Genomic DNA, 55,888 nt, shown 5'->3' on the forward strand with positions numbered 1-55,888 from the left:
CTCGCACCCCCGACCAGCAGGGGTTGCCGGACAGTTAAGGGAGTGCGCGACAGCGAACACGCTGCGTACACACTTCGCGACCTCCCGTTCAATACCGTAAGCAACCGATCGGGGCGGCACCAGGAGAATGCCCAGATGGACACCATCCGGTAGGAACACAATCGGCCAGTGCGCAACACGGGTCCAATGGGAGAAGTGGGACGGCCCGCGGGGGCGCGACGGGCGGAGGCGAATCGCGTCGGACCGGGCGCGTCGAGTAGCGTTGCCGACCATGCGTCTCGTCATTGCCCGCTGCTCGGTCGACTACGCCGGGCGGCTCACCGCCCATCTGCCCTCGGCTCCCCGCCTGATCCTGGTCAAGGCGGACGGCAGCGTCTCGATCCACGCCGACGACCGGGCCTACAAGCCCCTCAACTGGATGTCGCCGCCCTGCACGCTGAAGGAGGGCACCGGCGAGGAGGAGGGCGTCTGGACCGTCGTCAACAAGGCGGGCGAGAAGCTCATCATCACGATGGAGGAGATCCTCCACGACTCCTCGCACGAACTGGGCGTCGATCCCGGCCTGATCAAGGACGGCGTGGAAGCGCACCTCCAGGAGCTGCTCGCCGACCGCATCGAGACGCTGGGCGAGGGCTACACCCTCATCCGCCGCGAGTACATGACCGCCATCGGCCCCGTCGACATCCTGTGCCGTGACGCCGACGGCGGAACCGTCGCGGTCGAGATCAAGCGGCGCGGAGAGATCGACGGCGTGGAGCAACTCACGCGCTATCTGGAGCTGTTGAACCGCGACCCCCACCTCGCCCCGGTGCGCGGCGTCTTCGCCGCCCAGGAGATCAAGCCGCAGGCCCGCGTCCTCGCAACGGACCGCGGCATCGGCTGCCAGGTCCTGGACTACGACGCCCTGCGGGGCATCGAGGACGACAAGCTGCGGCTGTTCTGAGCGGCGTCCGGTACGTCTGTTCCGAGCGGCGCCCGTACGTCCACGGCGTACGAGAGGGCCGGGTCCGTGCGGCGGACCCGGCCCTCTCGTGCTGTCCCGGTGGTGTCAGACGACCTGGCCCGTCGCCGTCCCCGAGCCGCTCGGCGTCCCCGAGCCGCCGGTCGCGGTGCTGCTCTGCGTGGCGGTCGAGGGGCTGCCGGCGGTGGTGGAGGGCCTGCCGGGGCCACTGGCGGTGTCGGACGTCTGCGGGGTCGACGGCCCGGGCGGGTCCGTGTCGGTGGGTGCCGGAGTGGTGGGCTCCTCGGTCTGGGTGGGCGTCCCGGGATCGGTCGGCTCGGTGTCCGTCGGCTTCGGCGTCGTCGGCCTCGTGGACGGCGAGGTCGGCGGCTTGCTCGACTCGTCCGGCGAGCCCGGGTCGTCCGGGCTCTCGTCGTCGGTGGGGTCACCGGTGCTGCCCGGGCTGCTCGCGTCCTGCGACGGGCGGCCCGACTCGCTCGGAGTCGGGTCGTCCGACGTGCCGGGGCTGCCGTCCGGGCCGGGGTCGGCCGGCCGGCCGGTCGCTCCGGCGGTGGCGCCCGGGTCCTGACCGTCGTCCTCGGGCCGGTCGGCGCCCAGGCTGCCGTCGTCGATGCCCTGGCTGGCCGACGGGTTGACGCCGACCTGGTCGGAGGGGTCACCGGCGTCGTTCTCGGACGTGGCGCCGAGGGTCACCACCGTGCCGAGCACGGCGACGAGCAGCGCGCCCGCGCCGGCGGCCACGAGGTTGCGCCGCGCGTAGCCCTTGATGCCGCCCGCGACCGTCCTGGCCGGACGCTCGGACGGCTCGCGGCGGGTGACGAGGGTCGGCGACTGCGGGGACGGCTGGAGCGGCGGGAAGGGCGCGGGTACGCCCGCGGCCGGCGACGCCGACTCCTCGTTGCGGGCGTCGGGCACCTCCTCCCCCGCGGTCGGGCCGAGGCCGAGCCCGACGACGCCGAGACCGGCAGCGCCGGCACCGGCGCCCGCACCGAACGCGCCCGCCGCGATGCCCGGACCAGGTGTGTCCCCGGTGCGGTCGGCGACCAGCGCGAGGGCCCGGCGGCCCGCGACGGCGCCGCGCTTGTCGGACAGCGCGCCGCGCAGCCCGATGGAGGCCTCCAGCTCGGCGCGGGCCCGGTCGAGCTGCCCCCCGCACAGCGCGAGGACGCCGAGCTCGTGGTGGAAGTAGGCCTGTTCCGCCACGTCACCGGCGAGCCGGGAGGCCTGGGTGCCGGAGCGCAGCGCGCGTTCCCAGGCGCTCCAGTGCAGCCCGGCGGCGAACGCCGGCGCCGCGGTGCGGGCCAGCTGCACGGCGGGGCTCTCCGCGTCGTCCGCGGGCGGGGTGGTGGTCGGCACCAGCACGGCAAGGGCGGCCAGCACGGCGTCGGCCTCGGCACAGACCCGCTCCGGGGTGACCGAGGGGTGGCCGGCCCACCAGGCGTAGTGCTGGGCGGCGGCCAGCGCCCGCTCCCGTACGTCGGTGCCGTATCCGTCGCTCTCCAGCTGGGCGAGCACCCCGGCGGCGAGCCGGTAGCGGGAGCCGACCGGCGAGACCAGTCCGCAGTCGGCCAGCTCACCGAGGGCGGCGTCGGCGTGGGTGTCGCCGACGAGGGCGGGCAGATGCGCCTGGTGCGGCACCTCGCCGCCGAGCGCGACGGCGAACTCCAGGGTGGCGCGGGCACTGGCGCTCAGCCGGGAGGCGAGCAGCGGCGCGGGCGCGGCGGCCTCACCGAGGGACGGCAGGGGTACGGCGTCGGCCTCGGCGGCGTCGTAGGGCGTGTCGTCGGCCGGGCGGGCGTCGGCGAAGACGCCGAACTCGTCGACGGCGTCGGCACCGGCCCGCTGCCGGTCGCGCCGGCGCAGCAGGGCACCGGCCTGCACGAAGCGCAGCGGCAGGCCCTCGGACTCGAACCAGAGGTCGCCGGCCCAGTTGGCCTCCTCCTCGGTGAGGGTGCGGCCGGCGGCGCGCTCCAGCAGTTCCACACCGTCGGAGCGGTCCAGGCCGGTGAGGAAGACCTCCTCGACGGCCGAGTCGGCGGACGGTGCGGGCACGTCCGGGGTCGTGCCGATGAGGAAGGCGCACTCGGGAGTGGCGTCCAGCAGTTCGTCGAGGGCGGCGCCGCCGAACTCGAGGTCGTCCACGACGACGACCGCGCCGACCTCCCGGAGCCGGTCGAGCAGCTCGGCGCGCTCCGGGCGGTACAGGGGCGCGCGGTGGACGGCGTAGAAGAGGTCGTGGAGCAGGTCGTCGGCCGTGCGGTGGAAGCCGCTGAGGCGGACGACGCCGTCGGGGGCGAGGCCCGCGCAGTCCTCGGCGACGACGTCGAGGAGGCTGGAGCGGCCGGAGCCGGCGGGGCCGGTGAGACGGACGGAACGGCCCCGGGCGAGCAGTCGCACCAGTCGTTCGCGTTCGTCCTCGCGGGCCAGCAGCCCCAGCACGGTCCGCGTCGGTCCCGGCGGGGCGGGCGGCCGTGCGGCGCGGCCCACCTCGGCGCGTTCGGCCGCGGTGAGCTTCTCGGGCCGGTCGGGGCGCTCCGCGGGCGGGCAGACCTCGATCTCGCTGCCGTCGACGGGGTTGACGGTCAGCAGGAAGTCGCCGGCGACCAGCTGCACCGTGCGGGCGAGCGCGGGCTGGCCGAAGTCGGAGGTGAGGGGGTCCCTGGGCGGGCGCGGGCGCGGCGCCTGGTGGTCGCCGTCTTGGCCGTACTCCTCGGGTCCCCGGTTGGTCGGGTCCATAGGTTCAAGCCCCCCAAAAGCGTCGTGTGCGGACCCCGGTCGGGACCACCCCTCCCGGCCTTGCCGCACACCGCGCTGTCGCTTCTGGTCCGGGCCCGCCAGTGGGTTGCGAGCGGCGGGCAGCCAGACCCTAAACCTTCGCTCAGTATCTCCGACAGTCCGGGGTCCCGACCCGTCCGAGACGTCACAGTCTCGTGAGGATTGCGTGTGTCGGGCGATTCGCCGAGCGGTGTCCGGGTCGCTCCCGCCCGCCGGGCCTCACCCGGCCCGGGGCGTCACACCCTGGGCAGGGTCTCCACTCCGATGCCGCCCTCGATGGCCAGGATCCGGTGCAGCCGGGTGGCCACCAGCAGGCGCTGCATCTGCGGTGGTACGCCGCGCAGCACCAGCCGCCGGCCGCAGCGGCCGGCCCGCCGGTGGGCCCCCATGATCACGCCGAGCCCGGTGGCGTCCCAGGAGTCCAGCTCTGACAGGTCCAGCACCAGGTCGCCGACTCCGTCGTCGACGGCCGAGTGGAGGACCGTACGGGCGTCCGCCGCGCTGCGGACGTCGAGGCGGCCCCCGACGACCAGCTCGACGTGGTCGCCCCTGATGTGCATATGCGCTCCCCGGCGTGCGTCTTTGTCGTCTCTTCGATTCTTCGGTGATCTTCGGTGATTCTTCTTGTGGTCCCTCGGCGATATCAGGTGTTGCACCCTCTGACTGGCCGAAACGACCGGAGGTTGCCGCCCGTGAGCGAACCGATACCGAATTCACCCCGGCGTGTGACGTTCCCCGGGGCCGCCGCGAACTCAGTGCTTGTAGAAGCCCTGCCCGCTCTTGCGGCCGATGTCACCGGCGTCCACCATCCGGCGCATCAGCTCCGGCGGTGCGAACTTCTCGTCCTGGGACTCGGTGTAGATGTTGCTCGTGGCGTGCAGCAGGATGTCGACGCCCGTCAGGTCGGCGGTGGCCAGCGGCCCCATGGCATGACCGAAGCCCAGCTTGCAGGCGAGGTCGATGTCCTCGGCGGTGGCCACGCCCGACTCGTACAGCTTCGCGGCCTCGACGACGAGGGCGGAGATGAGACGGGTGGTCACGAAGCCGGCGACGTCGCGGTTGACGACGATGCAGGTCTTGCCGGTGGACTCGGCGAACTCCCGTGCGGTGGCGAGGGTTTCGTCGCTGGTCTTGTAGCCGCGGACCAGCTCGCACAGCTGCATCATCGGGACCGGCGAGAAGAAGTGGGTGCCGACGACCCGTTCGGGGCGCTCCGTGACGGCCGCGATCTTGGTGATCGGGATGGCGGAGGTGTTGGACGCGAGGATCGCCTCGTCCTTCACCAGCTTGTCGAGCGCACGGAAGATCTCGTGCTTGACTTCCAGCTTCTCGAAGACGGCCTCGACGACGACGTCCGCGTCGGCGACGGCGTCCAGGTCGGTGGTCGCGGTGATGCGCGCGAGAGCGGCCTCGGCGTCGTCGGCGGCCAGCCTGCCCTTGGCGACGAACTTGTCGTACGAGGCCCTGATGCCGTCGGTGCCGCGCCGGAGCGCCTCGTCGGTGACGTCCCGCAGGACGACGTCCCAGCCCGCCTGTGCGGAGACCTGGGCGATGCCGGACCCCATGAGGCCGGCTCCGATGACGGCAAGCTTCCGTGCCACTGTGCGACTCCCCTGATACGCGCTGTCTCTCGTCTCTCGGCCGGAGATTATCGGGAGTGAGGGGCTGTGTGACCGGTTAGTAACGCGCGTCACGTCTCACATGACGGACATCACACCGTGGTGTGCCATTCGGGTGTCAGCCCACGCCTCGCACGGCGTAGTTGAGCACCTTGTCGCTCAACAGCTCCTCCATCTCGTCCAGCAGGACGAGGACGTCGCGGGAGACCTCCGACGGTTTTCCGCCGGCGAGCATGCGCTCCCCGATGGCCGCGACGACCGTTCCGTGCAGCCAGTTGACCTGACCGGCCATCAGGGTGGGCGTCACGTCGTCGTCCGGGCTGCCGGTCTCCTCGCGCAGGGTCCGCTCCAGGTTGAGGAGCACCTCCTGGCCGATCGCCCACATCCGTGAGCGCAGGGCGGGCGAGTCCTGGATCACTCGCATGAACTTCGCGTAGCCGTCCATCAGGCCGAGGCGGGGCGAGACCGTCTCGACCTCCTCGCGCAGTTCGCGGAGCACGGCCCGCGCCGCCGACTCCCCGTCACGCCGTCCGCGCACCCAGCGGGAGAGGCGGTCGATCACGCCCTTGGAACGGTCGAGGAAGAGGTCCTCCTTGGCCGGGAAGTAGTTGTAGACGGTGTTGACGGAGACGTTCGCGGCGTCCGCGACCTCCGCCACCGTCACGGCCTCGAAGCCGCGTTCGAGGAACAGGCCCGTGGCGACATCCGAGATGTACTGCCGGGTCTGCCGCTTCTTCCGTTCCCTGAGTCCCTCGGCCATGTCCGCATCCTACCCGCGCCGGCGCCACTGCCTGGTGCCACTGAAAACTTGTAGTCATTGCAAATTTCTAGTGACTCTGTTTTTCTGGCACGCATGGCAATCATCAGTACGGCCGGTCTGGCCCGTACCTTCGAGACGAAGCGCGGCCCGGTCGAGGCGGTGCGCGGCATCGACCTCACCGTCCGCGAGGGCGAGATCCTCGGGTTCCTGGGCCCCAACGGCGCCGGCAAGACCACCACGCTCCGGATGCTCACGACCCTGCTCGCCCCCACCGGCGGCGCGGCCACCGTCGCCGGCCACGACCTGGCGACCGACCCGTCCGGAGTCCGCGCGGCCAGCGGGTACGTGGCGCAGTCGGGCGGGGTGGACGCGCAGATCACCGCGCGGGAGGAGCTGGTCACCCAGGGCCGCCTCTACCGCCTGTCCAGGGCGCGGGCCGTCGAGCGCGCCGAGGAGCTGGCCCGCGACCTGGACCTCACCGAGCTGCTGGACCGCAAGTGCGGCGCGCTCTCCGGTGGGCAGCGGCGCCGGCTGGACATCGCGATGGCGCTCACGCACCGCCCGAAGGTGCTCTTCCTGGACGAGCCGACGACCGGGCTGGACCCGGGCAGCCGCGCCGACCTGTGGGACCTGGTCCGCCGGCTGCGCGACGAGCACGGCACCACGGTCTTCCTGACCACCCACTACCTCGACGAGGCCGACGCCCTCTCCGACCGCCTGGTCGTCGTCGACCGGGGCGTGGTGGCGGCCGAGGGCACGCCGAGCGCGCTGAAGCTCCGGTACGGCGGCTCGCTCGACGCCTCCCTCCAGGACACGTTCCTGGCCGTCACCGGCCGCAGCGCCGCTCCCGCCGACGCCACCCCCGTCGCCGTCTAGCCCACCGAGGATCTCCGATGCTGTTCCACGACACCGGCCTCATCTACGGCCGCTATCTGCGCCAGTCCCTGCGCTCCCGGTTCGCGCTGTTGTTCGGCGTGCTGATGCCGCTGCTGTACCTGCTCTTCTTCGGCCCGCTGCTCACCGAGCTGCCGCTCGGCGGGCAGGGCAGCTCCTGGCAGGTGCTCGTCCCCGGACTGCTGCTCCAACTGGGCCTGTTCGGTGCCTCCTTCGCGGGCTTCTCGATCATCATCGAGAACAGCCAGGGAGTGGTCGAGCGGATGCGGGTCACACCCGTCAGCCGCCTGGCGCTGCTCCTGGGCCGAGTGCTGCGGGACGCCACGGTCTTCGCCTTCCAGGCGGTGCTGCTGGTCCTCGCCGCACTGGTGATGGGCCTGCGCGCGCCCCTGCCCGGGGTGCTCATCGGCTTCGCGTTCGTCGCCCTGCTCACGGTGTCGCTGGCCTCGCTGTCGTACGCGCTGGCGATGAAGGTCCGTACGCCGCAGGAGTTCGGGCCCACGATCAACGCGCTGACGATGCCGTCGATGCTGCTGTCCGGGCTGATGCTGCCGATGACGCTGGGGCCCGCGTGGCTGGACGTGCTCTCGCACCTGATGCCGTTCCGCTATCTGGTCGACGCGGTGCGGGACGCGTACGTCGGCGCCTACGCGACCGCGCACATGCTGTACGGCGTCCTGGTCGCCGTCGCCTTCACCGCACTGGCCGTGACAGTGGGCACACGCGTGTTCCGTACCGCCGGAGCGTAACTACGCTGGCCCCATGGTCAACCTGACGCGCATCTACACCCGGACCGGCGACCAGGGCACCACCGCCCTCGGTGACATGAGCCGGGTCCCCAAGACCGACCTCAGGATCTCCGCGTACGCCGACGCCAACGAGGCGAACGCGGTGATCGGCACCGCCATCGCCCTGGGCGGCCTGTCCGAGGAGGTCGTGAAGGTCCTCGTCCGCGTCCAGAACGACCTGTTCGACGTGGGCGCGGACCTGTCGACGCCGGTGGTGGAGAACCCGGCGTATCCGCCGCTGCGGGTCGAGCAGTTCTACGTCGACAAGCTGGAGGCGGACTGCGACCGCTACCTGGCCGAGGTGGAGAAGCTCCGCTCCTTCATCCTGCCCGGCGGCACACCCGGCGCGGCCCTGCTGCACCAGGCGTGCACGGTGGTCCGGCGGGCGGAGCGCTCGACGTGGGCGGCGCTGGAGGTCCACGGCGAGACGATGAACCCGCTGACGGCGACCTATCTGAACCGCCTGTCCGACCTCCTGTTCATCCTGGCCCGCGTGGCCAACAAGGAGGTCGGGGACGTGCTCTGGGTACCGGGCGGGGAGCGCTAGGGCCTGTCGGACAGGGCCCACAGCCGGCGCGCCGACCGGTACACGCCCCACGCGGTCTGCGCGCCGCCGATGTACATCATCGCGACCCCGATCTTGGTCAGGGAGATCACGACGGGTACGTCCACTCCTCCGGCGAACTTCCACAGGACGAAACCGAGCAGGAGGGTGGCGCTGCCCTCCCACACGTTCCGCTCCGGCAGGTACCTCACCGGCCCACTCCTTCCTTCTCCCGCTCGGGCGTGGCCGGTGCCGCTTCGGCCGGGTCCTTCTTCGGCCAGATCGCGTACGTCAGCGCGATCAGGCCGTGGATGCCGGCCGCGCGCCAGGCCGTGTACTGCCAGCTCTCCAGGGAGCCGGTGCGGCTCGGGTCGTCGACGTACCACATGGCTGCCTGCAGCAGTGCGGTCGCCACGGCCGCGGCGAGCAGCGTGCCCAGCCACACCTTGCCCTCGTGCCAGGCACGGGCCATGCCGTAGCGCGGCGGACCGGCCGGTTTCGGCGCCCCGCCCAGCCGGTGGGCGGCGTGGCCGTCGAGCCACTTCACGGTGCGGTGGCCGTGACCCACGGTGTAGCCGATGTACAGGGCCGCCAGGCCGTGCTTCCAGCTCGGATCGGCGCCGTTCTTCAGGTCCATCGCCGTGACGACCAGCAGCACGACCTCCAGCAGCGGCTCGCACAGCAGCAGCGCCATGCCCGCACGCGGCATCTTCAGCAGGTAGCGGACGGACAGTCCGGCGGCCAGCAGAACCCAGAAGCCGATCTCGCAGACGATGATCAGGGTGACGATCACGGTTTGCTCCTCTCGATCGCCCTTCCAGGCTCCCGTGCGAAGCGGCCCGGATCGTCGTCGCCGCTGACGAACCCGCACTACATCGAAGGATGCAGTGCGGGACCGTCCCGCGGGATCAGGCGAGCGGCGCGCGGGCCGTGTTGGATGGTGGCATGGCCCTACGACTCCCCCGCCCGCGCCGCTTCGACGTGTACGCCGCGTCGGCGGGACTGCTGGGCGGGCTGCTGCTGTGGGGCATCGGCCTGGGCGTGCGGCCCGCCGACGAGCCGATGGTGCTGTTCGACGGCCGCTGGCCGCTGCTGGTCCCCCTCGCCGTGATGGCGGGCTGCGAGCTGCTGCGCCGGGCCGCGCCGCGCACGGGGCTGCTGATCGGCACGGTCGCGCTGACCGTGGACACCGTCACGCAGGGCAGCCTGGTCACGCTGATCATGTACACCGACCTGATGTACGCCGCCGTGCTGTACGGCCCGCCCGCCTCGGCCCGGCGGATCCCGTGGATCACCGGGCTGTTCACGGTGGCGGCGACACTGGTGCCGTTCGCGGTGTGGCGGGTGCCCGAGGCGTTGCTCATCGGGGTCGCCGTCGGCGTCGTGTCCTTCGCGCCCGCCTCCACCGGGCTGATCGTGCGCAACCACCGCGAGGCCGCCGACGCCGCGCTGCTGCGTGCCGAACAGACCGCGCTGCTGGCCGAGATGGACCGCGTCCAGGCGGTGACCGCCGAGCGCGCCCGGATGGCCCGCGAGCTGCACGACATGGTCGCCAACCACCTCTCCGCGATCGCCATCCACTCCACGGCCGCGCTCTCCCTGGACGACGCGGCCACCACCCGCCAGGCGCTCGGTGTGATCCGCGAGAACAGCGTCGAGGGCCTGGCCGAGATGCGGCGGCTGATCGGCATCCTGCGGGACGACGGCGCCGGCACCGAGCCGGCCGCCGCGCCCACCCTCGACGGCCTGGGCGCGCTGGTCGAGGGCGCCCGCGCCAACGGCCTCGACGTCACTCTGGAGGCGGCACCCGGCGAGGGGCTGCCCGCACCGGTCGAGCTGGCCGCGTACCGGATCGTGCAGGAGTCCCTCACCAACGCCCTCAAGCACGCGGCGCCGGGGACGGTGCGCGTCGACCTCACCCGGCGCGACGAGGCCCTGCACGTCCGGGTGACCAGCCCGTACGGCGACCGGGACACCCCGCGCGCCCCCGGCTCCGGCGCCGGTCTGGTCGGCATGCGGGAGCGGGCCGCGCTGCTGCACGGCACCTTCGAGGCCGGGCCGGTCGCGGACCCCGACTCGACGGGCGGCAAGATCTGGGCCGTACGCGCCACACTGCCCCTGAACGAAGGAGACCTCGCATGATCCGCGTCCTCGTCGCCGAGGACCAGTCCGCCGTCCGGGCCGGGCTGGTGCTGATCCTGGGCAGCGCGCCGGACATCGAGGTGGTCGGGGAGGCGGCGGACGGTGAGCAGGCGGTGGAGCTGGCCCGTGCGCTGCGGCCCGACCTGGTGCTGATGGACGTTCAGATGCCGAGGCTGGACGGGGTGTCGGCGACCCGGCGGGTGGTCGACGAGCAGCTCGCCGACGTGCTGGTGCTGACCACGTTCGACCTGGACGAGTACGTCTTCGGGGCGCTGCGGGCCGGGGCGGCCGGGTTCCTGCTGAAGAACACCGAGGCGAAGGACCTCCTCGCGGCCGTGCGCACGGTGGCGGGCGGCGAGGGGATCGTCGCCCCGGCCGTCACCCGGCGGCTGATCGCCGAGTTCGCCGCCAAGCCGGTGCGGGAACCGGCCACCGCTCCGGCGGCGCTCGACGACCTGACACGGCGTGAGCGCGAGGTGCTGTCCTGCCTCGGCGAGGGGCTGTCCAACGCGGCGATCGCCGAGCGGCTGAACATGGCCGAGGCGACGGTGAAGACGCACGTCAGCCGTCTGCTGGGGAAGTTGGGGCTGCGCAGTCGGGTGCAAGCGGCGGTGTTGGCGCAGGAGTTGGGGATCTAGTTCATCTCTGCACGCAGGCGCTGATCACTGGTCCAGACCTATTGACCTATGGTCCAGACCTTTCTATTCTCGCGGCACTGCGGGCATGAGGCTCAGTCATGCCCACAACAACATCCCCACATAAGGAGGCGCACCATGCGCTTCAGACACAAAGCCGCGGCACTCGTCGCGACCCTGGCGCTTCCCCTCGCCGGTCTGGTCGGCCTCGCGAGTGAGGCCCAGGCGGCCACGAGCGCGACGGCCACCTTCGCCAAGACCTCGGACTGGGGCACGGGCTTCGGCGGCAGCTGGACGGTGAAGAACACCGGGACCACCACCCTCAACTCCTGGACCGTCGAGTGGGACTTCCCCACCGGCACCAAGGCCACCTCCGCCTGGGACGCCACCGTCACCAACTCCGGCGACCACTGGACGGCCAAGAACGTCGGCTGGAACGGCACCCTCGCCCCCGGGGCGTCGGTCTCCTTCGGCTTCAACGGCAGCGGCCCCGGCTCCCCCTCCAACTGCAAGCTCAACGGCGGCAGCTGCGACGGCACCTCCGTCCCCGGCGACGAGGCCCCCTCCGCACCCGGCACGCCCACCGCCTCGGACATCACCGACACCTCGGTGAAGCTGACCTGGAAGGCCGCGACCGACGACAAGGGCGTCAAGAACTACGACGTCCTGCGCGACGGCGCCAAGGTCGCCACGGTCACCGGCACCACGTACACCAACACCGGCCTGACCGCCGGCACCGACTACTCGTACACCGTCCAGGCCCGTGACACCGCCGACCAGACCGGCCCGGTCAGCGGCGCGGTGAAGGTCACCACCACCGGTGACGGCGGCCCCCAGCCGCAGCCGGGCGACGAGGTCAAGCTCGGCTACTTCACCAACTGGGGCGTCTACGGGCGCAACTACCACGTCAAGAACCTGGTCACCTCCGGCTCCGCCGAGAAGATCACGCACATCAACTACGCCTTCGGCAACGTCCAGGGCGGCAAGTGCACCATCGGCGACGCCTACGCCGACTACGACAAGGCGTACACCGCCGACCAGTCCGTCGACGGCGTCGCCGACACCTGGGACCAGCCGCTGCGCGGCAACTTCAACCAGCTGCGCAAGCTGAAGGCCAAGTACCCGCACATCAAGGTGCTGTTCTCCTTCGGCGGCTGGACCTGGTCCGGCGGCTTCCCCGACGCCGTGAAGAACCCGGCCGCCTTCGCGAAGTCCTGCCACGACCTGGTCGAGGACCCGCGCTGGGCCGACGTCTTCGACGGCATCGACCTGGACTGGGAGTACCCGAACGCCTGCGGTCTCAGCTGTGACACGACCAGTGCCCCGAACGCCTTCAGCACCATGATGAAGGCCATGCGCGCCGAGTTCGGCAACGACCTGGTCACCGCGGCCGTCACCGCCGACGCCTCCGACGGCGGCAAGATCGAGGCCGCCGACTACGGCGCCGCCGCGCAGTACATCGACTGGTACAACGTGATGACGTACGACTTCTTCGGCGCCTGGGCGAAGAACGGCCCCACCGCCCCGCACTCGCCGCTGACCTCGTACGAGGGCATCCCGCAGCAGGGCTTCAACTCCGCCGAGGCGATCGCGAAGTTCAAGGCGACGGGCGTGCCGTCCGACAAGCTGCTGCTCGGCATCGGCTTCTACGGCCGCGGCTGGACCGGCGTCACCCAGTCCGCGCCCGGCGGCACCGCAACCGGCCCGGCGGCCGGCACGTACGAGACGGGCATCGAGGACTACAAGGTCCTCAGGAACAGCTGCCCGGCCACCGGCACCGTCGCCGGCACCGCGTACGCCCACTGCGGCACCAACTGGTGGTCCTACGACACCCCGGCCACCGTCAAGTCCAAGATGGACTGGGCCGAGCAGCAGAAGCTCGGCGGCGCGTTCTTCTGGGAGTTCAGCGGAGACACCGCGAACGGCGAGCTGGTGAGCGCCATCGACAGCGGCCTGAAGTAGGACCCTGGAGGGTCACCTGAAAGAGTCGCCTAAGCGACATTGACGCGCTGACCGGGCGGGGCTGCTTCCAGCCACGCGAGAAATCCGGTCAGCGCGTCTTCGCTCATCGCCAGTTCCAGCCGGGTGCCGCGATGGAGACAGGCGAGCACCACGGCGTCCGAGAGCAACGCCATCTCCTCCTCGCCCTCGGGCACCCGGCGGCCGGCCACCTCGATCGCCGAGCGCTCCAGGACACGGCGCGGGCGGGGGGAGTACGAGAAGACCCGGTACCACTCGACCCGGTCGCCGTTGTAGCGGGCCACACCGTAGGCCCAGCCCTTGCCGGCGGCGTCGCCCTCCTCGGGCGCGTCCCAGCGCAGGGAGCAGTCGAAGGTGCCGCCCGAGCGCTGGATCAGCCGGCGGCGCAGACCGAAGACGAAGAGTCCGATCACCACCAGGGCGACGACAATTCCGCACACAGTCAGAGCGAGGACCATCGACACCGACCTCCTCGTCTCCTAGGTAACGGAACGGAAAAAACACCCGGATCTGCCTCAGCCGCGGCCGGGTCCGGATCGCTCCGGTCCCAGCCGCGGCTGAGTGACGTCATAGCACAGCGTCGTGGATCAGCGTCCCGCCGCCGCGCGCAGTCGGACGTCCGCGCGTCGCTCGGCGTGGGCGTCGCCCTCCGCCTTCGCGCGCTCGAGCTCCCGCTCCGCGCGCTGGACGTCGATCTCGTCCGACAGCTCGGCGATCTCGGCCAGCAGGGACAGCTTGTTGTCCGCGAACGAGATGAAACCGCCGTGCACCGCGGCGACGACCGTCCCGCCGTCACTCGTACGAATGGTCACCGGGCCCGACTCCAGCACACCGAGCAGCGGCTGGTGACCGGGCATGACGCCGATGTCGCCGGACGTGGTGCGCGCGACGACCAGGGTGGCCTCGCCGGACCAGACCTCTCGGTCGGCCGCGACCAGCGCGACGTGCAGCTCAGCAGCCAAGGTGGCTCCTCGGGTCACCACCCGGCGGGAGAGCCGGGTGTTGGTTACAAGTCTAAGGGGCGTGACGGAGGGGGCGGGACGCGCCCGCCCCCTCCGGTGTGAGCCGTGGGGCTCACTGTGAGCACGAGGCTCAGGAGACGCCGAGCTCCTTGGCGTTCTTCTTCAGGTCCTCGATGCCACCGCACATGAAGAACGCCTGCTCCGGGAAGTGGTCGTACTCGCCGTCGCAGATCGCGTTGAAGGCCGCGATCGACTCGTCCAGCGGGACGTCCGACCCGTCGACGCCGGTGAACTGCTTGGCGACGTGGGTGTTCTGGGACAGGAAGCGCTCCACGCGACGGGCACGGTGGACGACGAGCTTGTCCTCCTCGCCGAGCTCGTCGATACCGAGGATCGCGATGATGTCCTGCAGGTCCTTGTACTTCTGCAGGATGTTCTTCACGCGCATCGCGGCCTGGTAGTGGTCCGCCGCGATGTACCGCGGGTCGAGGATGCGGGACGTCGAGTCCAGCGGGTCCACGGCCGGGTAGATGCCCTTCTCGGAGATCGGACGGGAGAGAACCGTCGTCGCGTCGAGGTGGGCGAAGGTGGTGGCCGGGGCCGGGTCGGTCAGGTCGTCCGCGGGGACGTAGATCGCCTGCATCGAGGTGATCGAGTGACCACGGGTCGAGGTGATGCGCTCCTGGAGGAGACCCATCTCGTCGGCCAGGTTCGGCTGGTAGCCCACCGCGGAGGGCATGCGGCCGAGCAGGGTCGACACCTCGGAACCCGCCTGGGTGAAGCGGAAGATGTTGTCGATGAAGAACAGCACGTCCTGCTTCTGGACGTCACGGAAGTACTCGGCCATGGTCAGGCCGGCCAGCGCGACGCGCAGACGGGTGCCCGGCGGCTCGTCCATCTGACCGAAGACCAGCGCGGTCTTGTCGATGACGCCGGACTCGCTCATCTCGTCGATGAGGTCGTTGCCCTCACGGGTGCGCTCACCGACACCGGCGAACACCGACACACCGTCGTGGTTGTTGGCGACGCGGTAGATCATCTCCTGGATGAGCACCGTCTTGCCGACGCCGGCGCCGCCGAACAGACCGATCTTGCCGCCCTTGACGTACGGGGTCAGCAGGTCGATGACCTTGACGCCGGTCTCGAACATCTCGGTCTTCGACTCGAGCTCGTCGAAGTTGGGCGCCTTGCGGTGGATCGGCCAGCGCTCACCGTCGTAGGCCTCGTCGACGTTCAGCACCTCACCGAGGGTGTTGAACACCTTGCCCTTGGTGAAGTCGCCGACGGGGACGGAGATGGCCGAGCCCGTGTCGGTCACCGGGGCCTGGCGGACCAGACCGTCGGTGGGCTGCATGGAGATGGTGCGGACCAGGCCGTCACCGAGGTGCTGGGCGACCTCGAGGGTCAGCGTCTTGAGCTCACCCTCCTTGGCCGGGTCGGCGACCTCGACGTGCAGCGCGTTGTAGATGTCCGGCATCGCGTCGACGGGGAACTCCACGTCGACGACCGGGCCGATGACCCGCGCGACGCGGCCGGTGGCCACGCCCGACGCAGCGGTCGGCTCAACAGTGGTGGTCATTACTTGTCACTCCCCGCGGTCGCGTCGGCCAGGGCACTCGCGCCACCGACGATCTCGCTGATTTCCTGGGTGATTTCGGCCTGGCGGGCCGCGTTGGCAAGACGGGAGAGCGTGTTGATCAGCTCGCCCGCGTTGTCGGTGGCCGACTTCATCGCGCGACGCGTGGCGGCGTGCTTGGAAGCGGCCGACTGCAGCAGCGCGTTGTAGATGCGGCTCTCGACGTAGCGCGGCAGCAGGGCGTCGAGGACGTCCTCCGCCGACGGCTCGAAGTCGTACAGCGGGAGGATCTCGTCCTTCGCCGTCGACTCCTGCGCGACCTCCTCGAGGCGCAGGGGCAGCAGCCGGGAGTCGACCGCCGTCTGCGTCATCATCGAGACGAACTCGGTGTAGACGATGTGGAGCTCGTCCACGCCGCCCTCCGCCGTCTCCTTCTCGATGGCCTCGATCAGCGGCGCCGCGACCTTCTTGGCGTCCGCGTACGTCGGCTCGTCGGTGAAGCCCGCGAACGACTCCGCGACCTTGCGCTCACGGAAGTTGTAGTGGGCGAGACCGCGCCGGCCGACGATGTACGTGTCGACCTGCTTGCCGTCGCGCTCGAGGCGCTCGGTCAGCTGCTCCGCCGCCTTGATGGCGTTGGAGTTGAAGGCGCCGGCCAGACCGCGGTCGCTCGTGAGGAGCAGGACCGCGGCGCGGGTCGGGTTGTCCGCCTCCGTGGTGAGCGGGTGCTTCGTGTTCGACCCGGTACCGACCGCCGTGACCGCGCGGGTCAGTTCCTGCGCGTACGGCGTGGAGGCCGCCACCTTGCGCTGCGCCTTGACGACGCGCGAGGCGGCGATCATCTCCATCGCCTTGGTGATCTTCTTGGTCGCGGTGACGGATCGGATGCGACGCTTGTAGACCCGGAGCTGGGCTCCCATGAGTCAGGTCCCTTCCTTACGTCACTTGGCGGTGGACGGGGCGTCCTCGCCGAGCAGCTTGCCGTCCGAGGTCTCGAACTGCTTCTTGAACGCCGTGATGGCCTCGGCGACCGCCTGCAGGGTGTCGTCGGACATCTTGCCGCCCTCACGGATGGAGGTCATGAGGCCCTGCTCCTTGCGGTGCAGGTACTCCAGGAGCTCCTTCTCGAAGCGGCGGATGTCGACGACCGGCACCTCGTCCATCTTGCCGGTGGTGCCGGCCCAGACGGAGACGACCTGGTCCTCGGTGGCCATCGGCTGGTACTGGTCCTGCTTCAGCAGCTCGACCATGCGCTGACCGCGCTCCAGCTGCGACTTCGACGCGGCGTCCAGGTCGGAACCGAAGGCGGCGAAGGCCTCCAGCTCACGGAACTGGGCGAGGTCCACGCGGAGGCGGCCGGAGACCTGCTTCATGGCCTTGTGCTGGGCGGAGCCACCGACGCGGGAGACCGAGATACCGACGTTCAGGGCCGGGCGCTGACCGGCGTTGAACAGGTCGGACTCCAGGAAGCACTGGCCGTCGGTGATGGAGATGACGTTGGTCGGGATGAACGCCGAGACGTCGTTGGCCTTGGTCTCGACGATCGGCAGACCGGTCATCGAACCGGCACCCATGTCGTCGGAGAGCTTGGCGCAGCGCTCCAGGAGACGGGAGTGCAGGTAGAAGACGTCACCCGGGTAGGCCTCGCGGCCCGGCGGGCGGCGCAGCAGCAGCGACACGGCGCGGTAGGCATCGGCCTGCTTCGACAGGTCGTCGAAGATGATCAGGACGTGCTTGCCCTCGTACATCCACTGCTGGCCGATGGCCGAGCCGGTGTACGGCGCCAGGTACTTGAAGCCGGCCGGGTCGGACGCCGGGGCGGCGACGATGGTCGTGTACTCCAGCGCGCCGTTCTCCTCCAGCGCGCGGCGGACCGACGCGATGGTGGAGCCCTTCTGGCCGATGGCGACGTAGATGCAGCGGACCTGCTTGTTCACGTCGCCCGAGCGCCAGTTGTCGCGCTGGTTGATGATCGTGTCGACGGCCAGGGCGGTCTTGCCGGTCTGGCGGTCGCCGATGATCAGCTGACGCTGACCACGGCCGATCGGGGTCATGGCGTCGACGGCCTTGTAGCCGGTCTCCATCGGCTCGTGCACCGACTTGCGCTGCATGACCGTGGGGGCCTGCAGCTCGAGGGCGCGTCGGCCGGACGTCTCGATCTCGCCGAGGCCGTCGATCGGGTTGCCGAGGGGGTCGACGACGCGGCCGAGGTAGCCCTCGCCCACGGCGACCGACAGGACCTCGCCGGTGCGGGTGACCGGCTGGCCCTCCTCGATGCCGCTGAACTCACCGAGGACGATGGCACCGATCTCGCGCTCCTCGAGGTTGAGGGCGAGGCCGAGGGTGCCGTCCTCGAACTTCAGCAGTTCGTTGGCCATGGCCGAGGGCAGGCCCTCGACCTTCGCGATGCCGTCGCCGGCAAGGGTGACCGTACCGACCTCCTCGCGCGAGGCCGCGTCCGGCTTGTACGACTGGACGAAGTTCTCCAGTGCGTCCCGGATCTCCTCCGGCCGGATCGTGAGCTCCGCCATCTGAGTTCCCTGCTCTCCTTGTTGGGCCCGAAGTTTCACTTGGGGGGTATTCCACGAGTCGGGACTCCCCCCAATAAGAGGTGAATCCTCTGCACGGCCCAACCAGGGCCGTCGTAAGTACGTACTGCTACTGCTTGTTGTGCTGTTGTCGCGCGGGAGCGTCAGCTCGCCAGTCGGCGGCCGGCGTCCTCCAGACGGTCCGCGATGGAACCGTTGATGACCTCGTCACCGACCTGCACCCGGATTCCGCCGACGACGGCGGGGTCCACGTCGAGGTTGAGGTGCATCGGACGGCCGTAGACCTTCGCGAGGGCCGCGCCGAGGCGCTGCTTCTGCGTGTCGCTCAGCGGCACCGCCGAGGTGACGACGGCGACCATGCGGTCCCGCCGGTCGGCGGCGAGCTTGGACAGGGACTCGAGTCCCGATTCCAGGCTACGTCCCCGCGGCGCGGTGACAAGGCGCGTCACCAGTCGCTCGGTGGTCCGCTCCGCCCGGCCGCCGAGCAGGCTGCGCAGCAGCTCGCCCTTGGCCGCGGTGGTGGCCGACCGGTTGGTCAGCGCGGCGCGCAGCTCGGTGTTCGAAGAGACGATCCGGCCGAACCGGAACAGCTCGTCCTCGACGTTGTCGAGCCGGCCCCGCTTCTGGGCGGCGGTGAGGTCGGCGGTGCTCGCCAGCTCCTCCAGGGCGTCCACCAGGTCGCGCGACTGCGACCAGCGGGAGCGCACCATGCCGGCCACCAGGTCGGCGGTCGCGCCGCTGACCTGGGTGCCGAGGAGGCGCTGGGCGAGTTCGGCCTTGGCCTCGCCGGCCTGCGCCGGGTCGGTGAGGACCCGACGCAGCGACACCTCGCGGTCGAGCAGCGCGGTGACGGCGGCCAGCTCGTCGGCGAGCGAGCCGGCGTCCACGGACGTGGAGTCCGTCAGCGCGTCGAGACGCTCGCGTGCGGCAGCCAGGGCCTCGCGGCTCGCTCCGTTCATCGGGTCGCCTCTGCCTTCGTCGCCTTGTCGTCCAGCTCGTCCAGGAAGCGGTCGATGACACGGCTCTGGCGGGCGTGGTCCTCGAGGGACTCGCCGACGAGCTTGCCGGCCAGCTCGGTGGCCAGCTTGCCGACGTCCTGGCGCAGCGCGGACGCCGCGGCCTTGCGGTCGGCCTGGATCTGGGCGTGACCGGCGGCGATGATCTCCTCACGCTGCCGCTGGCCTTCCGCGCGCATCTCGGCGATGAGCGTGGCGCCCTGCTCCTGCGCCTCCTGACGCAGGCGCGCGGCCTCGTGCCGGGCCTCGGCGAGCTGCGCCTTGTACTGCTCGAGGACGCTCTGGGCCTCGGTCTGCGCGGCCTCGGCCTTCTCGATACCGCCCTCGATGGCCTCGCGACGCTCTTCCAGAACCTTGTTGATGTTCGGGAGCAGCTTCTTGGCGAGGAAGCCGAAGACGATGACGAAGGCGATCAGGCCGATGACAAGCTCGGGGATCGGCGGAATGAGAGGGTTCTCGCCCTCCGATGCCGCGATCGTGAGCAGCTGGCTCATGTGGGTGCCTTTCGTCTAGTCGGCTGGTCTGGGTCAGCGATCAGTAGCCGTAGACGAACGGCATGACCAGACCGATCAGGGCCAGCGCCTCACAGAAGGCGAAGCCGAGGATCTGGTTGGCACGGATCAGGCCGGCGGCCTCGGGCTGACGGGCCAGGGCCTGGGTGCCGTTACCGAAGATGATGCCGACGCCGACGCCGGGGCCGATCGCGGCGAGACCGTAACCGATGGAACCGAGGGAACCTTCGACGGCAGCAAGGGTCTGGGACATGCCAGTTCTTCCTTTTCCTTTACGGACCGGTGGGGGTTGGCCACCGGACGACTTGGTTGAGGGCGGTTTGGGTGCCGGCTCAGTGGTGCTCGGCCAGCGCGCCCTGGATGTAGGTGCACGTGAGCAGGACGAACACGTACGCCTGCAGGGCCTGGATGAACAGCTCGAACGCGGTCATCACGATGACCATCACGAACGAGACGCCCGCGTAGGCGATACCGACGCCGTTCAGCAGGTACCAGCTGGCGATCGTGAAGAGCAGCAGCAGGGTGTGCCCGGCGAACATGTTGGCGAACAGTCGCACGGCGTGGGTGAACGGCCGGATGAGCAGGTTCGAGAAGAGCTCGATCGCCATGGCCAGCGGCAGCACCGGGCCGAGCGACTTGTCGTAGCCGGTGACGTTCTTCCAGAAGCCGACGAAGCCGTGCCGCTTGAAGGTGAGCGAGACCCACAGGACGTAGACGAGCAGGGCCAGGATCATCGGGTAGGCGATGATCGAGGTGACCGGGAACTGGGCGACCGGAATGATCGACCAGAGGTTCATCATCCACACGAAGAAGAACAGCGAGACCACGAGGGGGACGTACTTCTCGCCCTCCTTCTTGCCGATGGTCTCGTAGACGACACCGCGCCGGATGAAGTCGTAACCCGCCTCGGCCACCATCTGGAGCTTGCCGGGGACCACCTGCGGCCTGCGGAAGGCGGCCCAGAAGAAGCCGACGACGATGATCGAGCCGAGCAGCGCCAGCAGCATCGTCTTGTTGAAGTACAGGTTGCTGTCCCCGTCGCCCAGGAGCGGCTGGAACAGGAACGAGTGCAGGCCCGGGGAGACCTCGGCGAAGCCGCAGCCGTCAAAGATGTGACAGTCGGTGTCGAAGGCGAGCACCTGTGTCGGGTCAGCACTCACCGCGGGCTCCTTCATCGTGGCGCATGGGTACGGCAACCTCGTTGTGTCGGCGCGGCGCGGAGCCGCTGTACGGCACGGGACTGGTGTTACGGATGTGGGGGCGGCTGTGGGGCATCTCGCCTCGCGATTGAGCAGGCGTCAGCTCGGATGCCCGCGCCCGCGATGCCGCAGTTGGCACCGGACGATAGCAGGACTTCACATGCCTCTTTATCCCGGCCCTACCCCTCACGACGAGTGGCCCGTCTTTTCGGGCTTGTCGCCCGACGATTCGGGTTCGACGTAGAGAATCTTGGACTTCATGTGGGCGCGCGTCTGGGCGGCGATCCACGCGAGGGTGCCGGCGACCAGGGTGAGCGCGAAGGCCCGGGAATTGAACAGCGTCGTGTTCTTGAACGCGGCGACGAAGATGAACAGCAGAAGAATCTGTGCCGCGTAGAGCATCAGGCCCATCGCCTGGAACAGGTGCGGAAGCGATTTGGCGGTGCGCTGGAGGATGTACAGACCCAACCCCATGAAGAGGATCACCACGAGCGTCCCCACCACGGCGCCGATCGCTCCCTTGCCGCCGGCGACCACGGCGCTGACGACGGCGGCTACAGCGCCGACGGCAGCCGTGGGCACGGCAGCCTGAAGCAGGATCCGGACGTCATTGGACGGCATGGCGGCAACTCCGCTTTTCACAGGGGGCAGGGTGTCGTCATGGACGAGCGTAGTCCCGGGCCGAACGGTGTCCTCACGCTCAAGAGACCGTCGCACTACGGTCCTTAAGCCTTACCCGGGGGTTCTCGTGAACCGTATCACAAACTATTTGATGAGGTCTTTACCTGTGGGTGTGCTTGCTGTCACACATGAGAGTGACAGTGCGCGTCTGTGCAATCACCAGGCCGGTTTGTCTGGTAATGGGGCACTTCGCTCCCCCACGAGTTGGCAATGCTCTAGTCAGATTCTTACCTTGTGCCACTTACCTCGTGCGCGAACGAGGGCCGACGGCGGTGGCCCCGTTGACGCCCGAGACACCGACGGCGACCGGAACGCGTTCCTCGTCGTCGCCCACCGTCGGCTCCGGCTCGGCTCCCACCTCGGCGACGACGGCCTTGCGACGCCGGTAGCGGGGCGGCACGAAGCGCTCCGCCCAGCGCGGGGCGCGCGGTGTGAAGCGCGGCAGCAGGAGCAGGACCAGGCCGATCGCACTGAGGAAGACGACGCCCAGGACGATCCACATGGAGGCGGCGTTCACCGAGAAGGCGAGCGCGCCGAAGGCGATCAGCGCGGAGAAGAAGTACATGATCAGCACCGCGCGGCTGTGCGAGTGGCCGATCTCCAGCAGCCGGTGGTGCAGGTGCCCCCGGTCCGCGGCGAACGGCGACTGGCCGCGCCAGGTGCGCCGCACGATCGCCAGGATCAGGTCGGCGGCCGGGATGGCGATGATGGTCAGCGGCATCAGCAGCGGGATGTACACCGGCACCATCTGGTGCACGGTGTTGCGCTCCGAGCCGGAGAACAGCCGCATCGCGTCCGGGTCGACCTGCCCGGTCACGGAGATCGCGCCGGCCGCCAGCACCAGGCCGATCAGCATCGAGCCGGAGTCGCCCATGAAGATCCGGGCGGGGTGCATGTTGTGCGGGAGGAAGCCCAGGCACATGCCCATGAGGATGGCGGCGAACAGCGAGGCGGGCGCGGCGGCCTCGATGCCGTACGAGTACCAGATCCGGTAGGCGTACATGAAGAACGCCGCCGCCGCGATGCACACCGTGCCGGCCGCGAGCCCGTCGAGGCCGTCCACGAAGTTGACCGCGTTGATGGTGATGACGACCAGCGCCACCGTGAGCAGGGTGCCCTGCCACTGGGTCAGCGCCACGTTGCCGACGCCCGGCACCGGAATCCACAGGATCGTCAGACCCTGCACCACCATCACGCCGGCGGCGATCATCTGCCCGCCCAGCTTGATCAGGGCGTCGATCTCGAACTTGTCGTCCAGGACGCCGATCAGCCAGATCAGGGCGGCGCCGGAGAGCAGGGCCCGCGGTTCGTTGGACTTCTCGAAGACCTCACTGAGGTTGGTGAGGTGGTCGGCGACCAGCAGACCGGCGCACAGCCCGAAGAACATCGCGATCCCGCCGAGGCGCGGAGTGGGTTCCCGGTGCACGTCACGCGCCCGGATCTCCGGCATCGCCCCCGCCACGATCGCGAACTTCCGTACCGGCCCTGTCAGCAGATACGTCACCGCGGCCGTGATGCAGAGCGTCAGCAGGTATTCACGCACAGGCTTCCCCACAGGTCTCGCTGGCCATTCCCAGCCTCACAGCCTAGCGATGCAGGCATATGGATGAGGACTTCCGGGTAGCGACGATGGTTGCACGTGCGGCTGTGCACTCGTGTCCGCCTACCCCGCCTCAGTCCGGATACGGCGCAAACTCCGTGACCAGATCCCGTACGTCGTCCCGCGCCGCGGCGGCCGCCGTGTCACCCCGGAGCACGGCGGCGAGCAGCGTGGCCACCGCCCGCATCTCCCGCTCCCCCATGCCCTGTGTGGTGACCGCCGCCGTGCCCAGGCGCAGCCCGCGGTTGTCGCCGTGCGGCAGCGCGCAGCAGTCCAGGACGATCCCGGCCGCAGCGAGCCGGCCCCGCGCGGTCTTCCCGTCGACGCCGAGCGGGGCGGGGTCGACGGTGAGCAGGTGGGTGTCCGTGCCGCCGGTGGTGACGACCATGCCCTCGGCGGCCAGGTGGGCGGCGAGCGTGCGGGCGTTGGCGACCACCTGATGGGCGTACGCGGAGAAGGCCGGGGTCGCCGCCTCGCCGAAGGCGACCGCCTTGGCGGCGATGGTGTGCATCTGGGCGCCGCCCTGGGTGAACGGGAAGACGGCCCGGTCGACGCGCTCGGCCAGGTCGCCGCCGCACAGGATCATGCCGCCGCGGGGGCCGCGCAGCACCTTGTGCGTGGTGGCGCAGACGATGTCCGCGTACGGCACCGGGTTGGGCGCCGCTCCCCCCGCGACCAGCCCCATCGGATGGGCGGCGTCCGCGATGAGGTAGGCGCCCACCTCGTCGGCGATCTCGCGGAAGGCGGCGTAGTCGATGTGCCGGGGGTAGGCGATGGACCCGCAGACGATCGCCTTGGGCCGGTGCGTACGGGCCAGGGTGCGCACCTGGTCGTAGTCGACGAGCCCGGTCTCCGCGTCCACGCCGTAGCCGACGAAGTCGAACCAGCGGCCGGAGAAGTTGGTGGGCGAGCCGTGCGTGAGGTGGCCGCCGTGGGGCAGGCCGAGCGCGAGGACGGTGTCGCCGGGCCACAGCAGCGCGGCGTAGGCGGCCAGCACGGCGGAGGAGCCGGAGTGCGACTGCACGTTGGCGTGCTCGGCGCCGAAGAGTGCCCGGGCCCGCTCCACGGCGAGCCGCTCGGCGACGTCGACGATCTCGCAGCCGCCGTGGTGCCGGGCGCCGGGGTAGCCCTCGGCGTACTTGTTGGCGAGCGGGGAGCCGAGCGCGGCCAGCACGGCCGGTGACGTGAAGTTCTCGGCGGCGATGAGCTGGAGCGTCGTCGACTGCCGCCGGCGCTCGGCGAGCAGGATCTCGGCCAGCTCGGGGTCCTGCCGCAGCAGTACGTCGAGTTCGCTGTCATCGGCCTCGGGGGCGTGGGTGACCGACATGGTGGGCTCCGGGCGTGCGTCGGCGGTGACGTACGACCAATGTAGGCCCGACGAGCCGAGGATGCCCGGTATTGCTACACCACGTGGGCAGTCGTCCCTCCCCCGGTGCCTCAAGGGCCTGGGAGGCACCCCCACGGGGGGCGGGTGGGCACGGCCTGCAACGCCGAGCACCGTCCCGGGAAACGGCACCCTCGACTAGGTGCGCGCGGCAACGCCGGTCAGCGCCGTCACCACCGGATCCAGGGCCTGGTGTATCTCGTCGCCGATCGACCGGAAGAACGTCAGCGGCGCCCCGTACGGGTCGTACACCTCGTCCGCCTCCGCCGTCGGCGCCAGGAGCCACCCGCGTAGAGCCGCCGCCGCACGGACCAGCGCACGCGCACGGACGACCACGCCCTCGTCCAGGGGCGGCAGCGTCGCGGGGTCGATGGCGTTCACCAGGCGGGTGAACTCCTTGAGGGTGAAGGTGCGCAGGCCCGCCGAGTGGCCCATGGAGATGACCTGGGCGCGGTGGTCCCGCGTCGCGGTGAGCACCAGGTCGGCCCGGATCACGTGCTCGTCGAGCAGCTCGCGCCCGGTGAAGCCGGCCGAGTCCGCGCCGAACTCCGCGAGGACCGTCTCGGCGTTCGCCTCCATGGGCGCGCCCTCGTGACCCCAGGTGCCCGCGCTTTCCACGATCAGGCCGCCGCCCAGCACACCGAGCCGCTCCGTCACGAAATGCCGGGTCAGCCGCTCGGTGATGGGTGAGCGGCAGACGTTTCCGGTGCTGACATGGAGGATGCGGAAGCTGTCGCGCGGCAGCCCGACGAACGTGGTCGTGATCTCCGCGGCGCGTTCCCCGTTGCCTATGCCACGCCCCGTCTCAGGGGCCGTCAATTCGCCACCTCGAGGTCGGGTACTACCTTCCGCAGCTCCTCGGCCGACAGCGCGCCCGCGCGCAGCAGCACGGGCACCTCGCGGGTGACGTCGACGATGGACGACGGGACGTTGCCGGGGGTGGGGCCGCCGTCGAGGTAGACGGAGACGGAGTCGCCGAGCATCTGCTGGGCGGCGTCGCAGTCCTCGGGCGCCGGGTGGCCGGTGAGGTTGGCGGAGGAGACGGCCATGGGGCCGACCTCGGTGAGCAGCTCGATGGCGACGGGGTGCAGCGGCATGCGGACGGCGACCGTGCCGCGGGTGTCGCCGAGGTCCCACTGGAGGGACGGCTGGTGCTTGGCGACCAGCGTCAGCGCGCCCGGCCAGAAGGCGTCGACCAGCTCCCAGGCCATCTCGGAGAAGTCGGTGACCAGGCCGTGAAGGGTGTTCGGCGAGCCGATGAGGACGGGCGAGGGCATGTTGCGGCCCCGGCCCTTGGCCTCCAGCAGGTCACCGACCGCCTCCGCGGTGAAGGCGTCGGCGCCGATGCCGTACACCGTGTCCGTCGGCAGCACCACGAGCTCGCCACGGCGGACGGCGGACGCGGCCTCGCGCAGACCGGTCACACGGTCGGTCGCGTCGTTGGTGTCGTATCGCCGAGCCATTTAGCGGGCCTCCTCGTACACGTACTGCGGGGTTGAAGTCGGGGCGGGGGTCACGGCAGCGCCTTGCGGGCGGTCGCGAACCGGGGGCGGTTGTTGAGGTCGGGGTGGTCGGCCGCGTCGGCCCAGCCCCGTTCCTCGGTGAAGATCCACGGCACCTGGCCGCCCTGGGTGTCGGCGTGCTCGACGACGACGACCCCGCCGGGGCGCAGCAGGCGGTGCGCGGTGCGTTCCAGGCCCCGGATCAGGTCGAGGCCGTCCTCGCCGGAGAACAGGGCCATCTGCGGATCGTGGTCCCTGGCCTCGGGGGCGACGTACTCCCACTCGGTGAGCGGGATGTACGGCGGGTTGGAGACCACCAGGTCGACCTGACCGTCGAGGTCCGGGAAGGCCGTCAGGGCGTCGCCCTGGCGCAGCTCGACCCTGGACCCCTCCATGTTCTTGCGCGTCCACACCAGGGCGTCCTCGGACAGCTCCACGGCGTACACGCGCGAGCGCGGCACCTCCTGGGCGAGCGCGAGCGCGATGGCGCCCGAGCCGGTGCACAGGTCGACGATGCACGGCTCGACGACGTCCATGGCGCGCACGGCGTCTATGGCCCAGCCGACGACCGACTCGGTCTCGGGGCGGGGCACGAAGACGCCGGGGCCGACCTGGAGCTCCAGGTAGCGGAAGTAGGCGCGGCCGGTGATGTGCTGGAGCGGCTCGCGCGCCTCGCGGCGGGCGACGACCTCCCAGTACCGGGCGTCGAAGTCCGCGTCCGGCACGGTGTGCAGCTCGCCCCGCTTGACGCCGTGCAGGTACGCGGCGAGCTCCTCCGCGTCGGTGCGCGGCGAGGGCACGCCGGCGTCGGCCAGCCGCTGGGTGGCCTGGGCCACCTCCATGAGCAGCAGGTTCACGCTGGTCCTCCGGGGCTGAGCTGTGGTCCGGTGCGGGTGGTGCGGCGGTGCTTTACGCGGCGGCGAGCTTGGCCGCCGAGTCCGCGTCGACGCAGGCCTGGATCACCGAGTCGAGGTCGCCGTCCAGGACCTGGTCCAGGTTGTACGCCTTGAAGCCGACGCGGTGGTCCGAGATGCGGTTCTCCGGGAAGTTGTACGTACGGATCTTCTCGGAGCGGTCGACGGTGCGGACCTGGCTGCGCCGGGCGTCCGCGGCCTCCTTCTCCGCCTCCTCCTGCGCCGCCGCGAGCAGCCTGGAGCGCAGGATACGCATCGCCTGCTCCTTGTTCTGCAGCTGGCTCTTCTCGTTCTGGCAGGAGGCGACGACTCCGGTCGGAATGTGCGTGATGCGCACGGCGGAGTCGGTGGTGTTGACGGACTGGCCGCCGGGGCCGGAGGACCGGTAGACGTCGATCCGCAGGTCGTTCGGGTTGATCTCGACGTCGATATCCTCGGCCTCGGGCGTGACGAGCACACCGGCCGCGGAGGTGTGGATACGGCCCTGGGACTCGGTCGCGGGCACCCGCTGCACGCGGTGCACGCCGCCCTCGTACTTCAGCCGCGCCCAGACGCCCTGGCCGGGCTCGGTGGCGCCCTGACCGCCCTTGGTCTTCACGGCGACCTGGACGTCCTTGTAGCCGCCCAGCTCGGACTCGGTGGAGTCGATGATCTCGGTCTTCCAGCCGATCCGCTCCGCGTAGCGCAGGTACATGCGCAGCAGGTCGCCGGCGAACAGGGCCGACTCGTCGCCGCCCGCGCCCGCCTTGATCTCCAGGATGACGTCCTTGTCGTCGCTGGGGTCGCGCGGGACGAGCAGGAGGCGGAGCTTCTCCGTGAGCTGCTCGCGCTGCTTGTCCAGCTCCTTGACCTCGGCGGCGAAGTCCGGGTCGGCGGCGGCGAACTCACGCGCGGTCTCGATGTCGTCGCCCGTCTGCTTCCAGGAGCGGTACGTGGCGACGATCGGGGTGAGCTCGGCGTACCGCTTGTTCAGCTTGCGCGCGTTCGCCTGGTCGGCGAAGACCGACGGGTCGGCGAGCTTCTTCTCCAGGTCGGCGTGCTCGGCGACGAGTTCCTCGACGGCCTCGAACATCTTGGGCTCCTGCTACTGCTTGGGAAGGGGAAGGCGGGCGACCAAAAACGCCGGTCCCGGGCGCTCCCCCGGCTGGGGTCGCGGCCGAGGACCGGCGATTGGGGGCTCGCTACTTCTTGGAGCCGGCGGCAGCCTTGCCGAAGCGGGCCTCGAAGCGGGCCACGCGGCCACCGGTGTCGAGGATCTTCTGCTTGCCCGTGTAGAACGGGTGGCACTCGGAGCAGACCTCGGCGCGGATGGTGCCGCTGTCGATGGTGCTGCGGGTGGTGAACGACGCGCCACAGGTGCAGCTGACCTGCGTCTCGACGTACTCGGGGTGGATGTCGCGCTTCAAGGTGTCTCCTAGGTTCGGGAGGGCGCCGGGTCGCTGCCGCGGGATGCGGGAGCGTGAACCGGGGCCGACGTACCAGTCTGCCAGGACTGGCGTCTTCTCCCAAAACCGGGGGCTGCCGTCATCTATTCCGGGGCGTTCACGACGCCCTTGGCCTCGCCCGTGGCCGTTCCCGCCGTGGCACTGTCCGGTATCGGCTGGTCGTTCTTCAGGGCCGTCCACACCTGATCGGCCTTGGCCTTCTCCAGGAGCACCCGGTTCGGGTCCGCGGGGTCGTAGATCACCGGCATCGTGACCATGTGCATGTTGTCCGGACCGATGCCCTTGAGGCCGGTCGCGAAGGACATCAGGGAGTTCACCGAGCCAAGGTCGGAGTCGGTGGTCACCGTCTTGGTGGCGGTGTCCGCGACGTCGTACAGCTTCTTGGGGTTGCCGAGCAGGCCGATGTCCTCGACCTGGTCGACCAGGGCCTTGACGAAGGCCTGCTGGAGCTGGATGCGGCCGAGGTCGGAGCCGTCCCCGACGCCGTGCCGGGTGCGGACCAGGCCGAGCGCCTGCTCGCCGTCGAGGGTGTGGGTGCCGGCCGGCAGGTCGAGGTGGCTGTCGGGGTCCTTGATGGCCTCGGTGGTGGTGACGTCGACGCCGCCGAGGTCGTCGACGAGCTGCTCGAAGCCGCTGAAGTCGACCTCCAGGTAGTGGTCCATGCGCAGACCGCTGATCGACTCGACGGTCTTCACCGCGCAGGCGGCGCCGCCGGTGGAGTAGGCGGAGTTGAACATCACGTCCTGCGCGGCGGGGTGCTCGTCGCCGTCGGTGTCGGTGCACTCGGGGCGGTCGATGAGGGTGTCGCGCGGGATGGAGACCACACTGGCCTTCTTGTGGCCCTGGTAGACGTGGACGACCATCGCCGTGTCGGAGCGGGCGGTGCCGTCGTCGGTGCCGCCGCCGAGCTCCTTGTTGCCGTCGGAGCGGGTGTCCGAGCCGAGGACCAGGATGTTCTGGGAGCCGTTGTCGGCCTTCTCGGGCCGGTCGGCGCCGAGGGCCTGGTCGATGTCGACGCTCTCGAGGTTCCCGTTGAGCTTGAAGTACAGGACCCCGGCGCCGGTGCCGCCCAGGACGACGACGCCCGCGGCGGTCCAGGCCATGACCAGCAGCGCCTTGCGCCGTCTGGCGGGGGGCCTGCGTCGGCGGCCCTTGCCCCGTTGGCGGGAGCCGGGCGTACGGGGCTCCCCGGGGCCGGGTATGGCGGGATCCGGCATGCTCTCGGCGGACATGTGCTCCTCGGTGTTCGTCCGGTCGGTTACCCCCTGCACTCGGGGTCGGGGCGCTCGGTTCCGGCGGTTTTCCACCGCTACCTCACCATGGTCCCTCCGTAGCGGGGACGGCGGAACTCGGGACAGGGTTGCACAGCGGTCTGTGCCCGACGCGTGGCGCGCTGGGCACGGAGAGTTGCGCGGGTGACCGCGAGATCCGCGGTCACCTGGGCTTTCGGCCGAAGGTGGCGTGGCCGCCGTACCCGCCGCCGATCTTCGCGGTTGTGGCGAAGATCGCGGTACCGGGCCTGGCCGGTGCCGCGGTACACGGCGAACGAAACAGGGCCGCCCCCGTCACCGGTGTGACGGGGGCGGCCCCGGGTGGTGCGAAGACCTCAGTCGCCGTTGCCGGGCGTCGGGGTCGTCTTCTGGATCTGCATCAGGAACTCGGCGTTCGACTTGGTCTGCTTCATCTTGTCGAGGAGCAGCTCGATCGCCTGCTGCTGGTCGAGGGCGTGCAGCACGCGGCGCAGCTTCCAGGTGATGGCGAGCTCGTCGCTGCCGAGCAGGATCTCTTCCTTGCGGGTGCCGGACGCGTCGACGTCCACCGCCGGGAAGATGCGCTTGTCGGCGAGCTTCCGGTCGAGCTTGAGCTCGGCGTTGCCGGTGCCCTTGAACTCCTCGAAGATGACCTCGTCCATGCGGGACCCGGTGTCCACCAGGGCGGTGGCGAGGATGGTCAGCGAGCCGCCGTCCTCGATGTTGCGGGCCGCGCCGAAGAAGCGCTTCGGCGGGTAGAGGGCGGTCGAGTCGACACCACCGGACAGGATGCGGCCGGAGGCCGGGGCGGCGAGGTTGTACGCACGGCCCAGACGGGTGATCGAGTCGAGCAGCACGACGACGTCGTGACCCAGCTCCACCAGGCGCTTGGCGCGCTCGATGGCGAGCTCGGCGACCGTGGTGTGGTCCTCGGCCGGGCGGTCGAAGGTCGAGGAGATGACCTCGCCCTTGACCGACCGCTGCATGTCGGTGACCTCTTCCGGACGCTCGTCGACCAGGACGACCATCAGGTGGCACTCGGGGTTGTTGTGCGTGATCGCGTTGGCGATCGCCTGCATGATCATGGTCTTGCCGGTCTTCGGCGGGGCCACGATCAGACCGCGCTGGCCCTTACCGATGGGCGCGACCAGGTCGATGATGCGGGTGGTGAGGACGCCCGGGTCCGTCTCCAGGCGGAGGCGGTCCTGCGGGTACAGCGGGGTGAGCTTGTTGAACTCCGGGCGGCCGCGGCCGTGTTCGGGCGCCATGCCGTTGACCGAGTCCAGGCGGACCAGCGCGTTGAACTTCTCGCGGCGCTCGCCCTCCTTGGGCTGGCGCACGGCACCGGTGAGGTGGTCGCCCTTGCGCAGGCCGTTCTTGCGGACCTGGGCGAGGGAGACGTACACGTCGTTCGGGCCGGGCAGGTAGCCGGAGGTCCGGATGAACGCGTAGTTGTCGAGGATGTCGAGGATGCCGGCGACCGGGATGAGGACGTCGTCCTCGTTGATCTGCGGCTCCTGGATCTCGTCGCGCCCGCGACGGCCCCGGCGGTCCCGGTAGCGGCCGCGACGGCCACGGCGGCCGCCCTCGAAGTCGTCGTCGTCCTGCTGCTGCTGCTGACGGTCCTGGCCGCCGCCCTGCTGCCGACGCTGCTGTCCGCCGCCCTGCTGCTGGTCGTCGCCCTTGCCCCGACGGTCGCGTCCGCGGTCGCCGCGGTCGCCCCGGTCACGGTCGCGGTCGCCGCGGTCACGGCGGTCGCGGCGGCGGCCCTCGCCGCCCTCGCCGTCGGAGCGGGCGTCGCCCTGGCCCTGCTGCTGGCCCTGCGTCTGCTGCTGGGCCGACGGCTCGGCCTTCGGCTCGCTACGGGTCTCGACGGCCACCGTCTCGGCGGCGCCGGACGGGCTGCCCGCGTCGGCGGTGGCGCGGCGACGACGGCGCTCGGAGGGAGCGTCGTCACCGGCACCGGCCTGGTCGGCCGAGGGGGAGACCTTGGGGGACGGCTGGCCGGGGATCTCGATCTGCTGCTGGGCGGCGGCCTTGTCGGCGGCTGCCTTGCCGGTCTTCTTCTCGGCCTTCTCGGCCTTCTCGGCCTTCACCGCCTTCTCGGCGGGGGCCTCGTCGCCCGTACGGGCCCGGGAGGTGCTGCGGCGCTTCGGCTTGGTCTCGCCGGCGGCGTCCGCGGCCTTGGCCGGGGCGCCCCCCGCGGCCTGCGCCTCCTTGATGACCTCGATCAGCTGGCTCTTGCGCATACGCGCGGTGCCCCTGATGCCGAGGCCGGATGCGACCTGCTGCAGCTCGGCCAGCACCATGCCCTCGAGGCCGGTACCGCGGCGCCGCCGGGAGCCGGCACCGGTGGCAGGCGCGGAGGCGTCCGTGGCGGGCGCGGCAGCGGTCTCCTCGACACGTGCGCCCATCAGATCGGTGGTGTCGCTCACGAAGGGTCCTTCCCTGGAGCGGACGTCGGCCTGTCTGGCTCGGCGACCGGTTGTGCTGTCCGGCTTCGGTCCTTGCTGTGTGAACCGTGCCGGGGCGGTGGTCCGCCTGAACGGCGGAAGAGATATCTGGTGATGGCGCTTCCCCTGGCCGTGGCACCCAGTGTCTGTGTCATGCGGCCTGGTCGCACCGGTTCCGAAGCGTGCCCGGCGGGCCGCTCAGTGTCCGTGTCGGCCGTACTGATCACGTACGACGTCCACCACACAATGCGGCTTGGGGAGCTCCCGGAAGAATGTCTGTCCCGGACGGGGACACGAGGCACCTCGCCATGGTGGGGTCGGGTGCAGACTTGAGATTAACACTACCGGATCCAACAAACATTCCCCCTCTCGAAATCCGGCAACCGCCCGCGTCTAAATGTCGCCGGAGGTGGCCAGAGGCAGCACGCTCGCGCCCTGCTGGTCCAGGCTCAGCCGGTTGGCCGCCCAGTCCGTTCCGGCCAGCGCCTCGACCTTGTCGGCCGTGTCGGCGTCGGCCAGTGCCATCACCGTGGGTCCCGCGCCGGAGATCACCGCGGGGATGCCGTCGGCGCGCAGCCGCTCCACCAGCGTCGCGCTCTCCGGCATGGCCGGGGCGCGGTACTCCTGGTGCAGACGGTCCTCGGTGGCCGGCAGCAGCAGCTCGGGGCGCCTGGTCAGGGCCTCGACGAGCAGCGCGGCCCGGCCGGCGTTGGCGGCGGCGTCGACGTGCGGCACGGTGCGCGGGAGGAGGCCGCGGGCGGTCTCCGTCAGTACCGGCTTTCCGGGCACGAAAACCACCGGAACGATGGAATCGGCAGGGTCCATCCTGATCGCCCGGGCGGCGCCGGCCTCCATCCAGGACAGGGTGAAACCGCCCAGCAGACAGGCCGCCACATTGTCGGGGTGGCCCTCGATCTCGGTGGCGAGGTCGAGCAGCGCGGCGTCGTCGAGGCGGGCCTCGCCGCCTATGGTCACCGCGCGCGCGGCGACGATGCCGGCGCAGATGGCGGCGGAGGAGGAGCCGAGGCCGCGGCCGTGCGGGATGCGGTTGGCGCAGACGATCTCCAGGCCGCGCGGCTGTCCGCCGAGGAGGTCGAAGGCGGTGCGCAGGGAGCGGACGAGCAGGTGCTTCTCGTCGCGGGGCAGCGTGTCGCTGCCCTCCCCCGCGATGTCGATGTGCAGCCCGGAGTCGGCCACCCGGACGACCACGTCGTCGTACAAGCCCAGCGCGAGGCCGAGGGCGTCGAAGCCCGGGCCGAGGTTGGCGCTGGTGGCGGGGACGCGCACCCTGACGGCGGCGGCGCGGAACGCTGGACCGGCCATCGCTTGATGACTCTCCTTGAGCTGCGTGAGTGGTCGAAGTGGCTTGTCGAATGACATTCGATGACGTACGGAACCCTCGGTGGCCGCCGCTGCCGGCGCGGCTGGCGGCATATGCGGCAGGCGGGTTCGCGTACAGCCTATCGAAGGAAGGTTCAGTGGCGACATAGGGCGCACAGGAGGCGCACGATGCGTGTCGTAAGCCCCCTGTGCACCCCCCATGAATGACTTTCCCGGCCGGGCGTCGCTTACGCCCTCGTACGCCGGTGGGAGTGGCGCGGACTCAGACCAGGCCGAGCCGCTCGGCCGCCGTCGCCGCGTCGACCGGGACGGTGACCGGCTGCGGCGCTCCGGCGACGGCCCAGTCCGGGTCCTTCAGACCGTTGCCGGTGACGGTGCACACGATGCGCTGGCCCGGGTCGACCTTGCCCTGCTCGGCCGCCTTCAGCAGACCGGCCACCGACGCGGCGGAGGCGGGCTCGACGAAGACGCCCTCCTGGGAGGCCAACAGCCGGTAGGCGCGCAGGATCTCACGGTCCGTCACCTCGTCGATGGCGCCGCCCGACTCGTCCCGCGCGGCGAGCGCGAAGTCCCACGAGGCGGGGTTGCCGATGCGGATGGCGGTGGCGATGGTCGACGGGTCCTTGACGACCTCGCCGCGCACGATCGGGGCGCTGCCGGAGGCCTGGAACCCCCACATGCGCGGCCTCTTCGTGCTGACACCGTCGGCGGCGTACTCCTTGTACCCCTTCCAGTACGCGGTGATGTTGCCCGCGTTGCCGACCGGCAGGACGTGGACGTCGGGGGCGTCGCCGAGCATGTCCACGATCTCGAAGGCGGCCGTCTTCTGCCCTTCTATACGCACCGGGTTGACCGAATTGACCAGCGCCACGGGGTAGTTGTCGCTCAGCGCACGCGCGAGCGTGAGGCAGTCGTCGAAGTTGCCGTCGACCTGGAGGATCTTCGCGCCGTGCACGAGGGCCTGGCCCATCTTGCCGAGCGCGATCTTGCCCTGCGGCACGAGGACGGCGGACACCATCCCGGCACGCACGCCGTACGCGGCGGCGGAGGCCGAGGTGTTGCCGGTGGACGCGCAGATGACGGCCTGCGCACCCTCCTCCTTGGCCTTGCTGATGGCCATGGTCATACCGCGGTCCTTGAAGGACCCGGTCGGGTTCGCACCCTCCACCTTGAGGTGGACCTCGCAGCCCGTGCGCTCGGAGAGCACCTGCGCGGGCACGAGCGGCGTGCCGCCCTCACGGAGCGTCACGACGGGCGTGCTGTCGGAGACGGGCAGCCGGTCCCGGTACTCCTCGATGATTCCGCGCCACTGGTGGGTCATTGCTGGTTACTCTCCTTCAACCCGCATGATGCTGGCGACACCCCGCACGGTGTCGAGCTTGCGCAGCGCCTCGACCGTACCGCCGAGGGCGGCGTCGGACGCACGGTGGGTGACGACGACGAGGGAGGCCTCGCCGTCCTTGCCGGACTGCCGCACGGTGTCGATGGAGACACCGTGCTCCGCGAACACGGTCGCGACCTGGGCGAGCACGCCCGGTTTGTCGGCCACGTCGAGGCTGATGTGGTAGCGCGTGACGACGTCGCCCATCGGCGAGACGGGCAGCGCTGCGTACGCGGACTCGCCGGGTCCGGTCGCGCCGCCGATCCGGTTGCGGCAGACGGCGACGAGGTCGCCGAGCACGGCGGACGCGGTCGGGGAGCCGCCGGCGCCGGGCCCGTAGAACATGAGCTGTCCGGCGGCGTCGGACTCGACGAACACGGCGTTGTAGGCGCCGCGCACGTTCGCCAGCGGATGGCTGAGCGGGATCATCGCGGGGTGCACTCGCGCGGTGACGGAGCCGCCGTCGGCCGCCCGCTCGCAGATGGCGAGCAGCTTGATGGTGCAGCCCATCTCCTTGGCGGAGGCGAAGTCGGCGGCGGTGACCTCGGTCATGCCCTCGCGGTAGACGTCGTCGAGGCGCACGCGCGTGTGGAAGGCGATCCCGGCGAGGATGGCGGCCTTGGCGGCGGCGTCGAAGCCTTCGACGTCGGCGGTCGGGTCGGCCTCGGCGTACCCGAGGGCGGTGGCCTCGTCGAGCGCTTCCTGATAGCCGGCGCCAGTCGTGTCCATGGCGTCGAGGATGAAGTTCGTCGTCCCGTTGACGATGCCGAGCACCCGGTTGACCTTGTCGCCGGCGAGGGACTCGCGCAGCGGCCGGATCAGCGGGATGGCACCGGCGACGGCGGCCTCGTAGTAGAGGTCCTTGCCGTTCGCGTCCGCCGCGGCGTGCAGCGCGGCGCCGTCCTGGGCGAGGAGCGCCTTGTTCGCGGACACGACGGACGCACCGTGCTCGAAGGCGGTGGTGATGAGGGTGCGGGCGGGCTCGATCCCGCCGATGACCTCGACGACGACGTCGAGGTCCCCGCGTTTGACCAGGGCGGTGGCGTCGGTGGTGACGAGGGCGGGGTCGATCCCTTCCCGTACCTTGTCGGGCCGTCGCACGGCGACACCGGCGAGCTCCACCGGTGCCCCGATCCGGGCGGCGAGGTCGTCGGCGTGCGTCGTCATGATGCGCGCCACCTCTGAGCCGACCACTCCACAGCCCAGCAGCGCCACCTTCAGCGGACGCGTACGCATCATCCGACCTCGTTTCCTCATACCGTCTACGGTTCGACCAGTCTCACGCACCGGACGGGATTTTCTGCCTTTCGTCCGGATGGTGAGACCTTTATTTCATTTTCGCAGGGGCGGAAGACGAAAGATCTTCCGCCCGGCTGCCGGCCCGGGCTCGTCGCCCGCCGGGGTTCATCCGACGTCGAGGCGCAGCAGGTCGTCCTCGGTCTCGCGCCGGACGATGACCCGCGCCTCCCCGTCCCGCACGGCGACGACGGGCGGGCGCAGCACGTGGTTGTAGTTGCTGGCCATGGACCGGCAGTACGCCCCGGTGGCGGGTACGGCGATGAGGTCACCGGGCGCCAGGTCGCCCGGCAGGAAGGCGTCCTTCACCACGATGTCACCACTCTCGCAGTGCTTGCCGACCACCCGCACGAGCATGGACTCGGCGTCGGAGGTCCGGGAGACGAGGACGACGCTGTACTCGGCGTCGTAGAGCGCGGTGCGGATGTTGTCCGACATGCCGCCGTCGACGGAGACGTAGGTACGCAGCCCGTCGAGGGGCTTGACGGTGCCGACCTCGTAGAGCGTGAAGGCGGTGGGCCCGACGATGGCGCGCCCCGGCTCGACGGAGATACGAGGCGTACGCAGCTTCGCGCTCTCGCACTCCCGCGTGACGATCTCGGTGAGCGCCTTGGCGATCTCGTGCGGCTCACGGGGGTCGTCGTCGCTGGTGTACGCGATCCCGAGCCCGCCGCCCAGGTCGATCTCGGGCAGCTCGACCCCGTGCTCGTCCCGGATGTCCTTCAGCAGCCCGACGACCCGGTGCGCGGCGACCTCGAACCCCGACATGTCGAAGATCTGCGACCCGATGTGGGAGTGGATCCCGATGAGCTCGAGCCCGTCCAGCTGCAGCGCCCGCCGCACGGCTTCCGCCGCCTGCCCGCCGGCGAGCGGGATCCCGAACTTCTGGTCCTCGTGCGCCGTGGCGATGAATTCGTGCGTGTGGGCCTCGACCCCGACGGTGATACGGATCTGCACGCGCTGCCGCTTGCCGAGGGACTGGGCGATGTGGGCGACGCGGACGATCTCCTGGAAGGAGTCGAGCACGATCCGCCCGACCCCGGCGCGCACGGCGCGCTCGATCTCCTGCGGCGACTTGTTGTTGCCGTGGAAGGCGATCCGGTCGGCGGGCATCCCGGCGGAGAGCGCGGTGGCGAGCTCACCGCCCGAGCACACGTCCAGGTTCAGCCCCTCCTCGTCCAGCCACCGCACGACGGCGCGCGACAGGAAGGCCTTGCCCGCGTAGAAGACGTCGGCGTCCGCGCCGAATGCGGTACGCCAGGCCCGCGCCCGGGCCCGGAAGTCGGCCTCGTCGAGGACGTAGGCGGGGGTGCCGTACTCCTCGGCGAGCTGCGTGACGGGGATCTGGCCGACGGTGACGACGCCGTCCGCGTTCCGGTCGACGGTCTGCGCCCAGACCTTGGGGTCGAGGGCGTTGAGGTCCGCGGGAGGAGCGGCGTAGTGCCCCTCGGGGAGAACATCGGCGTGACGGGGCCCGGCGGGGTGGGCGGAACGGCTCATGGCGTCTTCTGCGCTCTCTCAGAGATGGTCGGGTGCGTCGATGCCGAGGAGGGTCAGGCCGCCGGCCAGCACCGCCCCGACGGCTTCGGCGAGGGCCAGCCGGGCGCGGTGGGCGGCCGAGGGTTTCTCCGCGCCGCGCGGCAGCACGGTGGGCAGGAGGGGCAGCGCGGCATCGGCGACGGTGACGAGGTGCCGGGCGAGTCGGTCGGGGGCGCGGTGCGCCGCGGCGGCGGCGAGGACGCGGGGGTGGTCGCCGAGGGCGGCGAGGAGGTCCTGCGCCGTACCGGTCACGGGCCCGGGTTCGGCGACGAAGCCGAGGTCGGTGGCGTTGCGCGAGAGGGCGCGGGTGCGGGCGTGGGCGTACCGCACGCGGAAGAGGGGGTTGCTCTCCCGCTGGACGAGGTGCTCGTCGCCGGTGCGGGGCCGGTCGTGGGGCGCGGGGTGGAGCAGGGCCCAGCGGGCGGCGTCACGACCGAGCCGGAGGGGGTCGGGATCGCCGGGGGCGGGGACGGGCCGGATGGTGACGGGCAGCTCCGCGGGCGCCGGCCCGACCACGTCGACGCGTACGCCGAGGACGGCGGCCCACTCCGGGTCGAAGCCCTCGGCGCTGGTACGCACGAGGGCGCCCTGGGAGCGCAGGATCCGCGCGGCGGCCTCCGCGACGACGACCGCACGCAGGTCATGCGGACAGTGCAGCTGCACGATCCGCCCGTCGGGCCCCTCCGCGTACCCGTACCGGGGACCGCGGCGAAGAATCTCCTCGACGAGGGCGGCGGGAGCGGCGCTCTGGAGGCTGATGTTGATGAATCCGGGCCCGGTGAGGACGACGTCGGAGATCCCGTCGACGGCGACGAGATAGGGCCGCAGCACCTCGGCCACGCGACGGGGCGGCTGCCCGGCCGGCTTGGCGAGCTGGAGGGCGATGTTGGTGGCGTAGTCACCGCACCCCCCGGGCCCCGGCGGGGTGACCACGGCCCGCGCAGGAACGCTCACACCGAGCTCACCCGCGTCGACAGCGCGACGCACCGCGTGCAGCACGGTGCGAGAGAGCTCTACGGGGGTCACGGGTCAAGCGTAGGGGAGGAGGGGGGTGGGTAGGCGAACAGGTTTGAGGCTCATCCCGGGATGTGGACGCAAACCCTGTTCGGCCGGTGACCGCTCACCGACCCAGCAGGATCACGGTCCGATCACCCGGCCGACTAGGCCTGAGCGGGCGACTCCCGCTCCCCGGCCCTGCCCCCGAACACCCCCCGACACGACCCCACGCCCCTATCCCCCACATCCTTCCGCTCCACCAACTGCCGCACCAGCGCGACCAGTTCCGCGGGCTCGAAGGGCTTGCCCAGGAAGGCGTCGGCCCCTGCTTCGAACCCGGCGTCGACCTCGTACGGCGTACAGGCACTGACCATGGCGATGGGAAGATCCCGCGTACGCGGATCGGCACGCAGTCGGGCAGCGGTCTTCACCCCGTCCAGCCGAGGCATGACCACGTCGAGGGTGACAGCGTCGGGCCGCACCTGATGGACGACTTCCAGACACTCGGCACCGTCGGCCGCGGTCACGACCTCGAAGCCCTCCAGCTCGAGATTGACCCTGATCAACTGCCGGATGACCTTGTTGTCGTCCACAACAAGAACCCGGCCAGACGCCCTAGGCACCACTCGAGAGTAGGTGGAGACCGGCCACCGCGTCCGGGTTTTCCCCACTTCCACCCCGCGCGGGGGAGGAAGGCCACCGCGCGTGACGCCACGGCGCCGGGGCAGGCGCGGCACGGCCCGCGAAAACCCGTTCATGACCACCCCGGGCAAGCTGGTAGTGTTCTACCCGTCGCCGCGAGCAACACCCACCGCGACCGACACGCCCCCGTAGCTCAGGGGATAGAGCAACGGCCTCCGGAGCCGTGTGCGCAGGTTCGAATCCTGCCGGGGGCACCCTGTGTAAGTGTGCCCTAGACCCCGTCACCAGCGGAAACGCTGATGCCGGGGTCTTCGCGTATGTGCAGGTGCGTGCCGCCCGTACTCCCAACCTCGCCGTCTCGTGCTGACGCCTCCGCTCCCCAGTCCCACAGGGCTTGGAGGACAGGGCCGAGGCGGTGGCCACTCGGGGTGAGCGCGTAGCGCACTCGCGGTGGCCAGCCCGGTCGGCGGTCCCGCTCGACGACTCCGGCCTCGACCAGCTGGGCCAGCCGGTCGGACAGCACCTTGTCCGACAACATGGGCAGGGCCGCTCGCAGCTCGCTGTAGGAGCGATCGTCACGCAGCAGTTCGCGAACCACCAGCGTCGTCCAGCGGCCGTGCAGTGCCGCCAGTGTGATCTCCACCGGGCACTCGGGGGTGGGTGCGGTGACGTTCGCGCGCGGGTCGTCGGGGAGCCCTGCCGGGTGACCAACCGTTCGGTGAGTCACGAGATCGCCTCCTAACGTGTGGGGCACTTCGATTCTCCCGGCCCGGAAGGACGTCTGTCGATCATGCGAACCTTGGCCGATCGGCCCGAAGAGGTGCCCGCGGTGTTCGCCGAGCGGTTCAACAGCGGTGACCCCGACGCGTTGGCGCAGGTCTACGAGGACGCGGCCGTGCTGGTCCCGCAGCCGGGAGCACCGGCGACCGGTCCGGAACTGCGCGCCGCCAACGGTCGCCTGCAGAGGCTCGGAGTTCCCATCTCGGTCCGTCCTCGGCACGTGTATCGCAACGGAGATCTGGCGCTGCTGATAGTCGACTGGGTCATCGACGGGACCGACCCGGAGGGACGGCCTGTGCACGTCGAGGGCACTGCCACCGACGTCGTCCGACGGGGACCGGACGGCCGTTGGCGGTACGTCATCGACAACCCTTTCGGACCCGCGCACAGCGAAGTGCCGGTCGATCGTGGGCGCGAAGACCTCGATGTTCTTGACGGAGGCGACCTTCAGCCCGATGCGGACCGCCTCTCCTGAACGGACGCCGGCAGGCGGCGAGTGGGTGCGGTCCGGGGTCGTCAGCCGTGCCAGGTCGTTCGGATTCGGGGGGCCTGGGCCCTGCCCTGGCGCAGGCCCTCCCGGGTCGCGGCCGGGATGCGGGTGGCGTCCAGGGGGTTGCGGCCGAAGGCGCGGCGGGCTGCCCGGTCGGGGGTCAGGAGGGTGGCGCGGATGCCGCGCGAGGTGAGGGACCGTACCTGGCTCTCCGCGCTCGGGCTCGCTCCCGCGCCCTTGGGGATCGGGGCCAGTACGACGACCCGTGCGCAGTCGTCGACCAGGTCGGCGTTGGTCGTGGAGCGTACGCCGCCGTCCATCCAGCGGCCCCCGCCTATGGTGACCGGCGGAAAGAGGGGTGGCAGTGCGCACGTGGCCGACATGGCGTGCAGCAGGTCGACGCCGTCGGTGGCGCTGAAGGCGGTCGGTTCGCCGGTGAGGGCGTCGACTGCGAAGAGTCGTACGGTCGTCCTTTCCGGCCAGTCCTGGACGGGGATGTGGGGACCTATGGCTTCCAGGACCGCGGTCTCCGGGACGTCCCGTACGGAGAGTGCGAGGCGGCCGAGGCGCTTGACCACCGTCTTCGGGTCGCGTGATCCCAGCGCGGCCCACAGGTACCTGACCGTCATGGCGAGGGGGAAGTCGACCTCCAGCATGGCCCTGGTGCGGTTGATCTGCTCCGCGTACAGGTCGGCCGGGGCCGAGCCCTTGGCCAGGTCCAGTGCCAGCAGTGAGCCGGCCGACGTGCCGGCGAGGACGTCGGCGTCGCCGAGGTCCACTCCGGCGTCGGCCAGTCCGGCGAGTACGCCGACCTGCCAGCCGTAGGCGGTCAGGCCGCCCCCGCCCAGTACCAGCGCCTTGTCCGGCACGTCCACCCCTCCCCTGTAATGGGGACCACTCCCCGGTTTGCTGCCGAGTGCGACGCTAGCAGCTAAGTGGGGAGTGGTCCACGTTTGGGTGCGGGCCTGGCGGCGGTCACTTCATGCGAGTGCCAGGACCGTCCTCACCACCTGGCGCAGCATCGACTCCGGGTCCGGGGCCGGGCCCGGGGAGCGCCACGCCACGAAGCCGTCGGGGCGGATCAGGACCGCGCCGCCGCGGGTCACTCCATGGGCCTTCGCCCAGTCGGTGGCGTCGTCCTCGGGGGTCAGGTCGGCCTCCGGGGTCGCGCCCACGCGGTACGACTTCAGCGGGACGCACAGGTCGGAGGCCAGGTGTGTCGCCGCCTCGTGCCAGCCGGTCGGCTGTGCCGCGTCGCTGAGCAGGACCAGGGAGTCCTCATAGAGGTCCAGGGTGGAGATGCGGGCGGTGGTGTCGTCGTCGTCCCTGCGGAGCCAGAGGTGGGGGGCCCTGCTGCCGGGGGCGCCGGTGAGGTCGAGGCTCTCCGGGACGACCGGTACGCCCGGGTCGGCGCCGACGACCGCGCCCTGGGGGTAGCGGTAGCCGAGGGCGACGTTGAGGATGCCGCGCTGCGGGCCGCCGGCCCCTGGGCCACCGCCGGGAGCGCCGGTTGGCCTGCCGCCCGGAGCGCCACCGGGTCGGCCGTCAGGGCCGCCAGCGGGGCGACCGCCGGGGCCGGCACCAGGTCCGGCACCCGGCGCACCACCAGGAGCGCCGCCAGGGGCACCACCGGGAGGTCCACCGGGGCCACCCCCGGGGGCGCCCCCAGGCGCCTCGCCGCCGAGCCCCGGCGGTGGGGCGAAGCCCGGGTGGCTGTGTTCCACCGAGCGGTGGGCGGCTCGGGCGCTGGTGGCCTCGGCTACCGGGCGGCGCTCCAGGTCGTAGGTGTCCAGGAGGCCTTCGCCCGCCCAGCCCTCCAGGACCGCCGCCAGTTTCCAGGCGAGGTTGTGGGCGTCCTGGATGCCGGTGTTGGAGCCGAACGCGCCGGTGGGGGACATCTCGTGGGCCGAGTCGCCGGCGAGGAGGACGCGGCCGGAGCGGTAGCTGCGGGCGACGCGCTGGGCGGCGTGCCAGGGGGCCTTGCCGGTGATCTCGACGTCGAGGTCCGGGTCGCCGATCGCCCGGCGGATGTGGGCGGCGCAGCGCTCGTCGGTGAAGTCCTCGACGGTTTCGCCGTGTTCGGGGTGCCAGGGGGCGTGGAAGACCCAGTTCTCCACGTTGTCCACGGGGAGCAGGGCGCCGTCGGCGTCCTCACTGGTCAGGTAGCAGACGATGAAGCGGCGGTCGCCCACGACGTCGGCGAGGCGGCGGGAGCGGAAGGTGATGCTGATGTTGTGGAAGAGGTCACCGGGGCCGCTCTGGCCGATGCCGAGCTGCTCGCGGACGGGGCTGCGGGGGCCGTCGGCGGCCACCAGGTAGTCCGCGCGGATCGTGGTGTGCTCGCCGGTGTCCCGGCTCTTCACGATCGCCGTGACACCGTCGGGGTCGGTCTCGAACGAGAGCATTTCCGTGCCGAAGCGCAGGTCGCCGCCGAGGTTCACGGCGTGGTTGAGGAGTTCCGGCTCCAGGTCGTTCTGGCTGCACAGGCACCATGAGCTGGGGCTGAAGCGGGCCAGTCCGTTGCCCGGGTCGATCTGCTTGAAGAGCCACTCCCCCGCGTCGCCGACCAGCGTGGGCGTCTGCAGGATGCCGTGGTTCTCGGCCAGCGTGGCGGCTGCCCGGCGGATGTCCGGCTCGGTGCCGGCCACCCGGAAGAGCTCCATCGTGCGGACGTTGTTGCCCCGTCCGCGGGGGTGGATGGAGGTGCCCGCGTGACGCTCCACCAGGGTGTGCCGGACGCCAAGTCGGCCCAGGAACACCGAGGTTGACAGGCCTACCAGGGAACCTCCGACGATCAGTACGGGAACGCGGTGGACTCCCGGTTCCGATCGATCGGCTCTTTCGTTCATCGCTCGTGCTCCAATCCTTCGTGCTGCGGCTCCCGTGACAGGTGGCTCCCGTGACAGGTGTGTGCCGGGGCCTTCATGCATGCCCCGTGCGGCCCGATGAGGCCCGCGGCGGCGCAGGCTTCACCCGCTTAACCCGCCTGGTTCGCGGTCCCCGCGGGCACGGCCCACGATCGTGCTTACGCGACCGCCGCGCCCCGCCGACCACGGCGCGCGACGTGACGATCGCTCCCCAGTCCACGAGGAAGTTCCCCGAGAAGAGGTGGGCCGGATGACGGTCTCTCCCGTCGTAACGACGGATGACGTGTCGGCGGATGCCCTGTCCATGGACGCCAGGGCGGCGTCGGCCGCCGTGGCGGCGGACGCGGGCTGCGTGTCGATATCCGCGTTCGACGGATCGCGCGTACGGGTCGTCCTGATGCTCGACATCCACGACGGAATGCAGCAGGAATTCCTGGACGCCTACGAGCGCATCCGTGACCGGGTCGCCGCCGTGCCGGGACACGTCAGCGACCAACTGTGCCAGTCCCTGGAGAACCCCACCCAGTGGCTCCTCACCAGCGAGTGGGAGAGCGCGGCACCCTTCCTGTCCTGGGTCAACAGCGACGAGCACCTGGACACCGTCGAGCCGCTGCAGGACTGTGTCCGCGACACCCGCTCCCTGCGCTACAGCGTCCTGCGGGAGACCCTCGGCGAACAGGAGCCGTCCGTTCCGGCCGGCCGGTCGCTGCGGTCCGCTCCCCGGATCGGGAGCAACGTCGTCCGGCACGCCCTGACCTTCACGGTGCGGCCGGGCAGCGAGGACGAGGTCGCCCGGCTGCTGTCCGACTACACGTCACCCGATGCCCATGTCAACGACTCCACCCGGCTGTTGCGCACCTCGCTCTTCCTGTACGGCAACCGGGTCGTGCGGGCCGTCGAGGTACGGGGCGACCTGCAGGCCGCGCTGCGCCACGTCGCCCGGCAGCCCGGGGTGCGGGCCGTCGAGGAGGCTCTCAACCCGTATCTGGAGCAGGACCGGGATCTTCGCGATCCGCACTCCGCCCGGCGGTTCTTCACCCGGGCCGCCATGCCGGCCGTCCACCACATGACGTCCGGCGCCGCCACGGACGCGCGCCTGGAGAGAGTCGCGCTGTTCTATCCCGTCCGGACCGGCGCCGGTCCGGAACTGGCCCGGCTGCTGGCGCGTCAGGACGCGGCCGCCGCGCACGCGGTGGACAGTCCGGTCCTCGCCGCCACCGTCTTCCACCGGGACGACCTCGTCGTACGACTGGTGGACGTGGCCGGTGATCCGGGCGACGCGCCCGGGTTCGTCCTGGGCCTGCACGGGTCCGCCGACGCCCGGGAGGGCTCCGGAGCCACCGGAGCCACTGGGGCCACTGGGGCCGCGGGCGTCGCGGTGGCCGAGCGGCTGCTGGACACGGCCGCCGTCGGCGTCGACGGGTCCCTGAGGGACGCCCGGACGTTGTCCGCGCTGCTCGCACGGACCCGTATGACGCCCCTGACCGACCGGCGCTCGACCGGCTCCTGAACCGCGGGGTCCGGGCCGCGCGTCCGGACCCGCGGGCGGGGACGACGGGCACGACGGAGTGTCCCCACCCGCCATCGGCCATCGGCCATCCGAGTGGCCTCGCCCCACCCCCGGTCCCCCGTCCCCGTCCCCGTCCCCCGTCCCTTGTCCCTTCCTGTCCTGCTCCCCCGCCCCTCCTCCCCCTTGCCTCCCGTCACCCCCGGAGTGAACGACATGACAGACCAGCAGGTACGCATCGTCTCCCTCGGCGACATCGCGCCGAACCGCCGCCGTGGCGGAGACCTCCGCGCCCTCCTCACGCCCACCACCGCCGGGTCGACCAGCGGCTTCATGGGCGTGGCCATCGTGCAGCCCGGCGACCGCATCGCCGAGCACTACCACCCGTACTCCGAGGAGTTCGTGTACGTCACCGACGGCGCGCTCGAGGTGGACCTGAACGGTGCCCCGCACTCGCTCTCCGTCGGGCAGGGTCTGCTGATCCCGCAGGACATGCGCCACCGGTTCCGCAACGTGGGTGACGTCGAGGCACGTCTCGTCTTCCACCTCGGGCCGCTGGCCCCGCGTCCGGAGCTCGGCCACGTCGACACGGAGGACGCGGCGGGCAACGCCCTGACCGCCGACCGGAGCCACGCGGTGGACGGACGTCCCGCCGCCGCGGCCGAGGCGGTGTCATGAACCGGCGTCGGGTCGCCGTCACGGGCATAGGCGTCGTCGCCCCGGGTGGGATCGGCGTGCCCCAGTTCTGGGGCCTGCTGTCCGAAGGCCGTACGGCGACGCGCCGCATCTCCCTCTTCGACCCGTCCGGGCTGCGTTCGCAGATCGCCGCCGAGTGCGACTTCGAACCGTCCGAGCACGGGCTGGACCTCGCCACGGTCCAGCGCAGCGACCGGTACGTGCAGTTCGCGCTCGTCGCCGCCGCCGAGGCGGTGCGGGACGCGCACCTCGACATGGCGCGCGAGGACCCGTGGCGGGCCGGCGCCACACTCGGCACGGCGGTCGGCGGCACGACCCGGCTGGAGCACGACTACGTCCTGGTCAGCGAGCGCGGCGCCCGCTGGGACGTCGACGACCGGCGGGCCGAACCGCACCTGGAGCGGGCCTTCACCCCGGCGACACTGTCGTCGGCCGTGGCCGAGGAGTTCGGCGTCCACGGCCCCGTGCAGACGGTGTCCACCGGGTGCACGTCCGGCCTGGACGCGGTGGGGTACGCCTATCACGCGGTCGCCGAGGGACGCATGGACGTGTGCCTGGCGGGCGCGGCGGACTCACCGATCTCGCCGATCACCATGGCCTGCTTCGACGCCATCAAGGCGACCTCGCCGAACAACGACGACCCCGCGCACGCGTCCCGGCCCTTCGACGCCGAACGCAACGGATTCGTCATGGGCGAGGGCGCCGCGGTGCTCGTCCTGGAGGACCTGGAGCACGCCCGGGCCCGTGGTGCGCACGTGTACTGCGAGATCTCCGGCTACGCGACCTTCGGCAACGCGTACCACATGACCGGGCTCACCAAGGAGGGCCTGGAGATGGCGCGGGCCATCGACACGGCGCTCGACATGGCCCGACTGGACGGCTCCGCCATCGACTACGTCAACGCGCACGGCTCCGGCACCCAGCAGAACGACCGGCACGAGACGGCGGCCGTCAAGCGCTCGCTGGGCGAGCACGCCTACGCGACGCCGATGAGCTCGATCAAGTCCATGGTGGGCCACTCGCTGGGTGCGATCGGCTCGATCGAGCTGGCCGCGTGTGTGCTGGCGATGGCCCACCAGGTGGTGCCGCCGACGGCCAACTACACGACCCCCGACCCCGAGTGCGACCTGGACTACGTGCCGCGTGAGGCACGGGAGCGGAAGCTGCGGCACGTGCTGTCGGTGGGCAGCGGTTTCGGCGGTTTCCAGTCCGCGGTCGTCCTCAGCGGCTGCGAAGGAGGGCTGCGATGAGCGGACCACAACGGACCGGACGCATCGATGAGGACACAGTCAGGCGCGCGGTCGTCACCGGGATCGGTGTGGTGTCGCCGCACGGCATCGGGGCCGAGGCGTTCTGGAAGGCGGTCGCGGACGGCACCAGCAGCCTCGGGCCCGTCACCCGGGAGGGCTGCGAACACATGCCCCTGCGGGTCGCGGGCGAGGTGCGCGGCTTCGACGCGGCCGAGACGGTCGAGGACCGTTTCCTCGTCCAGACCGACCGGTTCACCCACTTCGCCCTGGCCGCCGCCCATCTGGCCCTGACGGACGCCCGGTTCGGCCGTGCCGACGTCGAGTCGCCGTACTCGGTCGGGGTCGTCACCGCCGCGAGTTCGGGCGGCGGCGAGTTCGGGCAGCGGGAGCTGCAGAAACTGTGGGGTCAGGGGGAGCGGTACGTCGGCCCGTACCAGTCGATCGCCTGGTTCTACGCGGCCAGCACCGGCCAGATCTCCATCCGCAACGACTTCAAGGGTCCCTGCGGTGTGGTGGCCGCCGACGAGGCGGGCGGTCTGGACGCCCTGGCCCACGCGGCGCTGGCCGTGCGGGGCGGTACCGACACGGTGGTCTGCGGCGCGACGGAGGCGCCGCTGGCTCCGTACTCGATCGTCTGCCAGCTGGGCTATCCCGAACTGAGCCGCGCCACCGAGCCCGACCGCGCCTACCGTCCGTTCACCGGCGCCGCCTGCGGCTTCACGCCGGCCGAGGGCGGTGCCGTGCTCGTGGTGGAGGAGGAGAGGGCGGCCCGGGACCGCGGGGCGGACGTACGGGCGACGGTGGCCGGGCATGCGGCGACCTTCACCGGCCCCGGCCGCTGGGACCGGTCCCGGGCCGGGCTGGCCCGTGCCATCGAGGGCGCGCTGGCCGAGGCGGGCTGCCGGCCCGAGGACGTGGACGTGGTGTTCGCGGACGCCCTCGGTGTCCCGGAGGCGGACCGGGCCGAGGCGCTGGCGCTCGCCGACGCGCTCGGCCCGCACGCCCGGCGGGTGCCGGTCACCGCGCCCAAGACCGGCACCGGGCGGGCGTACTGCGCGGCGCCGGTCCTGGACGTGGCGACCGCGGTGCTCGCCATGGAGCACGGGCTGATCCCGCCCACGCCGCACGTGTTCGACGTCTGCCACGACCTGGACGTGGTGGCCGGGCGGGCCCGTCCCGCCCAGGTGCGTACGGCGCTGGTCCTCAGCCGCGGGCTCATGGGTTCCAACTCGGCGCTCGTCCTGCGGCAGGGCGCCCCGTCCGCGGACGGATGACCGATGACCGACCGACCCGACCGACCCGATCGGCCTGACCAAAGCCAACCCCCGAGTGAGCGGCGCCGTCAGGCGAGCGCCGACCGAGTGAAGGAGGACTCCCCATGACCGACCAGCTGGACTACCAGGTGACCCTCGAGGAGCTGTCGGTGCTGATGAAGCGCACCGCCGGCGTGCACGTCGACCCGGTCACCCTTCAGCAGCAGGCCGACGCCGGTTTCGACACGTTCGGTCTGGACTCCCTCGGCCTGCTGGGCATCGTGGCCGAGTTGGAGAAGCGGTACGCGCTGGGCCTGCCGGAGCAGGCCGAGCGGTGCAAGACGCCCGCGGATTTCCTCGCGCTGATCAACGGCGCCCTGAAGACGGGAGTGTGACGTGGCAGGCCACACCGACAACGAGATCACCATCGCCGCTCCGATGGAGCTGGTCTGGGACATGACCAACGACATCGACAACTGGCCCCGGCTGTTCAGCGAGTACGCCTCCGTGGACGTGCTCGAACGCGACGGCGACCGCGTCACGTTCCGGCTCACCATGCACCCGGACGCGGACGGCAAGGTGTGGAGCTGGGTCTCCGAGCGGGTCGCCGACCCGACGACCCGCACCGTGCGCGCCCACCGGGTCGAGACGGGGCCCTTCCAGTACATGAACATCGTCTGGGAATACACGGAGAGCACCGAGGGCCCCGAGGGCACTCGGATGCGGTGGGTCCAGGACTTCGCGATGAAGCCGGACGCGCCCGTGGACGACGCCTGGATGACGGACAACATCAACCGCAACTCGCGGACCCAGATGGCGCTGATCCGGGACCGGATCGAGCAGGCCGCGGGCGAGCGGCGGACCGCCGCGGCGCTCGCCGACTGACACTGACGGAGGGGACCACCCCATGCACCACACCCTGATCGTCGCCCGGATGGCACCCGGCGCGGCACCGGACATCGCGAAGGTGTTCGCGGAGTCCGACCGCGGCGAACTGCCCCACCTGGTGGGCGTCAACCGGCGCAGTCTCTTCGAGTTCGGTGACGGTGTGTACCTGCACCTCATCGAGAGCGACGAGGACCCGGCTCCCACCATCGCCGGGCTGACCGGGCACCCGGAGTTCCGCCAGGTCAGCGAGCGGCTCGAGCCGTACGTCTCGGCGTACGACCCGGCGACCTGGCGCGGTCCCAAGGACGCGATGGCGCGTTGCTTCTACCGATGGGAACGGGCCGCCGCCGGCTGACGTCCCTCTCCCCCACCGCGTCGGGGCCGCCCGGTATCCGCCGGGCGGCCCCGACGGAGGTGTGCCCGGACGTTCGGGAGTGGCGGACGGTTGCATTCCCGAGTCGAACTCGCCTGTGAGAAGGCACACTTGACGAACGGTGAGGTTTTCGCACGTTCGTCCGCTTGGATCTTGGAGGTACACACCAGCAGAGAGGACGCATGTCGTGGGCCGATCCACCGCCCGCCAGCCCCGCCGAAGATCCACCTCGGACGGTGACGGGCGGATGTCCCGCGCCCGCAGACGGCGGCGCCGCAGGACCACCCGCCTGGCACTGACCGGCCTTGCCTTCGGTGCCGTACTGCTCGCGGCGGGCGTTTCCGTCGCGTACTGGCAGGACACCCGGCCGCCGGTGACGGACGACCAGGCCGCCGACGTGGCCGACGCCCTCGACGCCGCCGAGCGTGCGGCCGGCCCCGACGCCTCGGCCGGGACGCCGTCCGCGACGCCGAGCCCCTCCGCCTCGCCGTCCGTGAAGGCCTCCCCCTCCCCCTCCCCTTCCTCCTCGCCCTCCCCCACCACCATCGCCATTCCCGCGACCGGCCCCGGTACCTTCGTCACCGCCGAGGCCGACGGCACGACCGTGGGCACCGGCAGCCGCGTACGCCGTTACAAGGTCCTGGTCGAGAAGGGCATCGACATCCGGCCGAGCGCCGCCGCGGACGAGATCTCCGACGTGCTCGCCCACCGCCGCGGCTGGACGAGGGACGGGACCAACTCCTTCCGGCTGGTCAGTTCGGGCTCGTACGACTTCGTGGTGAAGATCGCCACACCGGGCACCGTCGACGAGATCTGCGGCGCCTACGGCCTGCGCACCCGGGGCGAGGTGAACTGCGCGGTCGGTACGGACGTCGTGGTGAACCTCAAGCGCTGGGTGCTGGGCTCGCCCCAGTTCGACGGCCCGATCGGCGAGTACCGGGCGCTGATCATCAACCACGAGGTCGGCCACCGCATCGGCCACGGCCACGAGACCTGCCCCGGCCCCGGCCTGCCCGCCCCGGCGATGATGCAGCAGATCAAGGGCCTCAAGGGGTGCGTCGCCAACGCCTGGCCCTACGACGAGGACGGCGACTACCTGGGCGGGCCCTCGGTGCCCTGAGTGATCCGCCCGCCGTTTCCGTACCTCCTGGCGAACGAGTATCCGCACGAGTACGCGCACGACCACGCGTACGAGACTCTCGCGTCGCCCCTGGAGGCACCCATGCGCCTGTCCCGCAGCAGGATCGGAGTCGTCGTCCTGTTCGGTGCGATGACCCTGACCCTGACCGCGCTGGCCTTCCCGGCCGTGCTCGGTCTGGACAAGGCCGACGGCAACCAGAACCGGGTCGTCGCCGGCACCAGGTTCGGGCCGCTCACCGAGGCCGACCGGGACTTCGTGGTCAAGGTCCGGGCCGCCGGGCTGTGGGAGTACCCGCTGGGCGAGATCGTGATGGAGCGCGGTACGACGAAGGCGATGAAGACGGCCGGCGAGCATCTGGTCGTCGGCCACGCCGGACTCGACGCGATGTGCCGCGAGATCTCCCCCGAACTGGGCATCACGCTGCCCAACCGGGCCTCCCCGCAGCAGGAGGGGTTCGTGGCGACGGTGAAGTCCAAGAGCGGCAGGGAGTTCGACTCGTCGGCGGTCAACATCATGCGGGTGACCCACGGTCAGATCTTCCCGGCCATCGCCAAGATCCGGGCCACCACCAAGAACACGCTGGTCCGGCAGCTGGCCGACCTGGCCAACGACACCGTTCTGGACCACATCACGGTGCTGGAGCAGACCGGGCTGGTCGAGTACGACCAGGTCACCTTCCAGCAGACGGGCCCGGCCAAGCTGCCGCGGGAGAAGGTCACCCCGCCCCCTCCGCAGCCCGGCGAGCGGGTGCTGGTGCTCAAGCCACGGCCCGACCTGAACGTGAACACGGCCTCCCCGACCCCCACGCCCTCACCGGCGGCCCCCTGACCCCCGCGGTCACGGCGGAGTACGGCCGGTGGCGGGCGGGAACGGTCCGACGCCCGCGCGCGTTCATGATGTTGGCGGTGGGGAAAGGAACACGCTGGGGACATGGAACACCCCGGGGGACAGTGACATCGGCACGGTGATGCGGCACGGGGCCGCACGCACCGGGCCGAACGAGAGAGGAACAGCGGGATCATGACCGCTTCCGGGCCGTCCGTGCCCGAGGACGTGTGGCGGAGGTTTCTCGAGGACGACGAGCGCGCCATCCTCGCCTCCGCCCCCAGGGAGCCCTCCGCGCGGGAGCGGACCCCCGGATGGCGGCCCGCACCGCCCCTCGCCGCGGTCGGCGAGCTGTGGCAGCCGGAGGAGCCGTGGCCCGGCCCTGCCTGGCGCGACCTGGACGGCCGCGCCCGGCTCCGGCGGGTCGGCCGGGTGCTCGGTACGGCCGCCGCGGTCGCCGTGGCCCTGACCGCGTGGTCGCAGCTGTCCACCGGCCCCGGCACGCCGGGCGGCCCGGCCGACACGATCGGGCGACGCCTGGAGGAGAGTCCCGTCATGCCCTCGGTGGCCTCGCTCGCCCCGACGGCGTCCGGCTCCGCGAGCCCCGCGGCCTTCGTGCCCGCCCCGTCCGCCGTGCCCGGGGCGTCGTTCTCGCCCTGGACCTTCGACTGAATCCTCTGATTCCCCGGATCAGGCGCTGCGTCTGCGCGCGGCCGTCTTCTTCGCGGTGCCCTTGGTGGCCGTCTCCCTGCCCGTCTCCCTGCCCATCGTCGCCTTCTTGGCGGTGCTCTTGGCCGCGGTCTTCTTGCCGGACCGGGCGGATCCGGCAGACCCGGCAGACCCGGTGGACTTGGCCGTCGACTTCTTCGCCGAGGCGGTCGAGGCCGTCGATGCCGTGGAAGCCGTCGCCTTCTTCGCGGCCGTCTTCTTCGCCGCCGTCGACGTCGACTTCTTGCCGCCGGTCTGCTTGGGCGTCGCGCGGGACGACGTCTTGCGCTGCGGAAGGTTCCTGACCGCGGCCTCCTCGGCCCCCTCGCCCGCCGCGCCCCCTTCCTCGCCCCGGGACTCCCGTGCCGCCCGCACGCTGTTCTCCAGCGCGGCCATCAGGTCCAGCACCTTGCCGGGCGTCGCCGGTTCCGGGGTCTCCGGCGGGGCCTCGCCGGACGCCTTCGCGGCGATGACCTCCTCCAGGGCCTCGCGGTACTCGTCGTGCAGGTCCTCCAGCTCGATCTCGCCGAGCGTGTCCATCAGGGCGTCCGCGAGGTCCAGCTCCTGGTCGCGGACGGTGACGCCGGCGTCCGGGGCCACCCCCTCGGGGGCGCGCACCTCGTCCGGCCAGAGCAGGCCGTGCATCGCGATGGCGTCGCCGACGACCCGGAGCATGCCGAGGCGCTCACGGCCGCGCAGCGCGTACTTCGCGATGGCGACCCGGTTGCTGCGCTTGAGCGCCTCACGCAGCAGCGTGTACGGCTTGGCGGCGGGGGCGCCGCTCGCGGCGAGGTAGTACGCGGAGCCCATCTGGAGCGGGTCGATGCGCTCCTCGGGCACGAAGGCCACGATCTCGATCGTCCGCGCCGTCGGGATCGGCAGGTGGGACAGGTCCTCGTCGGTGATCGGGATCATCGAGCCGTCGGCGTCCTCGTACGCCTTGCCGATCTCGCCCTGGGTGACCTCGCGGTCCTCCAGCTCGCAGACCTTGCGGTAGCGGATCCGGCCGCCGTCCTCCGTGTGGATCTGCCGGAAGGAGACGGAATGGCTCTCGGTCGCGTTCACCAGCTTGATCGGGATGCTGACCAGGCCGAACGAGATGGCGCCGTTCCAGATGGATCTCACGTGCAGCACCTTTCCGATCGCTTGCCCCTGCCGGGCGTTTCGTCCGTGTTTAGCCGTGTTCGTGAGATTCTCATCGTATGGCGCCTATCACTGAGGTGGAGGGGCGGCGGGTGGCCCTCAGCAACCTGGACAAGGTGCTGTATCCCTCGACCGGCCTCACCAAGGGCGAGCTGCTGCACTACTACGCGACGACCGCCGAGGTGCTGCTGCCGCATCTGCGGGACCGTCCGGTGTCCTTCCTGCGGTATCCGGACGGACCGGACGGCCAGCTGTTCTTCACCAAGAACGTGCCGCCGGGTACGCCCGACTGGGTCACCACGGCCGAGGTGCCGCGTTCGGAGGGGCCGGCCCGGATGGTGCTGGTGCAGGACCTGGCGAGTCTCATGTGGGCGGCGAACCTGGTGACCGAGTTCCACACGCACCAGTGGGTCGCGGACGATCCCGGCGAGGCCGACCGGCTGGTGTTCGACCTCGACCCCGGCCCGCCCGCGACCGTCGTGCACTGCTGCGAGGTCGCCCTGTGGCTGCGGGAGCGGCTGGCGGCGGACGGGATCGAGGCGTACGCCAAGACGTCGGGGGCCAAGGGGCTGCACCTGCTCGCCGCGGTGCGGGGGGCGTCGTCGGAGCGGGTGTCGGAGTACGCGAAGGCGCTGGCCGTGGAGGCGGAGCGGGCCCTGCCGCGGCTCGTGGTGCACCGGATGACGCGCAGCCTGCGGCCGGGGAAGGTGTTCGTGGACTGGAGTCAGAACGCCGCCCGCAAGACCACGGCCGCCCCGTACACGGTGCGGGCCCGCGCGGAGCCGGCCGTCTCCACGCCGGTGACCTGGGAGGAGGTGGCCGGGTGCCGGCGGGCGGAGGAGCTCGTCTTCCGGGCGCAGGACGTCGGCCCGCGGGTGCGGGACCACGGCGACCTGCTGGCGCCGCTGTTCGAGCGCCGGCGGGCGGGGACGCTGCCCTGACCGGCGGCAGCGGCTCTCAGAGGCGCGCCCAGGTGGCCCGGTCCCGGGCCATGGCGTGCAGGGCCTCCACGTCCGCCGGTTTGAGCACCCCGCCCGGGCGGGACAGGTCCGGCAGCTCCTCGTCGGTGAGGACGCGAACCGAGCGGGGCGGTGCGGCGACGGTCACGTGTGCCGGGGCGACGAGGACGAGGACGGGGTGCACCTCGGCCGTCAGGGCGTAGGAGGCCCGGTCGGCGTCGGCGCGGACCCGGCGCATCAGGGGCAGCGGTTCGTGGCGGCCCAGCGTGACCACGGGGTCGGCGATGTGCACCCGCTGCCTGCGGGCGGGCAGCACATGGAGGGCGAAGAGGCCGCCGGGGCCGATCACCAGGTGGTGGACGCGGTCGCCGCCGGGCAGCGGGACGGAGTGCAGGGCGTGCCAGCCGGCGCCGTCGAGGCGGTCGAGGGCCGCCCCCACCGTCTGCTCGGCCGCCAGCGCCCGGCGGCGCGGGTCGGGACGCCGCAGCCGGTGCGCCGGGCCCGGAGCGCGCTCCAGGTCGACCAGGAGCGCCTCGCCGGGCCGGTTGGGGGCGAGGTCGTCGTCGGGGTGCAGGGAGAGCCGGGCCAGCTCGGCGGGGGTGGGGACCGGGGGCGGGCCGACCGTGACGGGGCGGGTGAGGAAGGGCCCCAGGGCGTCGAGGACGTCGCCCTCGCGGTCGTCGCTCAGCAGGCTGACCCGGGCCGCCTCACGGTCGTACCAGGCGACGCTCGCGCCGTCCGGGAGGCAGACGTACAGCCGTTCCTGACCGTGCCGCCAGGTCGGTATGACGCGCAGTCCGTCCATGCTCATCACCCCACGACCATGGGAACAGGCGGCGTGCCACGGGGCAAGAACCCGGGCTCCTTCGGGAGAAGTCGGACAGGCCCCGGGCCCGGCCGACCGCGGCGGGGCTGCCGGAGGGGCCGGCCGAGTAGCCCGGCACGGCCCCCCGCACGCAAAATGGCCTTCCGTACGAAGATGTGTACGGCGCCCCTCGGCCGTGCGGGGCCACCGACGCCGGTCACCGAACCCCAGGAGTGCAGTGCGCCCGACCCGCCGTGGGCACCCCGCCCGCGTCCCCGCCGCCCTCGCGCTGCTCCTGGCGACCGCGGCGGCCGGGACGCTGGCCGCGTGCGGTGACGCGGGCGGGCTGCGGAGCGCGGGGGCGACCGCGACCGCGCAGAGTCCGGCCCTGCTGTGGCCCGACCTGACGCCGGCGTCGAGTCCGGCGTACGACATCGGTGAGGTGGACAACGAGGTCGTCGAGGGCGTCGCCGTGCCCGGCGGCGACATCCGCCGGGCGGACCCGGTGGCCGCCGTCCGGGCCGAGATCGCCGCGCACCCGGACGACTACGCGGGGGCCGGGGCGTCGTACCACGAGACGGCGGAACGGATGGCCGACTGCGGCGCGCGGGGCGAGCGGAGCCGGTGCCCGGTGCTGCGGCCGTACTTCCGCGACCTGACGGGCGACGGGCGGCCCGAGATGACGCTGGGCTTCCGGCTGCTGCCCGACAAGCTGACCGCCGTGCGCGTCTACACCGTCGAGAAGAACCGGCTCGTGCGGATCATGTCCTACGACGACGCCGTCAGCGCGGTCGAGCTGGCCGGGCGGACGGTGATCGTCCGGTCGCCGTCGGAGGTCGCGGGCTACGAGTACCGGCTCCAGTGGAC

General features: G+C 71.3%; 56 protein-coding genes and 1 tRNA gene (1 of these 57 running past the window's edge). 21 read left to right on the forward strand and 36 right to left on the reverse strand.

Annotated features, from left to right (window positions below):
• Positions 1–271: 271 nt before the first annotated feature.
• Positions 272–943: an endonuclease NucS gene (gene nucS / locus ACIGO6_RS18510; RefSeq protein ID WP_399877182.1), complete on the forward strand. Its 672-nt coding sequence runs from the start codon at positions 272–274 to the stop codon at positions 941–943.
• 105 nt (positions 944–1,048) lie between these two features.
• On the opposite strand, the gene ACIGO6_RS18515 is transcribed toward nucS, so the two are convergent.
• From ACIGO6_RS18515 to ACIGO6_RS18530, 4 genes are all read right to left on the reverse strand, one after another.
• Positions 1,049–3,697 (reverse strand): ATP-binding protein, encoded by a 2,649-nt coding sequence (locus tag ACIGO6_RS18515; protein ID WP_399877184.1) that lies wholly within the window; start codon positions 3,695–3,697, stop codon positions 1,049–1,051.
• Between the two features lie 275 nt (positions 3,698–3,972).
• Positions 3,973–4,296 carry an STAS domain-containing protein gene (locus tag ACIGO6_RS18520; RefSeq protein WP_003973611.1) on the reverse strand — a complete coding sequence of 108 codons (324 nt, stop codon included), beginning with the start codon at positions 4,294–4,296 and terminating at the stop codon, positions 3,973–3,975.
• 192 nt (positions 4,297–4,488) lie between these two features.
• Positions 4,489–5,337 (reverse strand): 3-hydroxyacyl-CoA dehydrogenase family protein, encoded by an 849-nt coding sequence (locus tag ACIGO6_RS18525; protein WP_399877187.1) that lies wholly within the window; start codon positions 5,335–5,337, stop codon positions 4,489–4,491.
• A gap of 136 nt (positions 5,338–5,473) precedes the next feature.
• Entirely contained in the window at positions 5,474–6,115 is a 642-nt protein-coding gene (locus tag ACIGO6_RS18530) for a TetR/AcrR family transcriptional regulator (RefSeq protein ID WP_399877190.1), read from the reverse strand.
• Between the two features lie 93 nt (positions 6,116–6,208).
• On the opposite strand from ACIGO6_RS18530, the gene ACIGO6_RS18535 reads away from it, so the two are divergent.
• Genes ACIGO6_RS18535 through ACIGO6_RS18545 form a run of 3 tightly spaced genes read left to right on the forward strand, consistent with a single transcriptional unit; the run spans position 6,209 to position 8,344 of the window.
• Positions 6,209–6,991, forward strand: a complete 783-nt coding sequence (locus ACIGO6_RS18535) for an ABC transporter ATP-binding protein (protein ID WP_399877193.1) — start codon at positions 6,209–6,211, stop codon at positions 6,989–6,991.
• 17 nt (positions 6,992–7,008) lie between these two features.
• A complete protein-coding gene (locus ACIGO6_RS18540) occupies positions 7,009–7,758 on the forward strand; it encodes an ABC transporter permease (protein ID WP_399877195.1) in 750 nt (249 codons plus the stop codon).
• 13 nt (positions 7,759–7,771) lie between these two features.
• The gene (locus tag ACIGO6_RS18545) at positions 7,772–8,344 is read left to right on the forward strand and encodes a cob(I)yrinic acid a,c-diamide adenosyltransferase (protein WP_399877197.1); all 573 of its coding nucleotides are present in this window, start codon (positions 7,772–7,774) and stop codon (positions 8,342–8,344) included.
• Here the strand turns inward: ACIGO6_RS18545 and ACIGO6_RS18550 are convergent.
• Together ACIGO6_RS18550 and ACIGO6_RS18555 are read right to left on the reverse strand one after the other, a co-directional pair.
• Positions 8,341–8,553: a DUF5708 family protein gene (locus ACIGO6_RS18550; RefSeq protein WP_399877199.1), complete on the reverse strand. Its 213-nt coding sequence runs from the start codon at positions 8,551–8,553 to the stop codon at positions 8,341–8,343. The two genes, ACIGO6_RS18545 and ACIGO6_RS18550, sit on opposite strands and share 4 nt — an antisense overlap.
• The gene (locus ACIGO6_RS18555; protein ID WP_399877202.1) at positions 8,550–9,134 is read right to left on the reverse strand and encodes a hypothetical protein; all 585 of its coding nucleotides are present in this window, start codon (positions 9,132–9,134) and stop codon (positions 8,550–8,552) included. Before ACIGO6_RS18555 ends, ACIGO6_RS18550 begins: the two co-directional genes overlap by 4 nt.
• A 152-nt stretch (positions 9,135–9,286) precedes the next feature.
• Between ACIGO6_RS18555 and ACIGO6_RS18560 the strand changes: the two genes are divergently transcribed.
• The 3 genes from ACIGO6_RS18560 (at position 9,287) to ACIGO6_RS18570 (ending at position 13,080) form a co-directional block, all read left to right on the forward strand.
• The gene (locus tag ACIGO6_RS18560; RefSeq protein WP_399877204.1) at positions 9,287–10,483 is read left to right on the forward strand and encodes a sensor histidine kinase; all 1,197 of its coding nucleotides are present in this window, start codon (positions 9,287–9,289) and stop codon (positions 10,481–10,483) included.
• Positions 10,480–11,121 carry a response regulator gene (locus ACIGO6_RS18565; RefSeq protein ID WP_399877206.1) on the forward strand — a complete coding sequence of 214 codons (642 nt, stop codon included), beginning with the start codon at positions 10,480–10,482 and terminating at the stop codon, positions 11,119–11,121. The genes ACIGO6_RS18560 and ACIGO6_RS18565 overlap by 4 nt, the downstream gene beginning before the upstream one ends.
• A gap of 135 nt (positions 11,122–11,256) precedes the next feature.
• Positions 11,257–13,080: a glycosyl hydrolase family 18 protein gene (locus tag ACIGO6_RS18570; RefSeq protein WP_399877208.1), complete on the forward strand. Its 1,824-nt coding sequence runs from the start codon at positions 11,257–11,259 to the stop codon at positions 13,078–13,080.
• A 29-nt stretch (positions 13,081–13,109) separates the two neighbouring features.
• Here ACIGO6_RS18570 and ACIGO6_RS18575 read toward each other — a convergent pair whose 3' ends face one another.
• From ACIGO6_RS18575 to ACIGO6_RS18695, 25 genes are all read right to left on the reverse strand, one after another.
• Positions 13,110–13,556, reverse strand: a complete 447-nt coding sequence (locus ACIGO6_RS18575) for a DUF2550 domain-containing protein (protein ID WP_399877210.1) — start codon at positions 13,554–13,556, stop codon at positions 13,110–13,112.
• A 129-nt stretch (positions 13,557–13,685) separates the two neighbouring features.
• Complete coding sequence (locus ACIGO6_RS18580) at positions 13,686–14,060, reverse strand: F0F1 ATP synthase subunit epsilon (protein ID WP_019326852.1); 375 nt, start codon at positions 14,058–14,060, stop codon at positions 13,686–13,688.
• A gap of 130 nt (positions 14,061–14,190) precedes the next feature.
• Positions 14,191–15,639 (reverse strand): F0F1 ATP synthase subunit beta, encoded by a 1,449-nt coding sequence (gene atpD / locus ACIGO6_RS18585; RefSeq protein ID WP_399877213.1) that lies wholly within the window; start codon positions 15,637–15,639, stop codon positions 14,191–14,193.
• The gene (locus ACIGO6_RS18590) at positions 15,639–16,556 is read right to left on the reverse strand and encodes a F0F1 ATP synthase subunit gamma (protein ID WP_399877216.1); all 918 of its coding nucleotides are present in this window, start codon (positions 16,554–16,556) and stop codon (positions 15,639–15,641) included. Before ACIGO6_RS18590 ends, atpD begins: the two co-directional genes overlap by 1 nt.
• 21 nt (positions 16,557–16,577) lie before the next feature.
• On the reverse strand, positions 16,578–18,167 hold the full coding sequence (gene atpA / locus ACIGO6_RS18595) for a F0F1 ATP synthase subunit alpha (protein WP_399877218.1): 1,590 nt from the start codon (positions 18,165–18,167) through the stop codon (positions 16,578–16,580).
• A gap of 161 nt (positions 18,168–18,328) precedes the next feature.
• Positions 18,329–19,144 carry a F0F1 ATP synthase subunit delta gene (locus ACIGO6_RS18600; protein ID WP_399877221.1) on the reverse strand — a complete coding sequence of 272 codons (816 nt, stop codon included), beginning with the start codon at positions 19,142–19,144 and terminating at the stop codon, positions 18,329–18,331.
• Complete coding sequence (locus ACIGO6_RS18605) at positions 19,141–19,695, reverse strand: F0F1 ATP synthase subunit B (protein ID WP_019326857.1); 555 nt, start codon at positions 19,693–19,695, stop codon at positions 19,141–19,143. The genes ACIGO6_RS18600 and ACIGO6_RS18605 overlap by 4 nt, the downstream gene beginning before the upstream one ends.
• 40 nt (positions 19,696–19,735) lie before the next feature.
• Positions 19,736–19,966, reverse strand: a complete 231-nt coding sequence (gene atpE, locus ACIGO6_RS18610; RefSeq protein WP_009321656.1) for an ATP synthase F0 subunit C — start codon at positions 19,964–19,966, stop codon at positions 19,736–19,738.
• 79 nt (positions 19,967–20,045) lie between these two features.
• A complete protein-coding gene (gene atpB, locus ACIGO6_RS18615; protein ID WP_399877223.1) occupies positions 20,046–20,888 on the reverse strand; it encodes a F0F1 ATP synthase subunit A in 843 nt (280 codons plus the stop codon).
• A gap of 210 nt (positions 20,889–21,098) precedes the next feature.
• The gene (locus ACIGO6_RS18620; protein WP_399877226.1) at positions 21,099–21,533 is read right to left on the reverse strand and encodes a hypothetical protein; all 435 of its coding nucleotides are present in this window, start codon (positions 21,531–21,533) and stop codon (positions 21,099–21,101) included.
• 301 nt (positions 21,534–21,834) lie between these two features.
• Positions 21,835–23,136 (reverse strand): MraY family glycosyltransferase, encoded by a 1,302-nt coding sequence (locus ACIGO6_RS18625; RefSeq protein ID WP_399877227.1) that lies wholly within the window; start codon positions 23,134–23,136, stop codon positions 21,835–21,837.
• Between the two features lie 130 nt (positions 23,137–23,266).
• Positions 23,267–24,520, reverse strand: coding sequence for a serine hydroxymethyltransferase (glyA, locus tag ACIGO6_RS18630; protein ID WP_399877228.1), 1,254 nt, complete (start codon positions 24,518–24,520; stop codon positions 23,267–23,269).
• Between the two features lie 195 nt (positions 24,521–24,715).
• Positions 24,716–25,396 carry a protein-tyrosine-phosphatase gene (locus tag ACIGO6_RS18635; RefSeq protein WP_399877230.1) on the reverse strand — a complete coding sequence of 227 codons (681 nt, stop codon included), beginning with the start codon at positions 25,394–25,396 and terminating at the stop codon, positions 24,716–24,718.
• Positions 25,393–26,040 carry an L-threonylcarbamoyladenylate synthase gene (locus ACIGO6_RS18640; RefSeq protein WP_399877232.1) on the reverse strand — a complete coding sequence of 216 codons (648 nt, stop codon included), beginning with the start codon at positions 26,038–26,040 and terminating at the stop codon, positions 25,393–25,395. Before ACIGO6_RS18640 ends, ACIGO6_RS18635 begins: the two co-directional genes overlap by 4 nt.
• 50 nt (positions 26,041–26,090) lie before the next feature.
• On the reverse strand, positions 26,091–26,936 hold the full coding sequence (gene prmC / locus ACIGO6_RS18645) for a peptide chain release factor N(5)-glutamine methyltransferase (protein ID WP_399877234.1): 846 nt from the start codon (positions 26,934–26,936) through the stop codon (positions 26,091–26,093).
• 52 nt (positions 26,937–26,988) lie between these two features.
• Positions 26,989–28,065 carry a peptide chain release factor 1 gene (gene prfA / locus ACIGO6_RS18650; RefSeq protein ID WP_399877237.1) on the reverse strand — a complete coding sequence of 359 codons (1,077 nt, stop codon included), beginning with the start codon at positions 28,063–28,065 and terminating at the stop codon, positions 26,989–26,991.
• A 109-nt stretch (positions 28,066–28,174) separates the two neighbouring features.
• Positions 28,175–28,399 carry a 50S ribosomal protein L31 gene (gene rpmE / locus ACIGO6_RS18655; RefSeq protein WP_018571447.1) on the reverse strand — a complete coding sequence of 75 codons (225 nt, stop codon included), beginning with the start codon at positions 28,397–28,399 and terminating at the stop codon, positions 28,175–28,177.
• A gap of 122 nt (positions 28,400–28,521) precedes the next feature.
• Entirely contained in the window at positions 28,522–29,670 is a 1,149-nt protein-coding gene (locus ACIGO6_RS18660; RefSeq protein ID WP_399877240.1) for an LCP family protein, read from the reverse strand.
• Between the two features lie 374 nt (positions 29,671–30,044).
• Entirely contained in the window at positions 30,045–32,123 is a 2,079-nt protein-coding gene (rho, locus tag ACIGO6_RS18665; RefSeq protein WP_399877243.1) for a transcription termination factor Rho, read from the reverse strand.
• 411 nt (positions 32,124–32,534) lie between these two features.
• Positions 32,535–33,464, reverse strand: coding sequence for a homoserine kinase (gene thrB / locus ACIGO6_RS18670; RefSeq protein WP_399877246.1), 930 nt, complete (start codon positions 33,462–33,464; stop codon positions 32,535–32,537).
• A 280-nt stretch (positions 33,465–33,744) separates the two neighbouring features.
• Positions 33,745–34,803, reverse strand: coding sequence for a threonine synthase (gene thrC, locus ACIGO6_RS18675; RefSeq protein WP_399877249.1), 1,059 nt, complete (start codon positions 34,801–34,803; stop codon positions 33,745–33,747).
• A gap of 6 nt (positions 34,804–34,809) precedes the next feature.
• Entirely contained in the window at positions 34,810–36,102 is a 1,293-nt protein-coding gene (locus tag ACIGO6_RS18680; protein WP_399877251.1) for a homoserine dehydrogenase, read from the reverse strand.
• Positions 36,103–36,267: 165 nt separating this feature from the next.
• Positions 36,268–37,659 carry a diaminopimelate decarboxylase gene (gene lysA / locus ACIGO6_RS18685; RefSeq protein WP_399877253.1) on the reverse strand — a complete coding sequence of 464 codons (1,392 nt, stop codon included), beginning with the start codon at positions 37,657–37,659 and terminating at the stop codon, positions 36,268–36,270.
• Positions 37,660–37,677: 18 nt separating this feature from the next.
• Positions 37,678–38,724 carry an ArgS-related anticodon-binding protein NrtL gene (gene nrtL / locus ACIGO6_RS18690; RefSeq protein ID WP_399877256.1) on the reverse strand — a complete coding sequence of 349 codons (1,047 nt, stop codon included), beginning with the start codon at positions 38,722–38,724 and terminating at the stop codon, positions 37,678–37,680.
• Between the two features lie 134 nt (positions 38,725–38,858).
• Positions 38,859–39,365: a response regulator gene (locus ACIGO6_RS18695; RefSeq protein WP_399878169.1), complete on the reverse strand. Its 507-nt coding sequence runs from the start codon at positions 39,363–39,365 to the stop codon at positions 38,859–38,861.
• A 153-nt stretch (positions 39,366–39,518) separates the two neighbouring features.
• On the opposite strand from ACIGO6_RS18695, the gene ACIGO6_RS18700 reads away from it, so the two are divergent.
• A tRNA-Arg gene (locus ACIGO6_RS18700) sits at positions 39,519–39,590 on the forward strand.
• 17 nt (positions 39,591–39,607) lie between these two features.
• Here the strand turns inward: ACIGO6_RS18700 and ACIGO6_RS18705 are convergent.
• Entirely contained in the window at positions 39,608–40,063 is a 456-nt protein-coding gene (locus ACIGO6_RS18705) for a winged helix-turn-helix transcriptional regulator (RefSeq protein ID WP_399877258.1), read from the reverse strand.
• 18 nt (positions 40,064–40,081) lie between these two features.
• Between ACIGO6_RS18705 and ACIGO6_RS18710 the strand changes: the two genes are divergently transcribed.
• The gene (locus tag ACIGO6_RS18710) at positions 40,082–40,591 is read left to right on the forward strand and encodes a YybH family protein (protein ID WP_399877261.1); all 510 of its coding nucleotides are present in this window, start codon (positions 40,082–40,084) and stop codon (positions 40,589–40,591) included.
• 41 nt (positions 40,592–40,632) lie between these two features.
• On the opposite strand, the gene ACIGO6_RS18715 is transcribed toward ACIGO6_RS18710, so the two are convergent.
• Both ACIGO6_RS18715 and ACIGO6_RS18720 read right to left on the reverse strand, forming a co-directional pair.
• Complete coding sequence (locus ACIGO6_RS18715; RefSeq protein ID WP_399877263.1) at positions 40,633–41,475, reverse strand: patatin-like phospholipase family protein; 843 nt, start codon at positions 41,473–41,475, stop codon at positions 40,633–40,635.
• 111 nt (positions 41,476–41,586) lie between these two features.
• Positions 41,587–43,455, reverse strand: coding sequence for an FAD-dependent oxidoreductase (locus ACIGO6_RS18720; protein ID WP_399877265.1), 1,869 nt, complete (start codon positions 43,453–43,455; stop codon positions 41,587–41,589).
• 268 nt (positions 43,456–43,723) lie between these two features.
• Here ACIGO6_RS18720 and ACIGO6_RS18725 point away from each other — a divergent pair, with 268 nt between their 5' ends.
• The 10 genes from ACIGO6_RS18725 (at position 43,724) to ACIGO6_RS18770 (ending at position 52,078) form a co-directional block, all read left to right on the forward strand.
• Positions 43,724–44,983, forward strand: coding sequence for a SchA/CurD-like domain-containing protein (locus tag ACIGO6_RS18725; protein WP_399877267.1), 1,260 nt, complete (start codon positions 43,724–43,726; stop codon positions 44,981–44,983).
• A gap of 213 nt (positions 44,984–45,196) precedes the next feature.
• Positions 45,197–45,658: a cupin domain-containing protein gene (locus ACIGO6_RS18730; protein ID WP_399877269.1), complete on the forward strand. Its 462-nt coding sequence runs from the start codon at positions 45,197–45,199 to the stop codon at positions 45,656–45,658.
• Positions 45,655–46,926: a beta-ketoacyl-[acyl-carrier-protein] synthase family protein gene (locus tag ACIGO6_RS18735; protein WP_399877270.1), complete on the forward strand. Its 1,272-nt coding sequence runs from the start codon at positions 45,655–45,657 to the stop codon at positions 46,924–46,926. The genes ACIGO6_RS18730 and ACIGO6_RS18735 overlap by 4 nt, the downstream gene beginning before the upstream one ends.
• Complete coding sequence (locus ACIGO6_RS18740; protein ID WP_399877272.1) at positions 46,923–48,200, forward strand: ketosynthase chain-length factor; 1,278 nt, start codon at positions 46,923–46,925, stop codon at positions 48,198–48,200. Before ACIGO6_RS18735 ends, ACIGO6_RS18740 begins: the two co-directional genes overlap by 4 nt.
• 104 nt (positions 48,201–48,304) lie before the next feature.
• Positions 48,305–48,574, forward strand: coding sequence for an acyl carrier protein (locus ACIGO6_RS18745; RefSeq protein ID WP_399877273.1), 270 nt, complete (start codon positions 48,305–48,307; stop codon positions 48,572–48,574).
• Between the two features lies 1 nt (position 48,575).
• Positions 48,576–49,064 carry an SRPBCC family protein gene (locus tag ACIGO6_RS18750; RefSeq protein WP_399877275.1) on the forward strand — a complete coding sequence of 163 codons (489 nt, stop codon included), beginning with the start codon at positions 48,576–48,578 and terminating at the stop codon, positions 49,062–49,064.
• Positions 49,065–49,086: 22 nt separating this feature from the next.
• Positions 49,087–49,422 carry a TcmI family type II polyketide cyclase gene (locus tag ACIGO6_RS18755; protein WP_399877277.1) on the forward strand — a complete coding sequence of 112 codons (336 nt, stop codon included), beginning with the start codon at positions 49,087–49,089 and terminating at the stop codon, positions 49,420–49,422.
• A 205-nt stretch (positions 49,423–49,627) separates the two neighbouring features.
• Positions 49,628–50,560: a DUF3152 domain-containing protein gene (locus tag ACIGO6_RS18760; protein ID WP_399877280.1), complete on the forward strand. Its 933-nt coding sequence runs from the start codon at positions 49,628–49,630 to the stop codon at positions 50,558–50,560.
• A gap of 102 nt (positions 50,561–50,662) precedes the next feature.
• On the forward strand, positions 50,663–51,409 hold the full coding sequence (locus ACIGO6_RS18765; protein WP_399878172.1) for a DUF4142 domain-containing protein: 747 nt from the start codon (positions 50,663–50,665) through the stop codon (positions 51,407–51,409).
• A gap of 192 nt (positions 51,410–51,601) precedes the next feature.
• Complete coding sequence (locus ACIGO6_RS18770; RefSeq protein WP_399877282.1) at positions 51,602–52,078, forward strand: hypothetical protein; 477 nt, start codon at positions 51,602–51,604, stop codon at positions 52,076–52,078.
• 18 nt (positions 52,079–52,096) lie between these two features.
• On the opposite strand, the gene ACIGO6_RS18775 is transcribed toward ACIGO6_RS18770, so the two are convergent.
• Complete coding sequence (locus tag ACIGO6_RS18775) at positions 52,097–53,239, reverse strand: Ku protein (RefSeq protein ID WP_399877285.1); 1,143 nt, start codon at positions 53,237–53,239, stop codon at positions 52,097–52,099.
• Between the two features lie 77 nt (positions 53,240–53,316).
• Here ACIGO6_RS18775 and ligD point away from each other — a divergent pair, with 77 nt between their 5' ends.
• On the forward strand, positions 53,317–54,198 hold the full coding sequence (gene ligD / locus ACIGO6_RS18780; protein ID WP_399877288.1) for a non-homologous end-joining DNA ligase: 882 nt from the start codon (positions 53,317–53,319) through the stop codon (positions 54,196–54,198).
• A 16-nt stretch (positions 54,199–54,214) separates the two neighbouring features.
• Here ligD and ACIGO6_RS18785 read toward each other — a convergent pair whose 3' ends face one another.
• Entirely contained in the window at positions 54,215–55,021 is an 807-nt protein-coding gene (locus ACIGO6_RS18785) for a nuclease-related domain-containing protein (protein ID WP_399877290.1), read from the reverse strand.
• Between the two features lie 238 nt (positions 55,022–55,259).
• Between ACIGO6_RS18785 and ACIGO6_RS18790 the strand changes: the two genes are divergently transcribed.
• A protein-coding gene (locus ACIGO6_RS18790) for a hypothetical protein (RefSeq protein ID WP_399877292.1) crosses the window boundary here: on the forward strand, positions 55,260–55,888 show its 5' portion. 169 nt of this gene lie beyond the right edge of the window; only the first 629 of its 798 coding nucleotides appear in the window; it begins with the start codon at positions 55,260–55,262; its stop codon lies beyond the right edge, outside the window.

This window comes from Streptomyces sp. NPDC053750, assembly GCF_044544295.1.
In the GTDB taxonomy this organism is placed as follows: domain Bacteria; phylum Actinomycetota; class Actinomycetes; order Streptomycetales; family Streptomycetaceae; genus Streptomyces.

Bases quoted from the DNA above. Each gene is read 5' to 3' on its own strand.
- atpE (WP_009321656.1), bottom strand. From the start codon at position 19,966: ATGTCCCAGACCCTTGCTGCCGTCGAAGGTTCCCTCGGTTCCATCGGT.
- ligD (WP_399877288.1), top strand. From the start codon at position 53,317: ATGGCGCCTATCACTGAGGTGGAGGGGCGGCGGGTGGCCCTCAGCAAC.
- lysA (WP_399877253.1), bottom strand. From the start codon at position 37,659: ATGAGCCGTTCCGCCCACCCCGCCGGGCCCCGTCACGCCGATGTTCTC.
- nucS (WP_399877182.1), top strand. From the start codon at position 272: ATGCGTCTCGTCATTGCCCGCTGCTCGGTCGACTACGCCGGGCGGCTC.
- ACIGO6_RS18720 (WP_399877265.1), bottom strand. From the start codon at position 43,455: ATGAACGAAAGAGCCGATCGATCGGAACCGGGAGTCCACCGCGTTCCC.
- ACIGO6_RS18725 (WP_399877267.1), top strand. From the start codon at position 43,724: ATGACGGTCTCTCCCGTCGTAACGACGGATGACGTGTCGGCGGATGCC.
- atpB (WP_399877223.1), bottom strand. From the start codon at position 20,888: ATGAAGGAGCCCGCGGTGAGTGCTGACCCGACACAGGTGCTCGCCTTC.
- glyA (WP_399877228.1), bottom strand. From the start codon at position 24,520: ATGTCGGTCACCCACGCCCCCGAGGCCGATGACAGCGAACTCGACGTA.
- atpA (WP_399877218.1), bottom strand. From the start codon at position 18,167: ATGGCGGAGCTCACGATCCGGCCGGAGGAGATCCGGGACGCACTGGAG.
- ACIGO6_RS18520 (WP_003973611.1), bottom strand. From the start codon at position 4,296: ATGCACATCAGGGGCGACCACGTCGAGCTGGTCGTCGGGGGCCGCCTC.
- ACIGO6_RS18640 (WP_399877232.1), bottom strand. From the start codon at position 26,040: ATGGCTCGGCGATACGACACCAACGACGCGACCGACCGTGTGACCGGT.
- ACIGO6_RS18575 (WP_399877210.1), bottom strand. From the start codon at position 13,556: ATGGTCCTCGCTCTGACTGTGTGCGGAATTGTCGTCGCCCTGGTGGTG.
- ACIGO6_RS18545 (WP_399877197.1), top strand. From the start codon at position 7,772: ATGGTCAACCTGACGCGCATCTACACCCGGACCGGCGACCAGGGCACC.
- ACIGO6_RS18660 (WP_399877240.1), bottom strand. From the start codon at position 29,670: ATGTCCGCCGAGAGCATGCCGGATCCCGCCATACCCGGCCCCGGGGAG.
- ACIGO6_RS18600 (WP_399877221.1), bottom strand. From the start codon at position 19,144: ATGAACGGAGCGAGCCGCGAGGCCCTGGCTGCCGCACGCGAGCGTCTC.
- ACIGO6_RS18765 (WP_399878172.1), top strand. From the start codon at position 50,663: ATGCGCCTGTCCCGCAGCAGGATCGGAGTCGTCGTCCTGTTCGGTGCG.
- ACIGO6_RS18755 (WP_399877277.1), top strand. From the start codon at position 49,087: ATGCACCACACCCTGATCGTCGCCCGGATGGCACCCGGCGCGGCACCG.
- ACIGO6_RS18740 (WP_399877272.1), top strand. From the start codon at position 46,923: ATGAGCGGACCACAACGGACCGGACGCATCGATGAGGACACAGTCAGG.
- ACIGO6_RS18590 (WP_399877216.1), bottom strand. From the start codon at position 16,556: ATGGGAGCCCAGCTCCGGGTCTACAAGCGTCGCATCCGATCCGTCACC.
- atpD (WP_399877213.1), bottom strand. From the start codon at position 15,639: ATGACCACCACTGTTGAGCCGACCGCTGCGTCGGGCGTGGCCACCGGC.
- ACIGO6_RS18680 (WP_399877251.1), bottom strand. From the start codon at position 36,102: ATGATGCGTACGCGTCCGCTGAAGGTGGCGCTGCTGGGCTGTGGAGTG.
- ACIGO6_RS18745 (WP_399877273.1), top strand. From the start codon at position 48,305: ATGACCGACCAGCTGGACTACCAGGTGACCCTCGAGGAGCTGTCGGTG.
- thrB (WP_399877246.1), bottom strand. From the start codon at position 33,464: ATGGCCGGTCCAGCGTTCCGCGCCGCCGCCGTCAGGGTGCGCGTCCCC.
- prfA (WP_399877237.1), bottom strand. From the start codon at position 28,065: ATGTTCGAGGCCGTCGAGGAACTCGTCGCCGAGCACGCCGACCTGGAG.
- ACIGO6_RS18515 (WP_399877184.1), bottom strand. From the start codon at position 3,697: ATGGACCCGACCAACCGGGGACCCGAGGAGTACGGCCAAGACGGCGAC.
- ACIGO6_RS18770 (WP_399877282.1), top strand. From the start codon at position 51,602: ATGACCGCTTCCGGGCCGTCCGTGCCCGAGGACGTGTGGCGGAGGTTT.
- ACIGO6_RS18540 (WP_399877195.1), top strand. From the start codon at position 7,009: ATGCTGTTCCACGACACCGGCCTCATCTACGGCCGCTATCTGCGCCAG.
- ACIGO6_RS18565 (WP_399877206.1), top strand. From the start codon at position 10,480: ATGATCCGCGTCCTCGTCGCCGAGGACCAGTCCGCCGTCCGGGCCGGG.
- ACIGO6_RS18570 (WP_399877208.1), top strand. From the start codon at position 11,257: ATGCGCTTCAGACACAAAGCCGCGGCACTCGTCGCGACCCTGGCGCTT.
- ACIGO6_RS18785 (WP_399877290.1), bottom strand. From the start codon at position 55,021: ATGGACGGACTGCGCGTCATACCGACCTGGCGGCACGGTCAGGAACGG.
- ACIGO6_RS18535 (WP_399877193.1), top strand. From the start codon at position 6,209: ATGGCAATCATCAGTACGGCCGGTCTGGCCCGTACCTTCGAGACGAAG.
- ACIGO6_RS18730 (WP_399877269.1), top strand. From the start codon at position 45,197: ATGACAGACCAGCAGGTACGCATCGTCTCCCTCGGCGACATCGCGCCG.
- ACIGO6_RS18530 (WP_399877190.1), bottom strand. From the start codon at position 6,115: ATGGCCGAGGGACTCAGGGAACGGAAGAAGCGGCAGACCCGGCAGTAC.
- thrC (WP_399877249.1), bottom strand. From the start codon at position 34,803: ATGACCCACCAGTGGCGCGGAATCATCGAGGAGTACCGGGACCGGCTG.
- ACIGO6_RS18620 (WP_399877226.1), bottom strand. From the start codon at position 21,533: ATGCCGTCCAATGACGTCCGGATCCTGCTTCAGGCTGCCGTGCCCACG.
- ACIGO6_RS18735 (WP_399877270.1), top strand. From the start codon at position 45,655: ATGAACCGGCGTCGGGTCGCCGTCACGGGCATAGGCGTCGTCGCCCCG.
- ACIGO6_RS18560 (WP_399877204.1), top strand. From the start codon at position 9,287: ATGGCCCTACGACTCCCCCGCCCGCGCCGCTTCGACGTGTACGCCGCG.
- ACIGO6_RS18605 (WP_019326857.1), bottom strand. From the start codon at position 19,695: ATGAGCCAGCTGCTCACGATCGCGGCATCGGAGGGCGAGAACCCTCTC.